This window comes from Myxococcus sp. AB056 (genome assembly GCF_006547365.1).
GTDB classification, from domain to species: Bacteria; Myxococcota; Myxococcia; order Myxococcales; family Myxococcaceae; genus Myxococcus; species Myxococcus virescens.
The window spans coordinates 1-57671 of sequence record NZ_VHLB01000038.1; the positions used below are offsets into that span (position 1 = coordinate 1).

A 57671-nucleotide genomic window follows, 5' to 3' on the forward strand; every position below is an offset into this window, starting at 1 on the left:
AGTTCCAGAAGCAGATGGCCCAGCCCAGCAGGCACATGGCCAGCCGCCCCGCCCCCTTCAGCCGACCTGCCGCAGCTCGCGGTTCATGCGTTGTGGTGGGGGTGGTTCCCAGCCTTCATCTGGAGCTGGGACGCGCTTCCCTGGGCGGGGCGGCTGGCCATGTGCCTGCTGGGCTGGGCCATCTGCTTCTGGAACTACGCCGTCCTGCACAACCACATGCACGTGTCCATCGCCCGGCCTCCGCTGGCGCACTGGGTGGTGTCCCGTGCGCTGGGCATGGCGTGTGGGTTCCCCTACCGGGGCTACTTCATCCATCACTTCAACCACCACCGGTACGATGACGGCCCGGGCGACTGGGGCCGCCGCCGTCCCGGAGAGCGCGTCTTCCGCTACTGCCTGCGCTCGGCGCTGACGCCGTGGCTGTGGCCCTACGAGACGCTGGGCAAGGTCTGGCAGTCGGCGAAGAAGAAGAACCAGCGGCTGGAGCTGGCGGTGGATTTCCTGGTGGTGGACGGCGCGCTGCTGGCGCTCATCGTGTGGAAGCCCGCGCTGGGCCTGGCCTGGTGGGGGGTGCTGCTGGTGACGCAGTTCTGCATCCACTGGCTCAACCTGGCGGCCCACTTCGAAACGGACTCCGAGCAGAAGGACGCCCTGGGGACCACGTCCTATTCCGCCTTCTACAACCGGTGGTTCTTCAACGCGGGCTACCACCAGGCCCATCACCTGAAGCCGCAGGTGCCCTGGTACGAGCTTCCAGCCCTCACCGAGGAGCTCGCTCGGACGTCCAGGCTCCGTCCAGAGCTGACGACCGGGCTTTCCCCCATCAATCCGTTGTGGGTGGCACGGGTGGTGAAGCGCTATTCTGCCAAGCCGTGCGATCGGCAGACGGACTCGAAGATTACCTCCGGGACCCCCACGGCCGTTACCTAGTCGGGGAGGGCTTCCTCCACTGGTACGCCTCGGTGGACCTGTGCGGCTTCATCCTCTGGGGACGCCCCGGAGAGGCCGAGGTGCGCCGGCTCGTCCAGGTGCTGGACGTGGAGTTGTCCCCCGCCAAGCCGCATGCCTCGCTGGTGGACGCGCGCCGGCTGGAGGCCGCGGACCCCATGGCCTTTGCCGCCCTGGTCAAATACATGCAGCCCCGCGAGAAGGACTTCAGCACCTCCGTGCTGAAGCAGGCGCTGGTGCGGCCTGAAGGCGTGGTGGGCGCGGTGGTGGGCGGCTTCTACACGCTGCTGTCCGGGGCCTATCCCAGCCGGGCCTTCACCGCTCCCGACACCGCCCTTCAGTGGTTGGGGCAGCCGGAGGCCGAGGCCGCGGCGCTGCTGGCGGAGCTCAACGGACTGGTCGCGGAGGCCACCGGCCAGTCTCCCCTGCTGCGCGAGCTGCACCAGGTGATGCGGGGCCGGCTGCCGGAGGTGAATCTGTCGGACGTGGCCCGGGAGATGGGCATGTCCGAACGGACGCTGCAACGCCGGCTGAAGGAGGCCAGCACGTCCTTCCAGGCGGAGCTCAACGCGGTGCAGGTGCGCATGGCGCAGTCGCTGCTGCGCGAGTCGAACATGAAGCTCACCGCGGTGGCGGTGGAGGTGGGCTGCGCCTCGCTCCAGCACTTCAGCAGCCTCTTCCGCAAGTTGGTGGGCGAGTCCCCCAGCGCGTGGCGGGACCGGCAGAAGCAGCCGCAGGGCGACGGCACGCCACCACCCGCCGAGGCCCTGATGGAGGAAGCGCCCGGCAAGGGCCCCATCGCGGGCACGTCCGAAGTCCCGGAGTAGTCACGCCCTGGAGCCGGGAAGCCGCTGGCTCCCAGCAATCCCTGCCAGTCACCACAGGCGCTCAACATTCCCAAACGTTGTCAGGCAGGGCTGCGCGATTCAGCGGGTGACGCGCAAGTCATTGACACCTCGTGGGTGCGGTACCTGGCACGCGGGACTCCGGGAGTTCCGACTCTCAGCGGACTTTCAGACTGATTCCCGCACTTCATGGCGATTTGACAATATTTATCCACAAACACTACAAAAACATAGAACGCGACGCCCACCCTGCCGGCGCTTCCACCGCTGGCCTCGGAGCTGCCTCCCTTGACGCCCGGTCAATTACAGACAGCACTGACGGACGCGATTCACCTGGCGCGGCAGGTGGACCTGCGCCGGTGCGAGCAGGAGGAGGCCCCGCGCCTCTTGCAGGAGTCCGTGCCGGCGCTGCGGAACGCCGTCCTCGCGGGGGCCCAGGCGATGGGCTCCGTTCGCGCCCATTACGAAGAGGATGAGGACCTGCCGGGCTTCGTGGCCGACACCCGGCGGCAGCGCATCGCGGACCTGGCCTTCATGGCGCGCCTGGACCTGGGCGAACGGCCGGAGCGGCTGGGGGCGATGACGGCCTCCGAGGCGCCCTGGAACATCATCGCCATGTGCAGCAGCGCCCGGCGCCGCCTCTTCAAGTGCGCCGCCGCGGTGGAGCGCGCGTTGTGCGCGCATGAGGGGCTGACGCCCCGGCTGGAAGGACTCCTCACCCAGGAGTTGGAGCGGTCGCTGAAGGTGCGTCAGGCCTACGTGCTGTTCCGCCGGGGGCTGCTCACGCGCGCGGAGCCCACGGCGCCGTGGCTGGCGCCCGTGCTGCGCCGGGCCGCGGTGTGCTTCTCCGAGCTGACGGGCCGGGAAATCTACGAGGACCTGCGCATCGAGGACCGCACCGAGCTGCGGCGGCTCCAGGCGGCGGTGCTGGACTGGCTGCGCGGGCAGGATGGCCATGACGCCGTGTCCGGCCGGAGGCTGTGGCAGGACATCGCGGTGTTCGCAGAGCTGCTCACACAAGTGAACCTCCGCCCCGAGCTGCGCGAGCACGACCAGGCGCTGCTGGGCTCACTCCTGCTCAGCCTGGAGCTGGACCCTTCGCTGAGCGCCGAGCGGCTGGCGGAGCTCGCCCATCCCCTGTTGGGCGTGGACGACGTGCTGGACGACTGCATCGAGAATCCCACCGCCGTGGAGCGCGCGGAGTGGCGGGAGACACTGGAGCGGCTCGCCACGAACCTCCTGGGCGAACACGGCGCGATGCCTCCTCCCGAACAGGAGGCCCTGGCCGCCCCCCGCTGAAAGCCGTCCCCCTCGGCATTGAGAAAGGAGCGCAGCGCCGTGATTCAAGCCAGGGACCTGGGCGCCGGCTATGGCCCTCGCGCGGTGCTGGCGAAGCTCTCTTTCGATTTGCCCTGGCGGCGCGCCAGCGTGGTGCTGGGCCCGGGTGGCAGTGGCAAGAGCACCCTGCTGCGGGCCCTGGTCAACGACCGGCTCGGAGACGGCGCTGACTTCTGGGTGCGGGGCCAGCTCCGCCTTCCCGTATCGGCGCAGGCGGTGGTGCCCCAAGGCCGGCCCGCGGAGTCCCGCACACTGGGCGAGCTGCTCGGCCCCGATGCGCGCCAGACACTGGAGTCCGTGTGGGCCTGCGCGCCAGCGGCGGCGGTGCGGCTGGACCGTCTGCGCGAGCGGCCGGTGGCGCTGCTGCCCGAAGGGCTGTGGCGGCTGGCCCTGCTCACCGTCGCCATCGCAAACAAGGCGCCCCTGGTCCTCCTGGACGAGCCCGAAGTGGGACTGTCGGGAGACGGCATCCGCTGGTTGGCGCGGCGACTGCTGATGCTGCGGGCCGAGCGCACCGTGGTGCTCGTCACGCAGCACCTCCCGCTGGCGCGCATGGTCGCCGACCACGTGCTGCTCCTCGATGAGGGGATGCTCGTGGACCAGGCCTCGCCCCGGGACTTCTTCGATGAGCCCGGGCTCCGTCGCCACACCTGCTGACGGTTCAGCGCGACACGCCACACCGTTCCGCGGCGCCGCGGCTCGAGCTGCGACTCCAACGCGGGAGGTGAAGTGGCGGAGAGGGTGGCCGGGCGCATCTTCCGCGCTGTGTGGCCAACCTAGCGCTTGGCGGCCTTCGCACCCCGCTGGAGACGGCGCGCCTTGCCCAGACGAGGGGCATCCGCGCGAGGACGGCGCGGCGTGGGCGCTCGCTTGCCTGCGGGCAGAATGGGGTCGGGACACACCGCGCGGAGCTTGCACGCCTTGCACTCGGCGCCGCTCCACACCGCTTCGTAGAGCGCCGTCACCCGGTCGATGACGTCGAAGTCCTCGGTGACGAAGCCCAGCTCGAAGTTGCGCGCGGAGTCGCCCTTGGCGCCCAGCCCCGCGCCGGTGAGGTTGGCGCTGCCCAGGTATGCCCAGGCGCCATCCACCACCACCGCCTTGAAGTGCACGCGCGGACAGACCTTGAGCGACAAGCCACCCGCCACCAGCCGCGCCTGCCGGTCGAAGGCGGCGCGAAAGGGCCGGCTCGGCAGCTCTGCGTGCAACAGCCGCAGCGCCACTCCACGCGCGGCGAGCGTGTCCAGCACGTCCACCAGCGGGACGAAACGGCCGCCGTGCTCCACGAACATCGCCTTCACGTTGGCCGTGGCCATCCACACCGACTCCCGGGCGTGGAGCAGCTTCTCCAACACCACCTCCCGGTACAGCGCGCTGCCCGACAGGAGCTCCGCCTCGATGGGACGCATGGAGCACACTCCAGCACACACGCCCTCACCCCGCCACCTGGCGGACAAATGACCTTCAGTCACTTGACGGGTGACCGTGGGTCACTCATCCATGAGCCATGGCCAGCACCTCAGCGGCGAAGGCGAATCGGGCCCTGCCCCAGCGAGCTCGGAAGGACGAAGACAAGGAAGCGCGGCGGCAGCTCATCCTGGATGAGGCCCTGGCCCTGTATCAGGCGACGTCCTATGCCGAGGTGAAGATGGCGGACGTGGCCGGCCGGGCGATGCTGGCCAAGGGCACGGTGTTCCTCTACTTCCCCACCAAGGAGGCGCTGTTCCTGGCGCTGCTGGAGGACCTGCTCTTCGCGTGGTTCGCCCGGCTGGACGGGCTGCTCGTGGAGGACTCGTCGGCCTGGACGGGGCCCCGGCTGGCGCGCACGGTGGCCGAGTCGCTGGAGGGCGAGGTGGCCCTGACGCGGCTGCTCGCGCTGCTGCAGACGGTGCTGGAGCAGAACGTGACGGCCGAGCAGCTCCGCCCGTTCAAGGAGCGGCTGCTGGCGGCGCTGCTCCGCGCGGGCACGCTGGTGGAGCAGCGGCTGCCCTTCCTCCATGCCGGAGAAGGCCCGCGCTTCTTCATCCACCTGCACGCGCTGGTGACGGGCCTGCGGCAGATGGCGGACGTGGCCCCGGTGGCGCGCGAGGTGCTGGAGGCACTGCCCCACCTGGCGCCGCTGCGCGTCGACTTCACCGCCGAGCTGACGACGGCCCTCACCACCCTTCTTCGCGGGCTGGAGTCCCGCTGAGCCTCCTTTCCCATCCTCTGGAGAACCCCATGCTCGAAGCAACGTCTCAAGCCCACACGCAGCCCACCGCGGACACCGAGCGCATCCGCGCGGTGTTCGAAGCCCAGCGCGCGCACCGCTGGACGATGTCCCGCACCACGGCCGCTGAACGCATCGCCCGGCTGAAGCGGCTGCGTGAAGCCATCATCGCCCGCCGCGCGGAGCTGGCGGACGCCATCCACGCGGACTTCCGCAAGCCCGCGGTGGAGGTGGAGCTGACGGAGCTGCACCCCACGCTGGAGGAGCTGAACCACACGGTGCGGCACCTCAAGTCGTGGATGAAGCCCATGCGGGTGGGCACGCCGATGCTGCTGGCGGGCTCGTCCAGCCACGTGCGCTACGAGGCGCGCGGCACGGTGCTGCTGCTGTCGCCGTGGAACTACCCCTTCAACCTGCTGGTGTCGCCGCTGGTGGCCGCCATCGCCGCGGGCAACACCGTCATCTGCAAGCCCAGCGAGAAGACGCCGCACACCTCGCGCTTCCTGGCGCAGTTGGTGACGGACGTGTTTCCCGAGAACGAGGTGGCGCTGTTCGAAGGCGGCGCGGAGACGGCGGAGGCGCTGCTGGAGCTGCCCTTCGACCACATCTTCTTCACCGGCAACACGCGCATCGGCCGCAAGGTGATGGAGGCCGCGGCGAAGCACCTGGCCAGCGTGACGCTGGAGCTGGGTGGCAAGTCGCCCGTCATCGTCGATGAGACGGCGGACGTCGGCGCCGCGGCGGAGCGCCTGTGCTGGGGCAAGTTCGTCAACGGCGGCCAGACGTGCGTGGCGCCGGACTACGTGTTCGTGCACGCGTCGAAGGAGCGGGCGTTCCTGGACGCGCTCAAGGCGTCCATCACGCGCTTCTACGGCGGCACCGAGCAGGAGCGGCAGGCGAGCCCTGACCTGACGCGGCTGGTGGACCCGGTGGCGTGGCGGCGGGTGAAGGACCTGCTCGAGCGCTCGGTGGCCGCGGGAGCGAAGGTGGAGGTGGGCGGGGAGACGGACGAGCCCTCGCGCTACATCGCGCCCACCGTGCTGTCCGGCGTGACGGCGGAGAACCCGGTGATGGAGGGCGAGATTTTCGGGCCGGTGCTGCCGGTGCTCACCTTCCAGTCCCGTGAAGAGGTCTACGCGCACATCCGCGCGGGCGGGAAGCCTTTGGCCCTCTACGTGTTCAGCCAGGACAAGCGGGCGGTGGAAGACATCTTCCAGAACACCACGTCGGGTGGCGCGGTGGTGAACAACGTGCTCGTCCACCTCGCGAACCCCAACCTCCCGTTCGGAGGGGTTGGTACCAGTGGCCTGGGGAACTACCACGGCCATTTCGGCTTCAAGACGTTCAGCCATGAGCGGGCAGTGATGGTTCAGTGGATGAAGTCGCTGGCTTCGGTGTTCTTCCCGCCGTATCGCGGGAAGGCGCAGGAATTGGCCTCCCGCGCGACCCGGCTGATGGAGTAGGCAACCCAGGCCGGGGCACCTCCGGAAGGAGCCGGGCGATGCGCGTGGTGAAGCTGGAAGAAGCACGGATGCCGGACGGTGTGCAGGAGGCGTTCGACCGCCTTCATGCGCATCGCTGGGAGGTGGCGCGCCGCGGCATGAAGGAACGGCTGGCCCGGCTGGAGCAGCTCAAGACGCTGCTCGTCGCCCGGCGCGAGGCCCTGGCCGAGGCGCTCCACGCCGACTTCCGCAAGCCGCGCGCGGAGGTGGAGGCCACCGAGGTCCTCCCCGTCCTGATGGAGTTGGCCTCCATCCAGAAGCACCTCAAGACGTGGATGAAGCCCCGGAAGGTCTCCACACCCCTGCTGCTCACCGGCACGTCCAGCCTGGTGCAGTACGAGCCCCGGGGCGTGGTGCTGGTGATGGCCCCGTGGAACTACCCCTTCCACCTGCTGGTGTCACCGCTGGTCGCCGCGGTGGCCGCGGGCAACGCCGTCCTGTGCAAGCCCAGTGAGAAGACGCCCAACACGGCGCGCTTCATCGCGGAGCTGGTGAAGGATGTCTTTCCCCCAGAAGAGGTCGCGGTGGTGGAGGGCGGCCCGGAGGTGGGCGAGGCGCTGCTGCGGCTGCCCTTCGACCACTTCTTCTTCACCGGCGGGGCCCGCGTGGGCCGGCGGGTGATGGAGGCCGCGGCGAAGCACCTGGCCAGCGTGACGTTGGAGCTGGGTGGCAAGTCGCCCGTCATTGTCGATGAGACGGCGGATGTCGCCGCCGCGGCCGAGCGCGTGGTGTGGGGCAAGTTCCTCAACGGCGGACAGACGTGCATCGCCCCCGACCACGTCTGGGTCCACGCCTCGAAGGAAGAGGCGCTGCTGGAGGCGATGAAGGAGGCCCTGGAGCGCTTCTACGGCCGCACCGAGGAGGCGCGCCGCGCGAGCCTGGACCTGTGCCGCATGGTGGATGACAGCGCCTTCACGCGGGTGCGCCATTTGATGGACCGCACCGTGGAGGCCGGCGCGCGCGTGGTGGTGGGCGGCGGCGTGGGCGCGGAGTCGCGTTACATCGCGCCCACGGTGCTCGCGGACGTGACGCCGGACGCGCCCATCATGGCCGAGGAGATTTTCGGACCGGTGCTGCCGGTGCTTCGCTTCGAGTCCCTGGACGAAGTGGTGTCGCACGTGCGCGAGGACGGCAAGCCCCTGGCGCTCTACGTGTTCAGCAACGACGAGGCCACGGTGGAGCGGCTGCTGCGGGAGACTCGCGCGGGCGGCACGTGCATCAACACGGTGGTGCTGCACAATGTGAATCCGAACCTGCCCTTCGGCGGCGTGGGCGCCAGCGGCGTGGGCGCGTATCACGGAGAGACGGGCTTCCGGACCTTCAGCCACGAGCGCGCGGTGCTGCGCCAGGGGCGCACGTCCCTGGTCCACCTGTTCTTCCCGCCCTTCACGGGCAAGGCGCAGAAGCTGGCGCGGCTGGCGGGGCGATTGTTCGAATAGGCGTGAAATGAGAGATGCTCCGGGCCGTAATGCCCGAGACCTCTCTCGCGAAAGACGCCTGCTGGTGAGCCGCACATGACAGACCCGGGGTCGCCCTCCCCTCTGACGGTGGTCCCCGGTGGTGACGGGGCCTTCCTGTCGCGCCTGCCCACGGTGCTGCAACCGCACCGCAGCCTGCTCACCTACTACCTCGTCAGCGCGCTGCTGGCCGGGCCCGGCTTTCCCATCCTCGGGCTCATCCGCTACTTCAAGTACCAGACGCTGCGCTACACGCTGGACGACGAGGGCATCACCGTCCGCTGGGGCATCCTCTTCCGGCGGGAGGTGTCCCTCACCTACGCGCGCATCCAGGACATCCACCTGTCCAGCAACCTGGTGGAGCGCTGGCTGGGGCTGGCGCGCATCCAAATCCAGACGGCGAGCGGCAACTCGCAGGCGGAAATCACCATCGAGGGCGTGCCCGACTTCGGAGCCATGCGGGACTTCCTCTATTCGAAGATGCGGGGAAGCCGGGAGCGCGCAGTGCCCACGCAGGAGAGCGCACGCGCCATGCCCGCCGGTGACCATGACGCGCTGGCGGCCACGCTCCGCGAGATTGCCGAGGAGGTGCGCGCCCTACGGCTCAGCCTGAACAGCGGCGCCACGCGGGAGAAGCAGGATGTCTGACGCCGCGCCTGCCTGGCTCCTGCGCCTGCTGAAGGTGCCCCCCGCGCCGCACATCCCCGGAGGGGCGGCGGTTCGCGTGTTCCGCGCCGCCCCGACCCATCGCCAGCTCCAGTTGCTCCGTTGGGGCCTGCGGCAGGCCGGCGTCGTGGTGGGCCTGATTTTCACCTGGGTGGCGGTGAAGAACCGGTTCGTCCCGCACCTGCCCTACGCGCATGCGGACACGGTCTTCTTCGTCTTCGAAATGTTCGCCTGGCTCGCGTTCGCCGCGCAGGCCCCCATCACCTTCCTGGTGGCGTGGCTCGACTACGAGTACCGCTGGTACATCCTCTCCGACCGCAGCCTGCGCATCCGGGAAGGGCTCGTCTCCATCCAGGAGAAGACGATGACCTTCGCCAACATCCAGCAGGTCTCCATCCGGCAGAACCCGCTCCAGCGGCTGTTCGGCATCGCCGACGTGAAGGTGGAGACGGCGGGCGGAGGCAGCAAGCGCGGCGCGCAGGACGCGGACGCCTCGCACACCGAAGGACTGCACGAGGCCCACTTCCGGGGCGTGGACAATCCGGAGGAGATTCGCGACGTCATCATGGCGCGGGTGCGCATGCACCGGGACGCCGGGCTGGGAGAGCCGCAGCATCCCGAGCCGGCCCTGCCCGCGCCAGTGGCCCCTTCAGCCGCGACGCTCGGCGCGGCGAAGGAGCTGCTGGGTGAGATGCGGGCGCTGCGAAGCGCCCTGACGGCCCAGGGCCGCGTGGAGCCCTGAGCCGCCGTGAAGCGCGATGTGCCCGGCGGACGCCGAGCCCCTCGCGGTGCTTCAGCTCCGCAGACCGGGCGCTTCCTGGCCGGTGCGCGCGACGTACTCCGTGTAGCCGCCGCCGTACTGGTGGATGCCCTCGGGCGTCAGCTCCAGCACGCGGTTGGACAGCGCGGCCAGGAAGTGACGGTCGTGGGAGACGAACAGCATCGTCCCCTCGTAGCGGGAGAGCGCCGTAATCAGCATCTCCTTCGTGGCCATGTCCAGGTGGTTGGTGGGCTCGTCCAGCACCAGGAAGTTCGGCGGGTCGAAGAGCATCTTCGCCATGACGAGCCGGGCCTTCTCACCACCAGACAGCACGCGGCACTTCTTCTCCACCTCATCGCCGGAGAAGCCGAAGCAGCCGGCCAGCGCCCGCAGCGAGCCCTGACCCGCGCGGGGGAAGGCGTCCTCCAGCGACTGGAACACCGTCCGCTCGCCATCCAGCAGGTCCATGGCGTGCTGCGCGAAGTAACCCATCTTCACGCTGCCACCCAGCGCCACGTTGCCCGTGTCCGGCTGCGTGGAGCCCGTCACCAGCTTCAGCAGCGTGGACTTGCCCGCGCCGTTGACGCCCATGACGGCCCAGCGCTCCGTGCGGCGCACGAGGAAGTCCAGCCCCTCGTAGATGATGCGGCTGCCGTAGGCCTTGTGAACGCCCTTCAGGCTCACCACGTCGTCGCCCGAGCGCGGCGCCGGCTGGAACTCGAAGAGCACCGTCTGGCGCCGCTTGGGCGGCTCCACGCGCTCAATCTTCTCCAGTTTCTTCACCCGGCTCTGCACCTGCGCGGCGTGCGAGGCGCGCGCCTTGAAGCGCTCGATGAACTTCAGCTCCTTGGCGAGCATGGCCTGCTGGCGCTCGAACTGCGCCTGCTGCTGCTTCTCGTTCATCGCCCGCTGCTGCTCATAGAACTCGTAGTTGCCGGTGTACGTCGACAGCGAGCCGCCGTCGATCTCCACCACCTTGTTCACGATGCGGTTCATGAACTCGCGGTCGTGCGACGTCATCAGCAGCGCGCCGTCGTAGTTCTTGAGGAACTCCTCCAGCCAGATGAGGCTCTCGATGTCGAGATGGTTGCTCGGCTCGTCGAGCAGCATCGCGTCCGGACGCATCAGGAGGATGCGGGCCAGCGCCACGCGCATCTTCCAACCGCCCGACAGCGCGCCCACGTCGCCGTCCATCATCTCCTGGGTGAAGCCCAGGCCCGCGAGAATCTCCCGCGCGCGGCCTTCCAGCGCGTAGCCGCCCAGCTCCTCGAAGCGCCCCTGGACCAGGCCGTAGCGCTCCACGAGCTTGTCCATGTTGTCCGCCTGGTCCGGGTCGGCCATGGCGGCCTCCAGCTCCTTCAGCTCGGCGGCCACCGTGCTCACCGGGCCCGCGCCGTCCATCACCTCGGCGGCGGCGCTGCGGCCCTCCATCTCACCCACGTCCTGGCTGAAGTAGCCAATGGTGACGCCCCGGTCGACCGCGACCTGGCCCTCGTCGGGGTGCTCCTGGCTGGTAATCATCCGGAACAGCGTCGTCTTGCCGGCCCCGTTGGGTCCGACGAGGCCCACCTTCTCCCCCTTGTGGAGCGCCGCGGAGGCCTCGATGAAGAGAATCTGCTGGCCGTTCTGCTTGCTGATGTTGTCGAGACGAATCATGTGCGTGCGGGGGGCCCGGAAGCGGGTGCGGCGCCCTTATGCCACGTAGCCCGCCCCGGAAAGAATGTTCCGAACCCCTGGAAAGCGACTTCTCTTGCATGAGAGCCGACAGGCGGGGGAGCCCCCGGTCCCAGGCTGGAAGTGGGACCTGCCCCCACTCGGGCCGTGACATAGACTGCCGCGCCGTGCTGACCGTCGACGCCCACCCCTCCCTGAGCACCCTGGCCTTCACCACCACCTTCCCCAGCCCCCTGGGCGAGCTGCCCTCCCCGGAGTGGCTGGTGGCCCTGCTGAAGCCCGGCGCCACCGCCCCCCTGTCCAGCGACGACACCGTGCGCGGCGCCATCCGCGACATGCTCCGCCACGGCGGCTACAAGCCCACCGGGCGCGGCAAGCCCGCGTCGGAGTACCTGGTGCGTGCCTCGGGTGACGGCTCGCTGGGCGCCATCAACCTGGCCGTGGATGCCTGCAACGCGGTGTCCCTGCACAGCGGCCTGCCCATCAGCGTGGTGGACCTGGACCGGGCCACCGCCCCCTTCCGCGTGGGCGTGGCCCCGGAGGGCGCGCAGTACGTCTTCAACGCATCCGGGCAGAGCATCGACCTGGCGGGCCTGCTGTGCCTCTTCGACGCGGAAGGCCCGTGCGCCAACGCCGTCAAGGACGCGCAGCGCACCAAGACGAACGCGGACACCCGCCGCACCCTCACCGTGCTCTGGGGCGCCAAGGCCCTGGGCGAGCGGACCGCGCGCGCCTTCGACTGGTATCGAGAGCTGCTGGAGCGCGCGGGGGCCACGGTGGAGCGCCTGCCCTGAGCTGCACGGGAGCCCTTGAAACATGCCGGCCGACGGGGCAGACCCGGGCCATGGCGGGACGGAAATCCAGCAGGTGGGTGCTGCTGCTCGTGTGGCTTCATGCGGCGAGCGCGGCGGCGCAAATCGTCAACGTCCAGGCGCTGTTCGACGAGAACACGGGCCCGGGGCGTTCGGCGGCCGTGGACCTGGGCGCGGACTGGCGCACGGGCAGCACCGACCTCTTCAGCGTGCGCGGCGCCCTGCTGGGCCAGTGGCGCAGCGAGACGCACACCTGGCTGGCCGTCATCCGAGGGGAGTACGCCTTCGCCGCCGATGAGGTCATCGTCAGCAAGGTGATGGAGCACGTCCGCTACCGCTACGGATTCACGGAGCGGCTCTCCGGCGAGGTGTTCCTCCAACACGAGTTCGACAAGTTCCGCCGCATCCAGTTCCGGGCCCTGCTGGGCGCGGGGCCCCGGGTGAGGGTGCTGACCGACACGAAGGCCACGCTGGTGGTGGGGCTCGCGCTGATGCTGGAGCACGAGCGCATCCGCCGGGATTCCGAACCGGATGCCGGGGAGTTCCGCACCGACCCGCGCCTGTCCAGCTACGTGCTGGGGCGGCTGGAGTTCATGGAGAACGTCTTCCTGGTGCAGACGCTCTACGCCCAGCCCCGCGTGACGAACCCCGCCGACATCCGCCTGCTCAATGACACCATCTTCGAGGTGAAACCCAACCAGCGCCTCTCGGTGGGCATCGGCTTCAACCTCACCTTCGACAACTCTCCGCCCCTGGGCGTCCCCAAGCTCGACACCCAACTGCGGACCTCGGTGGGCATCCGGCTGTAGCCGCCTTCGTCCCACGAAGGGTGTCACCCGGGCGACAGGAGCCAGCCCTCGCCTGCCTCCCCGCCCATGCCGGGCAACGCCCCGGTTGTTGGCAACTGTCTTGCTACGGTGCCTCGCAGGGCAACAACAGGGTGGCGAGGCCGGCGATGACGGAACTGTACGTGGAGCGCGAGGACACGGTGGCGAAGGCAGTGACGCTCTTCCCCAAGGACACGGTGGTGAGGGCACTGTCACTGATGCAGCGGTATGGCCTGAGCCGGATGCCGGTGGTGGACGACGTGCACGGCGAGCTCATCGGCGACGTGACGGCCGACGACCTCACCCGTGTCTGGCAGCACGCGCCGCTGGCCTGTATGTCGGAAATTCTTTCACTGAAATCCCTGCGGGTTGAAGACCTGGAGGACGCCACCCGTTGGGGGCCGCGCCTCACCCTGGTCTCCCCCCTGATGGACGTGTACCAGACCAGCAAACGCTGGGTGCAGTAGGCCGGAAGGTCCGAATCCCGACGGCGCTCAGCCGATGCCTGGTGTGAGCGCCTTCATCCACACCACCACGGCCGCGGCGCCGGCGTCCGACACACCGACGGCGCGCGCCCCCAGGTAGCTGGCGCGTCCCAGGCGCGGCTGCATCCGGGACGTCGCCTCCTCTCCCGCCTCGGCCGCGTGCACCGCCGAGGCCCAGGCCTCGCGAGCCCCCTGCCCGCCGCGCACCCCCTTCGCGAAGGCGTCGGCGGCGGGCCGGAGCGCATCGAGCATGGTGCGGTCCCCAGGCCGCGCGCCGCCCAGCTCCGATACGGCGGTGACGGCGAGGTCGAAGGCCTCGGCCCATGCGGCGGCATCCGCGGGCCCTTCCGCCAGCCTGCGCGCGGCGCGCAGCAGCGCCGTCGCATAGAAGGGCCCCGAGCTGCCGCCAATGCTGCGCCGCAGGGCATTGCCAATGGCCGTCAACGCGCGCGCGGGGCTCGTCCACGCGTCCTCCGGGAGGGCGCGAATCGCCTCGGCGCCACGCACCAGACTGAGGCCCAGGTCACCGTCGCCCGCGGCGCTGTCGAGCGCGGTCAGCCGGGGCTCCGACTGCTCGAACGCGTCCGCTACCCGCAAGGCGGCCTTCCGGAAGCGGTCCATCCCCGGCTGCGGCGCCTCCGCCGGAAGCGATGCCGGAGACGCCGTGGACGAAGGCCGGTACACCCCCGGCTCCTTCGGCAGCCGACCCGCGCCGGGCCACGCGGGCGCATCCGCCGCCGCATCCAGGCGGGCCAGCCGCGCGTCGTCCACCTTCAGCAGCGTCAACGAGCAGCCCGGCATCTCCAGCGCGGAGAGGAACGTCCCGCTCCACGCGCGCTCCACGCGGATGCCGCCCTGACGCAGAGCGGCCAGCGCGCGCCGGGCGACGATGGCCAGCTCCATGGGCGGCGTGCCGCCCAGTCCGTTGACGAGCAGCACCACCCGGTCTCCCGAGTTGATGCGCCGGTCCTCGACGATGGTGGTGAGCAGCGTGTCCACCAGGCTGTCCGCCGCCTGCATCGGCACGCGCCGCACGCCCTGCTCGCCATGGATGCCCAGGCCCAGCTCGATTTCGTCCTCCTCCAGCGTGAAGCCCGGCTTGCCCGCCGCGGGCACGGTGCAGGGCCCCAGGGCCACGCCCATGGTGCCCAGCGCCTCCGCCGCCGCGGTGGCCTCGTGGAGGACGTCCTGGAGCGCCGCGCCCGCCGCGGCCGCCGCGCCCGCGACCTTGTGGACCAGCACCGTGCCAGCGATGCCCCGGCGCCGCGCGGGCTCCACCGTGTCGTGCAGGGACACGTCGTCCGCCACCACCACCGTCTCCACGGGGATGCCCTCGGCGCGCGCCAGCTCGGCGGCGAGCCCGAAGTTGAGCCGGTCCCCGGTGTAGTTCTTCACGACGAGCAGCGCGCCCGCGGGCCCCGCGACGGCGCGGATGGCGGCCAGCACGGCATCGGTGCTGGGCGAGGTGAAGACGTCACCGGCCACCGCCGCGTCCAGCATGCCCGCGCCCACGTAGCCCGCGTGCGCCGGCTCATGGCCGCTGCCGCCACCGGAGATGACAGCCACCTTGCGCGCGCGGACGTCGGAAGGCGTGTCGGCGCGCAGCACCACCGACTCCCCTTCCAGCAGCACCTGCCCCGGGGCGAGCGAGACCAACCCCTCCAGCATCTCCCGCACCACCGCGCGAGGCGCGTTGACCAGCTTCTTCATGAACGTGTCCTCTCTCAGACGCCGTTGAAGAAATCGACCGCGCCCGTCTCCAGCGAGTACTCGGCGCCGACGATGCGCATGCCGTCCTCGCGGCACAGACGCTCCAGCAGGCGGCTGCCATGGCGGAGAGTGTCGCAGGAGTTGCGGATGTTGGCGCGGACGGCCTCCTTCATCAGGAACTCCCAGTCCGCCTTCGGCCCGGCGGCGCTCACCACCGTCGTCACCGGCTCGAGGCAGCGCTCCACGATGTCGCGGATGTTCTCGGACGCCTCGCTCTTGCCCTCACGCACGTAGTCCAGCGTGGCCTGGATGGCGCCGCAGTGCGAATGCCCCATCACCACCGCCAGGCGCGTGCCGAACTTCGCCGCCGCGAACTCCACGCTGCCCACCAGCGACGGCGCGACGACGTTGCCCGCCACGCGGATGACGAACAGGTCCCCCAACCCCTGGTCGAAGATGTACTCCGACGGCGCACGCGAGTCCGAACACGAGAGGATGATGGCGAAGGGACTCTGCCCCGCCACCAGCGCCTGCCGGGCGGAGCGGCCGAGCGGGTTCTCCATGTTGCGCGCGTTCAGGACGAACCGCTGATTGCCCTCCCGAAGGCGCGCAAGGGCATCCTGGGCGGAGATGGGTGGCGTCGAAGCGGTGGGCATTGCGCGGGTCCTCGAGGGTGGGTGAAGCGGAAAGGTGGCAACCCAACAGAGCGCTATACACCAGCCGGGTGACCAAGGAACGGGCTGTCCTCCTGCTTCGGCGCGGGAGTTCAGCCGTCAGACACCCAGCTCATCACGGATGTGCTTCACGATGTCCGCTGGCGGCGGCGTCACGTCCACGCTGAGTGCGCGCGAGGGCAGCTCCATGGCCGCCATCTGACTCTCCAGCAGGGACGCGGGCATGAAGTGGCCCTGGCGCTGCGACATCCGGCGGGCGAGCACCTCATGCGGCGCGTGCAGGAACACCCACTTCACGTGTGCGGGGTCCAGCTCCTCCAGCAGCGTGCGGTAGGCCTGCTTGAGGCCGGAGAACGCCATCACCACGTCCTCGCCCTGCGCCAGCGCCCGGGCCACTTCATCGCGCAGCTTGCGCAGCCAGGGGGCGCGGTCCTCGTCCGTCAGCGGCGCGCCCGCGGCCATCTTCACCACGTTGGAGCGCGGGTGCAGGTCATCCGCGTCGATGAAGCGCCAGCCCAGCTCGGCCGCCAGGGTGCGGCCCACCGTCGTCTTCCCCGCTCCAGATACCCCCATGACGATGACGACCATTGATGCGACTCCTCCTGGTTCCGGGGCCCACTCCCCATCGTGGGGTGCCCAACGGCCTCACGCCACCCCATCCGAGGCGGAATGCCCACCGCATCACGTCCTGAAGCGTCAGCCCTGGGGGGTATGCTTCATCCCATCGCCGCTCCGGATGCGGCACGGAGGGTCGGTCATGGCGGACATCGCGGACGGGGAGCAGGTCTCGGTTCAGGGCTCGGGTTCCAAGCCCTACATCCTCAAGAACACCGGCGGTGTGTATTCGTGTTCATGCCCCGCCTGGCGCAACCAGTCGGTGGCCATCGAGCGGCGCACCTGCAAGCACCTGCGCCGCGTGCGCGGAGACGCCGCGGAGGATGCGCGCATCGGCGGTGACGCATCCGGCGCTCCCGCGGCCCCTGCGCGTCCGACGAGGAGCACGTCGGCCAGCGACGACACCAAGGCCCCGCCCCTGCTGCTGGCCCAGTCGTGGGAGAACGACGTGGACCTCACCGGCTGGTGGATGAGCGAGAAGCTGGACGGCGTGCGCGCGTACTGGGACGGGAAGCAGTTCTGGTCACGGCTGGGCAACGCGTTCCTCGCGCCGGAGTGGTTCACCGCGGGGCTGCCGGACTTCCCGCTCGACGGTGAGCTGTTCGGCGGGCGCAAGCGCTTCCAGCGCACGGTGAGCATCGTCCGCCGGCAGGACCGCAGCGATGATTGGAAGGAGCTGGCCTTCGTCGCCTTCGACGCGCCCGGCGTGGAAGGCACCTTCGAGGTGCGGCTGGAGCGCTGCCGGCAGTGGATGGAGGAGACGAAGCCCGCGTATGCGCAGTGGCACGCCCACGCGCGCTGTGACGGCACGCCGCACCTGCGCGCGGAGCTGGCGCGCGTGGAGGCACTGGGTGGAGAGGGCCTCATGCTGCGCCAGCCCGGGTCGCGCTACGAGGCGGGCCGCTCCCACACGCTGCTCAAGGTGAAGAGCTTCAAGGACGACGAAGCGCGCGTGGTGGGACACGTGGCTGGCGCGGGCCGCCACAAGGGCCGCCTGGGCGCGCTGGAGGTGGAGCTGCGTAACGGCACGCGCTTCAGCGTGGGCACGGGCCTGTCAGACGCGGAGCGCGCATCGCCGCCACCCGTGGGTGCCATCATCACCTTCCGCTACCAGGAGCTGTCCAACGACGGCGTGCCACGCTTCCCGTCGTACGTGGGTGTGCGCGTCGACGCCGCCCCCTTCGCCGCGAGCTGAGGCCAGCCGTCCCACGGCAGGAGTCACCGGTCCGCTGGTCGACGGAGCGGCGCCGCATTGCCACCTGACAGACGGTGCGTGCCCGAGGTGATGCGCGCCCGAGCGCCGCCCTGGTGTCTGCTTCAGGGAACCATGCACTGCGAGCTCTGTCTGACCGAGCATCCCTACGATGTGGCGTGTGGCGGCGAGCCCTGGACGCAGGTGTATCTGTCCACGGGCGACGCGGAAGCCCCTCCCGCGGACCTCACGGGCCAGACGTTGGGGAGTTACCGGTTGGTCCGCCGGCTGGGCGCGGGAGGGATGGGCACCGTCTACCTGGGCGAGCAGACGCGCATTGGCGCACGGGTGGCGGTGAAGGTGCTGCACCCCCACCTAGGCCGGGACGAAAGCCTCCGCGCGCGTTTCTACGCGGAGGCGCGGACGGTCAACGTGGTGGGCCATCCGAACATCGTCCACATCTTCGACATCAACGAGGCGCCCGGCGGCATCCACTACTTCGTCATGGAGTACCTGGAAGGCGTGCCCATGTCGCACCTGCCCCGGCCCATGGTGCCCGCGACGTTGGTGTCGCTGCTGGCGCAGGCGTGTGACGCGCTGGACGCGGCGCACCGGTGCGGCGTGGTGCACCGGGACTTGAAGCCGGACAACCTCTTCGTGGTGCGGCACGCGGGCGAGCCGCCGTCGCTGCGCGTGCTGGACTTCGGCGTGGCCAAGGCGCGTCGTCCCCACCCGGGTGAGGATGAAACGGCGGCGGGCATCGTCCTGGGCACGCCGGCGTACATGGCGCCCGAGCAGTCCGCGGGGCAGCCGGTGGACGGACGCGCGGACATCTACGCGCTGGCGGTGACGGCCTACTACCTGTCCACGGGGCAGCTTCCCTTCGAGCGGGGACAGATGGTGGAGCTGGCGCTGGGCACGGGCCCGGTGGGCGCGCCGCCGCCGCACCTGCTGGTGCCCGGGGTTCCGCCCGCATTGTCGGAGGTGCTGCTGCGCGCGCTGTCGCGCCGCTGCGAGGACCGCTACGCCACCGCGCTGGAGTTCAAGGAGGCCCTGCTGCTGGCCGCCGCCCAGCCGCTGGCGGACGCCCTGTCACCCCAGACGCCGCCGCCACGCAGCCACACGCCGGTGCCGTCCCTGGCGTGGCTGGACACAGAGGGCCCGGCGACGGAGCCCAACGCGCTCACCCCGCCCCTGACGTGGGTGGCGCGGGTGCGGCGCCGCTCCGGCGCGGGCGACGTGGAGGTGCTGTGCACGGAGCTGAGCCGGGGCGGGCTCTTCATGTGCTGCGCGGACCCCTTCCCGCGCCTGTTCAACCGGCTGGAGTTCACCCTGCTGCTGGCCGGCGAGCTGGTGGAGTGCGCGGGCGAGGTGGTGCGCCACGTGGACGCCGCCCAGGCGCAGACGTGGGGCATGTTGTCCACGGGCGTGGGCGTGCAGTTCATCAACCCATCCGCCCGGCTGTGCGAGCTCATCCGCCGCGTGCAGCCCCACCGGCTGACCACGCCCGCGTCCACGTTGATGCGCGCGGAGGTGGTGCTGTGACGCGGGCCGCGCGTCACTTCACCGTGAAGGTCCGTGAGGCACCGGAGTAGGGCCGCACGTTGCCGTCCCAGCCCGACTTCCAGTTGCCTTCGTGGACGAGCCGGTACGTGCCCGTCACCGTGTCGTCGGGGATGTCCCACGTCACGGTGACGTGGGAGCACGCCAACGTGGGCACGCAGTTCTCGCGCCGCCACTGGTAGCGCGTGGCCGGGTCCGCGTCGGTGGCCACGTCCGTCCAGGTGCCGTCCGGCTCGCGCCGCTGCACGCGCAGGAAGGTGCCCTCCAGGCGCAAGTCATTCTTGGGATGCCCGCCCCAGAAGGTGGCGCTCGCCGTGTCGCCGCGCGAGTACGTGGGCCGCGCGTCGGTGACGACCTCGCCGAAGTCCACCCACAAGAGCTTGTCGTCGAACACCACGCCGGGTTGCAGGCTGAGCTGCTCCTTGCGCAAATCCCTGGGCGTGGGCCCGGGAGGCACACCGGCGCCGTCTCGCAACGACGTGGCCAGCAGATGGAAGTTCTGCTGGAGGGCCGCGAGCGTCCACGGGCCGAAGTGCGTGGAAGCACCTTCGTAGTCCTGGCGCGCGTACTCCTCGCGGGTGGTCACGTAGCCTGAATAGGCATTGGACAGGCCGGCGATGACGACGTCCGTCACGCCCGCGGGCGCCAGCGCCGTCTCCACGGTGTCGCGCAGGCGGCGTCCGGCCATGGTCGTCAGCTCGAAGGGCACCGCCACCAGCGCCAGGTTGCCGATGGTGACCAGTTGCAGGGGCAGCACCTCCGGCGTCCACGGAAAGGGCCGCATGCTGCCCATCTCCAGGACGATGGGCTTCTCCGCCTGACACGGCGTGGTGGTGAGCGAGCAACTGAACTGCCCCCAGGCATTCTGGCCGGCGGCGCAGGTGACGCCCTCCACGCCGACGCCCGGCCCGTCCTCCGCCCCCGCCAGCATGGACACGCCGATGGCGGCCGGACAGGTGGCTCGCGGCGCGCCGTCCGCGAAGGCTGGCGCTACGTCCACCGCGTCCATCTTCACGTAGACGTGCCGGTAGTCCACGCCGCCCGTGAGCGGCGTCTTCGCCTCCGCCCACAGCTTCGCGGCGAAGTCGTACTGCTTGCGGCCGGAGAGGTCCGTGTCCTCGAAGTCATTGGCCCCGCCGCCGTGGGTGCCTCCCAGGATGTTGGGCGTCACGTCGCCCTCGTTCGCGTTGGCGAAGGCCGCTACGAACGTGTCCCCGGCCCCCTGCGCCTGCTCGGCGAGGTACGAGGCCAGGCCCTTGTTGTCGCCGCTGATGAGCGTGTTGCCGTTGCCCATGGACGTGGCGTGCACCGCGAACCAGTTGATGAGCCCCACGTCGGCGCCATCCGCGCGGGTGAGGCGCAGCAGCGTCATCCGCGTGTCCACGTCGTGCGCGTAGCGGGCGCGCTCGTCGGCCGGGTTGAGCAGGTAGGCCTTGGGGGAGCGGTTGCGGCTGGCGCCGAACAACTCCCCCGACGACAGGCGCAGCGTGCCCTCGGCGAGCCGCTCATGCGCCCGGACGATGGAGGCGACGATGCCGGAGACGATGGCCTCGAAGTTCTGCGGCGAGAAGCCCAGCGTGGTGAGGTTGTAGAGGGTGTAGTGCGAATAGCCCCCGGGCCCGGAGTGGGTGTGGGTGGCGCTCAGCAGCACGTTGTCGTCGGTGTACAGGTCGCCATAACGCGCGCGCAGCCGCTCCACGACCTGCTGCTTCACCGCCTGGAACACCATGCCCAGGTCCGCGCTGACGAAGGCCACCCGCTTGCCGTTGCAGGGCGAGGCGATGACGAACGCCCGCGAGCGCAGCCGCTGGTGGATGCCGGTGGTCTGCTGCTCCAGCATGCCGTAGCCCATCATCCCCACCTCGGCGGCGGGGCCGGTGATGTCAGCGCTGCCCGCGCCCAGCAGGAAGTCCCGCGCGTCCTCGCACGCGCCCGTCAGGCCAGACGCGGAGGACTCCGGATGCGGGGAGGTCCGCCAAGGCTGGCTGGCCGCCTGGGCGCCCGTCGCGAGCACGAGCGAGAGCACCAGCAGATGCCGGACGAAGTGGGTGCGCATGGCCTGCCTCCAAGGCGCCAGGGGACATCCCCCGGGGTGGAAGTGGATAACGCTTCAGGGCGGGCGTGCAGTACCGGAAGAACGAGCCGTCGAGGGGGCTACAGTCCGCGCGAGGGCCGGAGGTGACACCGGCCGTCTCAGCGCTCACGCGCCCGGCCGGTTCGCCGGGGCCTTGGGCGGCGCGGCGCTGAGCGCCACGCGGAAGGTGGTGCCGGCGCCCACCGACGACTCCACGGAGATGTGGCCGCCCAGCGCCGTCACAATCGTGTCACAGATGGACAGCCCCAGGCCGGTGCCCAGGCCGGAGGACTTGGTGGTGAAGAAGGGGTCGAAGATGCGGCGCAGGTGCTCCGGGGGGATGCCCTGGCCCGTGTCGCTCACCACCACCATCACCCGGCCGCCCACCTCCGTGCGGGTGGTGAGGCGGATTTCGTTCGCCTCCGAATCGCCCTCGTCGATGGCGTGCGCGGCGTTGATGAGGAGGTTGAGGAACACCTGGAACAGCTTGCCCTCGTTGCCACGGACGAGCGGCACCTCTCCGTAGTCCTTCACCAGCCGGGCGCGGGCGCGCACCACGCTGGCGGCCATCTGCGTCACGGATTCGAGCACCGCGTGGACGTCCACCGACTCTTCCTTGCCGTCCTCGACGCGGGAGAAGACGCGCAGCTGGCGGACAATCTGGCGCATGCGCTCGGCGCCCTCGCGGGCGTCGTCGAGCACCTGCCGCAGCTCCACCATGTCCTCCGGGGAGAGCATCCGTGGACGCACGCCGCCCACGGCGCTGTGGAGGAAGTCCAGGTTGGACAGCACGTAGGCCAGGGGGTTGTTCAGCTCGTGGGCGATGCCGGCGGCCAGCAGGCCCATGGAGGCCATGCGGTCGGTCAGCATGAGCTGCGCCTGGGTGCGCTTGCGCTCGGTGAAGTCGCGCGCCACGGTGATGCGCGCGGGCGAGCCGTCCAGCACCACGGCCAGCGTCACCAGGTCCGCCACCACCACCTCGCCGTCGCTGCGCACCAGCGGCATCTCCACCACGCGCGCCGCGCTCTTGCCCTCCAGCGCCTGGCTCAGGTGGAGCTGCGCGGCCCCCCGGTCCTCGGGGCGGACCAGGTCCAGCATGTGGCGGCCCACCAGCTCCGAGGCGTCGCGGAAGCCCAGGTACTGCACCAGCGCCGGGTTGACGGAGAGCAGCACGCCGTCGCCCACGTGCACCAGCACCGGGTCCGGGAAGGCCTCGATGAGCAGGTGGACGCCGGCCTCGGTGCGCCGCAGCGTCGTCTCCGTGCGCATGCGCAGCGCGTTGGCCGAGCGCTGCTCCAGCGCCAGGGACAGCGCGCCCGCCGCGCCCGACAGCAGGTTCACCTCGATGGGGCCCCAGGACTCGGGTTCGCGGCAGTTGTCGAAGCCGATGACGCCGAAGAGCTGCCCGTGGACGTGCATGGGCAGCAGCAGCACGGAGCGGACGCCCTGCGCCTCCAGCATGGGCGCCAGCAGCTCCGAGAAGTCGCGCGGCTGGCCCTGCACCGGCTCGCCGCGCTGCAGCTTTTCGGACTGGTGGGGACGCAGGGCCGCGTCGAAGGGCAGGCCGTGCATGTTGGGGTCCTCCAGGTTGGGAGGAATCCCCGGCGCGCACCACTCAGCGCGCTGCGACGCCAGCAGCGTGCCGTCGTCGGCGAAGTGCATCTCGAAGACGTAGACGCGGCTGGCGGCGGACACGTGGCCCAGCGGCTCGACGACGGCGCCGTACAGGTCGTCCGGCAAGTCGTGCCCCATCATCCGCCGCTGCACCTGCACCATGGCGTCCAGGTAGCGCTCGCGGGTGGTGACGGCCTCCTCCGCGGTGCGCCGCGACGTCACGTCCAGGAGCGTCCCCAGCACCTCGCCCGGCACGGTGGCCAGGGCCCGGGCGGACAGCTCCACCCAGCGGACGCCATGGCCGCCGCCCGTGTCCACGCGCACTTCCTGGCGCGAAACGGGGGTGCCGGGCGTGTACGCCAATAACGCCTGGGCGCGCTCGCGGTCCTCCGGGTGGATGGCCTCCAGAAGCGCGCGGCCCCGCCACGCGGACACGGGCGTCCCGGTGAGCCGCTCCCAGGCACCGCCCAGCACCGTGAGCCGCCCCTGCGCGTCGAGCTGGAACACCACCTCGTGCAGCAGCTCGGACAGGTGCCGGAAGCGCTCGGACTCCACGTGGCTCCCGGCGTGTGATGCCTGCGACTTCATGGGAGGGAGCAGGTCACACGCCATGTCGGCGGGAGCCGTCCCTGAAGCCTTCCCGGGAGCGTCCATGACCGCCGCGTCCCGTTGCTCGTCTGCCACGTGCTGGCCTCCCTAGCGCCTCATCGGGGAGGGGCTGGAGCCCAGACAGCACCTACGGCTGCCGGGAACGATTCCAGACCCTGCGGTTCCCCTCCCGTGGCGACGTCGACCCGAAGCATATTGGGTCTCAATAACTGGAAGTCAATGAATGCGGGAGAAGTTCACGCTCCGTCTTCGGGCTCCCATCCACCCGGAGCACCTGACCGGGGCCGCTGCCGCCGGTCGCCTACGACGCGGGCCGGCACGCCCGCGACAATGGCCCACGCCGGCACATCCCGGGTGACGACGGCCCCCATGGCCACCACGGCGTGGTCCCCCACGGAGACACCGTCCGTGATGCCGGCGTTGGCCCCCACCCACACGTCCGCGCCGATGACGAGCCCCCGCGACGTGACGGGCTGCTCGCGCACGGGCCGGTCCGGGGCAATGCCGTGGTCGAAGGCGTAGAGGGTCGCCCCGGTGGCGATGCGGGTGCCCTCGCCGATGCGGATGCCTGCGGCGCCGCCGTCCAGGCTCGCCCGGGCGTTGATGCTCACCCGGGGCCCGAGTGTCACGGGGCCGTGGAGGAAGACATCCGCGGCGATGCTGCACCCGGGGCCGATGGAGACGGTGCGGCCGGGCTCGGCGAAGATGCGCGCCTCCGGGGCGATGAAGCACCCCTCCGCGATTTCCACCGTCTCCAGTTCGCGCAGCAGCGACTGCACCTCGCGCTGCCAGGCGTCCGCCCATTCGCGGTGGCGGGGCTTGAGGACAAAGTAGAGCCACGGCATCCAGGAGAGCCGGCGCTTGTGCTGCTCACGGCGAAGCGCGTCCAGGTCCACGCCCCTCCCCTATCATGCTCCGGTGGCCAGCCGGGTGGGTTCCCAGGTGAAGCGGCAGCGCTCGCGCTCCCGGGCAATGGCCTCCACGTCTCCGGCCTCGGGCTCCAGGCGCGACACCATGTCGCTCGCCTCCCATGCGTAGGGCTGACCGTTGAGCAGGACGTGGCCGTCCACCACCGACTGGGAGACCTCCATGAGAGGCAGCCGCTCCAGGTCGCGCAGCAGCGCCTCGAAGCGCCCCTGCCGCGCCGGGTCGAGGAAACGGAAGCGCGAGCGCGCCAGCGCCGCCAGGTGGAACCACATGGGACGGAAGGCCACGCCCGCCAGGGCGAGTCGCCGGGCCATCACGAGCAGCATCTCCGTCGCCTCGCGCGCCAGGCCCAGGCCCGGCACGTCCTGGCCGGGGAGCCGCGAGCGCCCCTCTCTGAAGCGGGCGCGCGGGTGGCGCAGGCTGAGCCAGTTGACGAAGAGGAAGGGCTCCCCCACCAGCACGCGGCGCTCCACGACACAGTCCACCAGTTGGTGCTCCTGGCCCGCGGCGCAGCCGTGCACCTCCATCCGGTCCCCCTCTCCCACGGAGCTCACTTCCACGCGCAGCCGGCTGTAGCCGAGCCGCTCCACGTAGGAGAGGATTCCGTAGCGGAAGAAGGCGTACTCGAGCGCCTGCGCCGTGTAGTAGCCGAGGATGCGCGGCGGGCGCTGGCCGCCGCTCAGGCCGAGGGCGCCCTCCAGGTCCTCCTGGGTGATGGGCTCGTCCAGCGGCGTCGCGCCCTCGCGCGTCAGTGAACGGGCGATGCGCCGATACCGCGCGCTCAGCGGGTCATAGCGCGCCCTGATGCGGCGACGGCCCTGCCCCGCGAGGACGAGCACGGTGCCCGCGAACACCTTCCACGCGTCGCGGTGGTAGCCCCCGCCTGGAAGCCAGACGCTGGGGATGCCACGCAGGGCGCGCGCCAGGGCCCGGTCCCTGCGACGGGCGCCGTCCAGGGACAGGCCCACGCGGCCGAAGCGGTCTCCCGCGAGCACGTCGCTGCCCGCGATGACGAAGGCCACGTCCGGCCGGGGCATGCGCTCCAAGAGTCCGTCGAGCAGGGCCAGGTACGTCCTGTCATCCGTGTCCTCGGGGACGCGCGTCTCATCCACTTCGGGCGACAACGCGCCCCAGTCGCTGCCGGACAGCGAGCCAATCCAGGCCCGCTTCTGTCCCGCCAGACACTCCGCCGTGCCATCCGGCGGGTGGGCATCCAGGTCGAGCACCACGGCCTGTCCGTCGAAGCCATCCGCGTGGAGGGCGGCGAGCGCTATCGCGATGTCATTCACCGCGCAGAAACCGCCGCCGCGCGCCGGACCGGCGTGGTGGAAGCCGCCCGCCATGTTCACCACCGGGCCCTTACGCGCCACCGCGAGCCGCGCCGCGCCCAGCGTGCCGCCGCACACCCGCCGCAGGTTGGACAGCAGCGCGTCCACCGGCACGTCAGCGGGGTCGGTGGCGAAGATGCGCGCCAGCGTCTCCGGCTGGCCGAGCGACTCCAGGTAGGCGGCGTCATGCACGCGCGCCAGTTCGGCGAGGCTCACCGGCTGCGGGTGGTGCACGTCCTGGGTGCGCAGCGAGCGGGCCTCCAGGAGATACCAGGTGGTGAAGTCCACGCCGCGCGGCTCGATGCCCGCGGAGGACTCGATGCCGGTGAGGGGCAGCCGGTAGGACTCGTCGTAGAAGGCGGGCACCGGCGCGCCGCCCCAGCTCCATCGCGACAGCCAGTCCCACAGGCTCATGGGACCATGTCTCTCACGGCGCCCAGTCTGGGACCAGGGTCCAGCAGGACGCCCAGGCACCCCGGCCCCGTGGAGCTTCGCGCAGTGAACGGCGCCATGGGGTGGACGACATGACGCGGCCCGCCGCGCTTCACTCCACCGGGCGCCGGGCCTCCGCGCGCAGCGCAGGGCTCCGCCGGCGGAGCGTCCGCGCACAGACCGCCATGAGCAGCGCCCACGCCAGTCCGGCCACCCAGCCGCCCAACACGTCCGTGGGGTAGTGCACGCCCAGGTAGACGCGCGTCAGCCCCACGAGGAACGACAGCAGCAGCGCCACGGTGAGGACGTAGACCTTGAGTCGCTTGCGCTCGGCGAGCTGAGCCAGCAATGCGCCCAGCGTGAGATACACGGTGGCCGACAGCATGGCGTGCCCGCTGGGGAAGCTCTGGCTGACCACCTCGGTGAGGTGCGGCACCACGGACGGCCGAGGCCGGGCGAAGAACTGCTTCAGCAAGACATTGAGGCCCGTGCCCCCCAGCGTCGCGCCCAGCACGAGCAGCAGCGTCCGGTAGCGCCTCACCAGCAGGAGGAAGCCACACACCGCCAGGGTGGCGAGCGTCAGCACGGGAACGCCCCCCAGCGCCGTCACGTCCTCCGCCGTGCGCCGCAGCCACCAGGGCCCGCGAGGCTGCGCCGGGTCCTCGGGGTTGCGCAGCGCCAACAGCATGCGTTCATCGAGCTGCTGCGTCTCGCCCTCGGCCACCTCGTCCGACAGGGCGATGAAGCCCAGGCAGCAGACCAGCAACAGCAACAACAGCCCCAATGGCCGCGTCACCGTCACGTCCCATCCCGACAGCCACTGCCAGAGCCTCCGCCACATGGCGGTGACTGTATGCACTCCGGCGTCCGGCGGGACGTCTCCCGCGCGGAACGTTGGCTATCCGGGAAGACGGATGCGGTCGCTGCCCGCGCTGCCGAAGGCCGCGCCGAGGACGCAGAAGAAGTGCAGAACGAGGCCCGGGATGAAGAAGAACCAGTAGCCGGCCCCCACCATCAGGAACCACAGGACGGCGCGCAGGAACTGGCCCTTGTAGAGCTGTCCCAGGCCGGGAATGACCAAGGACAGCACCCCGGCGATGAGGAAGTTGAAGCGGCGCTCGCGGATGATGTCGGCCATGGCAGTCTCCAGTCCTGGCCCCCATATAAAGGAGGGGCCGGGGCCGCGAAAGCCCTGGAGTGAACGGCTGGACGCTCGGGCCACGAGCGGCACGGCCTCCCCGCGCCTGGCTGCTATCACAGGGCCCCAAGGAGGCACTTCCATGGCCATTTCCACCATCGACCCGGCGACCGGCAAGACGCTGCGCACCTTCACGCCCCTCTCCGCCGAGGAGCTGGAGGCGAAGCTCCAGACCGCCGCCGACACGTTCCGCGCCTACCGCGAGACGACCTTCGCCGACCGCGTCACCTGGCTGCGGCGCGCGGCCGACCTGCTGGAGGCCGAGGCCGACCGCTACGGCCGCATCATGACGCAGGAGATGGGCAAGCCCTTCGACGCCGCCAGGGCCGAGGCGAAGAAGTGCGCCACGGCCTGCCGCTACTACGTGGACAAGGGCGAGTCCCTCCTGCGCGACAGGCTCGTCGACATGGGCACCGGCCGCGCCTTCGTGCGCTACCAGCCCCTGGGGCCCGTGCTGGCCATCATGCCGTGGAACTTCCCCTTCTGGCAGGTGGTCCGCTTCGCCGCGCCCGCGCTGATGGCGGGGAACGTGGGCCTGCTCAAGCACGCCCACAACGTGCCCCAGTGCGCCCTGGCCCTGGAGGAACTCTTCCTTCAGGCGGGCTTCCCACGCGGCGCCTTCCAGGCGCTGCTCATCGAGACAGCCGACGTCAATCGCGTCATCGAGGACCGCCGCGTGCGCGCGGTGACGCTCACCGGCAGCGAAGGCGCGGGCAGGGCCGTGGGCGCCGCCGCGGGCAAGGCCATCAAGAAGGTGGTGCTGGAGCTGGGCGGCAGTGACCCGTTCATCGTCATGCCCAGCGCGGACATGGAGAAGGCGGTGGAGACGGCGGTGTCCGCGCGCCTCATCAACAACGGCCAGTCCTGCATCGCCGCCAAGCGCTTCATCGTCGCCGACGCCATCTACCCCGAGTTCGAGCGCCGCTTCGTGGAGCGGATGAAGCGCGTCACGGTGGGCGACCCCATGGATGCGAAGACGGACCTGGGTCCCCTGGCGACGCGCGGCATCCTCGACGGGCTCCATGCCCAGGTGGAGGCGAGCGTGAAGGCCGGCGCGAGGCTGCTCCTGGGCGGCAAGCCCCTGGAGGGTCCGGGGAACTTCTACCCGGCCACCGTCCTGGCCGAGCCCCCGCCCCAGGCCCCCGCCTTCCACGACGAGCTCTTCGGCCCCGTGGCCACGCTGCTGCGCGCGCGTGACGTGGACCACGCCTTGGAGCTGGCCAACGCGACGCCGTTCGGCCTGGGCGCCAGCGTGTGGACACAAGACGAAGCCGAGCAGCGGCGCTTCATCGACGGCATCGAAGCGGGCATGGTGTTCGTCAACGCGCTGGTGGCGTCGGACGCCAGGCTTCCGTTTGGCGGCGTGAAGCACTCCGGCCACGGGCGCGAGCTGGCGGACGTGGGCATCCACGAGTTCGTCAACATCAAGTCCGTCCGCATCGCCGCGGCGGAGGATACGAAGCAGCAGCCTCCGCCCCGCGGCGCCATCAGCGAGTAGACGGCCCTTCAGCGAAACGGCCGGGGCGTGGCCTCACCGCGCCCCACTCGCATGAGCTGCCCCTGACGGAAGCGCAGCTCCGCGCAAGCGCGCCGTTTTACATGATATGCAACAGTTGCATGGAGATCTTCCGTCTCGCGGATACGGTTGAGTTGAATAACGCATGGCTTGTCGGCCTGAGCGTGTCCCTGATGTTGCTCGCGCTCTGGGCCCTTCTGGTGGCCTCCAGTGCGCTGCTGTACCAGGGCATCCGGCTGGTGGGCCTGAAGGTGCTGGAGCAGGCGGCAGACGCCCTTCGCAAGCGCGCCCGGCTGAGCGCCGCCCTCCTGTCCTTCGTGGTGGTGGTCGCCGGCATCGCGGTGCTGGGCTTCTCCCTGTGGGCGAAGAAGGACCTGGCCCCCCACTTCAATGCCTTGCTTGGGGGGGTGACAGCGGAAGGGCTGGCGAGCGTGGGGCGCGGAGCGGGGCTGCTGGTGCTGTTGATGGCGGCCTTCCTGGTGCTGGAACGCGCGGCGAGCCAGCTCCTGGTGCGGCTCGAACGCAGGTTGAACGAATGGCAGTTGCCCCCGGAGCAAAGGGCACATGCCCAGAAGGCGATGGAGCAGGGGCCCGGCTTCATCAAGCTGCTGCTGGCCTACTTCGCGGTGGGCCTGGCGCTCGCCTCGCTGCAACTCCCGGCCGTGCTCGACTGGCTCATTGGCACCACCCTCTTCGTGCTGCTGGCCATCAGCGGCGGGCGGCTGGCGGTGTCCCTGCTGCACCTGGCGTCAGAGCGGCTGGTCGGGACCTGGGCGGCGAAGAGCACGGCCGCGAAGTACGAGGAGTACTTCCTGGCCCTCGGCCGGCTGCTCCCGGTGGGGCAGAAGAGCCTGGAGGCCATCGTCTACATCTCGGTGGCGACGCTCGTCATCCGCCGGTTCCAGGGCCTGGAGTTCTTTGCGCCCTACGGGCCGGTGCTCATCCGCGTCATCGCCCTGTTCTTCGCCGCCAGCGTCGTCGTGGAGTTCGTCCGGCTGCTCATCGCGCGGGCATTCAAGGTGGACGGCCCCAACCTGGATGACGCGACCCGGCGGCGCAACACCTTCGTCGCCCTCATCCAGAGCGCCTCCAAATACCTGGTCTACTTCCTGGTGGGGATGATGGCGCTCAGCGACATTGGCGTGGACCCTACCCCCATCCTCGCTGGCGCCGGCATCGTCGGCCTCACCGTGGGCCTGGGCTCGCAGGCCATCGTCACGGACATGGTCAACGGCGTCTTCCTGCTCTTCGAAGACCAGATATTGAACGGCGACTACATCCGCATCAACGATACAGAGGGCGTGGTGGAGGAGATAACGCCTCGCATCACCCGCATTCGTGACCGCTTCGGGCGCCTTCACATCCTCCGCAATGGCGAGGTCAAGAATGTCATCAACTACAGCCGCGGCTGGACGCTGGCCATCGTGGACATGGCCGTGGCCTACGAAAGCGACCTGAAGAAGGTGATGGATGTGATTCGCCAGGTGTGCGAGCAGGTGCCCATGCTGTCGCAGGGGAAGGTGTCCGAAATCCCCAAGCTTCTGGGTATCGAGAGCATGGACGAGAGCTGGATGACCATGCGCATCGAAGCCAAGGTGCAGCCAGGGACACACTTCGACGTGAAGCGGCTTCTCAACCGGCTGCTGATCGAGGCCTTCACCGCCAATGGCCTGGAAATCCCCTACCCCAAGGGGGTGGAATACGAGGGGGGCCCGTTGCTTCCCGCCACCTCCGCGGCACCGCAGGAGGAGCCCCAGGCGCTCGCCGCCTCACACCGGTAACGATAGCGGTGCCTCCCCAGGATTCGAGTTGCTTCGTCTTCAGCCGCAATCCCTCTCACCCCTTGGAGTCCGTCCCATGAAGAAGGCTTTCCTCATCGCCCTGTCCCTGTCCCTGCCCGCGTTCGCCTCGTCCGACTTCGATTCGGAGGACCTGTCGGTGGACGTGGACCCGGAGGAACTCGTGAGCCAGGAGGCCGCCGACGCCAGCCGGCCGCCGCTGCTCCAGTTCTGCTGGAACCTCCACTACACGTCGTGCTCCGGCCCGGGTACGACGCAGCAGTGTACGGATGGCATCTGGTCCGACTACGTCTGCACCTGCCGCACCCTGGGCACGCGCAACGTCTGGGTCTGCCCCGAGGTCCGCTGAGTGCCGGGGGCGAGGACTGGGCCTGATATTCTCGCCCCGCTCGCAGTCCATCTTCACACCTGATTCTCGCATCCGGCACGGGTCCATCCGCGCGGCAATGCGCATGGCCTGCGTCGCCACCGTGGCGCCCCCTGAAGACAAGTCACCGTTCACCGGTTGGTGCCAGATTGAAGGGACTCGCGTGGCGTGCTGGAGTTCCTGACGGACACACTGCGCACGTACCGCCGGGGCCGACCGTCCCCCTCGCCAACCGCGAACCGCGTCCCTCGTGGACGCGCCGGACAGCACCCGGCGTGGCCCACGCCCCAGCGCCAGGCTTCTACCGCGTCCGCGTCCGGCCACCACCGCCGGGCGCGGCGTGGACCTCCTCCAGCGCCTGCGTCACCGCTTCCACTTCCGCACCGAGCTGCTCCACGCTCTGTCGCAGCCCCAGCCCGGCGATGTCCTCCCCCACAGTGTCCGCCGAGCGCACCCGCAGCACCTGCGCGTAGAGGCTCTCCAGGGTGTAGTAGAGGCGCATGTGCTCCGCCTCGAGCCGCGCCGCCGCGGTGGCCAGCTCCGCGCGCTGACGCCGCTGCGACTCCAGCGCGGCCAGCGCTCCGGCCAGCCGCTCCCGCACCACCGCGTCCTCTTCCGAAGCCACCCGCGCGGCCAGCGCGTCCCTTTCGGCGTCCAGTCGCTGCGCCTCATCCGGTGGCGCCAGCGCTCGCAGCTCCCGCTCACGGCGCACCAGCGCATGACACCCCTGCCGCAGTGCCTCCACCGTGCGCTCCGGCGCATGGACCAGCTCGCGCAGCACCGCGGGCCCCTCGCGCAGGGCCTCCATCAACCGGGCGCAGAGAGCGTCCACCTTCGCCACCCGGGCGTCCGCCTCCACCTCCGAGGCCCCCACGGGCGTTGGCGTTCGCACGTCGCGCGCGCGGCCCTCGTCACGCCGGGGACGCTCCAGGTGCTTCAACGAAGCCAGGAAGAAGCCCAGGGCCACGAAGACCAGCCACCACAGCCGGCGGGGCTGCGCCAGGGCCATCAACACGCACGTTATCGACGCGGCGACGTAGGCGGCGCCCCGCGCGGGGTTGCGAGAGCGGTTGGACAGCACCTCCCGTTCGGCGCGGCGGGCGGCGCGCTTCGCCTCCCGCCGCCACTGCTTCTCCCACTTCCTGCGAATCTTCCGGGGCGGCATCTGCCCGGTGCGGCGCACCCAGGCCTCCACCGCCGCGTCCTCACGCGCACGGCCCTCCGAAAGCGCGTCTTCCAACCTGAGCAGGCGTTCATGTTGGAGACGGGAAGGTGGGGAAACCGGAGGTTGAGGACGTCCGCGAGGCACGGGGTGACGATAACGACGACACGTCCCCGCTGGGAGGGAATGCGCGCCATTCGTCGCCTGCTGCATATGCACGGTGCAACAAACGGAAATGCTCAACCGTTTGCATTCGCCCTGGGAAACTCCGTAGAGAATGTGCGCTGGCCGGGGGCGAAAAAGGGGGCAGGTGCCGTGGAGTTACCGGAGGCGAAGGGGGAGAGCGCCGGGTGGGAACCCGAGACCATCCGCGCCCTGCGAGGTGAGCAGAGCCGCGCGGCGTTTGCCCGCCTGCTGGGCGTCACCCCTCTCACCGTCTACCGCTGGGAGCTGCCGAGCGAAGCCCCCCAGGCCCGCCGTCCGCGTGGCCGCGTGGCCTTGGCGCTCCGCCAGCTCGCCGCGCGAGGCGAGGCCCCCACGCCCGTCGTCTCCGCGTCCCGGCGGCAGGAGCTGCATCCCGAGGAGCTGGCGCGCATCCTCCCCAGCGTCACCCACCTGACGCGGGCCGAGTGGCGAGCCGCCGAAGAGGAGCTGCTGTCACTGCTGGCCTCGGGCCTGCTGCGCACCCCGGGCGCGCGGGCCATGGCCGCGGTGGGACTGGCGTATCTCCAGCGCTGGGGCCGCGAGGACAGCCGGGGCGCCTTCACCACGCTGCTGCCCCACCTGGCGTTCGCGGACGCCGGCATCTTTCCCGAAGAGGTGGAGCTGCGCGTGCTCGCCATGGCGGCCAACCTCTACGCGTCACCGGACGGGAAGCTGTTCGACGCGAACAAGTCCGCCGCGTACGTGGCGCGCGCGGAGGCGCTGCTGGCCAACCACGACGACCCGGAGGTGCGCTGCCAGCTCCGCATGGCCGAGGTCGCCTGCGGCTTCTACCTGGGCGAGGCGGAGCGCATCACCCACGGGTCCGGACGGCTGGAGGATGCGCTCGAGCGGGTGAAGGACCCGGCCCTGCGACTGCTCGCCGAGGACGCCTGCGCCCACGAGGCGGCCCTGCGCGGCGAGGCCACCCTGGCCACGCGCCGCTTCCGCGAGGTTGCGCAGGGCGCGGCGCGGATGGGCTACGCCTTCCTGGAGGCGCGCAACCTGGCCTTCCTGGCCCAGCGCCGGCTGGACGAGGCCTGCGAGCCATCCGAGGCGCTCCAGCTGGTGCGCCGCGCGCGGGAGGCCGCGTATGGCGGGCGCATGGTCCGCGGCTTCTCCTTCATCTTCGCCGCGCGCGCGGAGGCCGAGGCCCTGCTGCGGCTGGCACGCTTCGCGGAAGCCGAGGCCGTGCTGGATGAAGCGGACGCGGTGGTGGAGGAGCTACGCTGGACGCCGCTGTACCTGACGGTGACGCGCGCGCGGCTGTACCTGCTCAGTGGCCGGTCCACGGACCTGCGCAAGCTGGCGCGGCACCTGGCGGCCTACGACGGCACCATCCAGCGGGCCCTCACCGGGGCCTATGCCCAGTTCGCGGAGTCGCTGGGCGACCTCGCCGAGGGCAACGCGCATCGCGCGGCGGAGGGCTTCGCCGCGGCCGGACAGCGCACCATGGAGCTGGGCGGCTGGCCCTACCTGCGCCGCGAATGCCTGCTGTACGAGACGTATGCGCGCGTCTACGCATGCCAGCGAGACGAGGGCCTGGTGCTGCTGCGGCGGGCGCGCGCCTTCCTGGAGCGCATGCCGTCCGCGTGGCACTCCGCCCTGCTCCACCGCTTCGAGGCCTTGCTGCACGTCCTGGACGGGCGCACCGCCGAGGCCCGGTCGCTGCTGGAGGCCGCGCTGGGCACCTTCAGCCTCACCGGCGACCTGTGCATGTCCGTCTACACGCGCCACCTGCTGGCGCTGCTGGCGCGGATGGAGGGCGACCCCGCCGCCGGCGAGCTGCTGGCCGCCAGCGAGGCGGAGCTGCGCCGCGTGGGCATGGTGGTGCACCAGCAGCACTTCGTGCACCACGTCGCCCGCGAGCCCCACGCCACCGCCCGCGAAGCCGAGGGCGCTCCCCGCCTGGGCGCGGAGGCCCTGGTGGTGCCCTTCGAGCGGCTGTCGGTGCGCGGCATGGGCGCGCCCCTCATCCAGCGCGAGCTGCTGGCCGTGGTGGAGGGGCTCTTCCCCCACGGCGCGCCCCGGCTGGAGGAGCTGGACTCGCAGGGCCGGGCCACGCCGCTGGGCGGCGACACCTCCGTGCCCGCCACCGAGGCCGTGGAGTTCGGGGACGGCTGTGGCCGGCGGCTCCGCCTGGGCGTCGCGGGTCACCTGCCCCCGGACGGCCGCGCGCTGCTGACGGCGCTGTCCCGGCTGGGCGGCTTCGCGCTGGAGGTCGCCACCCTGCGCGGCTTCGCCCAGGTGGACGTGCCCGCGCTCGTCAGTGAGGACACGGACGTGCGGGACGCGGACGTGCCGGGCTTCATCGCCGCCTCGTCCGCCATGCGGCGGCTGCGCTCGGAGCTGGCGAGCCTGTCCTCCAGCCGCGCCACCGTCATCGTCACCGGCGAGTCCGGCTCCGGCAAGGAGGTGGTGGCGCGGGCGCTGCACGCCTTGTCCACGCGCTCGCAGCGGCCCTACGTGGCCTTCAACTGCGCCGCGGTGCCCCGGGACCTCTTTGAAGGGCAGCTCTTCGGCTACCGGCGCGGCGCGTACACCGGCGCGGCCACGGACCACCCCGGCGTCATCCGCGCCGCGCACGGCGGCACCCTCTTCCTGGACGAGATTGGCGAGCTCCCCCTGGAGGTGCAGCCCAAGCTGCTGCGCTTCCTGGAGAACGGCGAAGTCTTCCCGCTGGGAGAGATGCGGCCGGTGGAGGTGGACGTCCGGGTGGTGGCGGCCACGCACCGGGATTTGGGCCAGCTGGTGCGGGAGGGCCGCTTCCGCGAGGACCTCTACTACCGCCTCCAGGTGGTGCCGGTGCGCGTGCCCCCGCTGCGCGAGCGGCGCGAAGACGTGGTGGCGCTGGCCCGGCACTTCGTCCGGCAGCTCACGCCCGAGGGCATGGAGCCGCCGCAGCTGGGGCCGGATGCCATCGCCGCGCTGATGTCACACCCGTGGCCCGGCAACGTGCGCGAGCTGCGCAACGTGATTGAGCGGTCCATGGCCTACGGGCCGTTCCCCGCGGTGCTGGGCGCGGAGCAGATGCGCATCGCGGGCTGAAGCCAGAGGAGTGGCCTCAGCCCGCGATGCGCTCCACCCTGTTTCCCCACACCCCTGTGGGAAGCGGCTCCAGAGGTGCGTGCGTCCACGCCTCTGGAAGAACACACCCACGGGTCGAAGAGGGGGGAAACTCCAACCCGGGGTGCCGAGGCCACCGAAGCGGCCTCATGCGAAAGATGTGTGTCTCCAGCGCCCACCGCGGCACCGGATGCACTGTGGGGGTGTTAAGCACCCGGCGTGCCAGTGCCCGGGAGGCGGATTGACTCAAATGGAAATCATCCGCGCGCCCGGACAGGGGGCGGGCATATCCAATGGATGCAGGACAGCATCCATCTGAATCATTCCGGATACACTGGATGTCCAGCCGGCCCGACAGCCGAGCAGCCGCGCTGATGGCCGGGGTGAGCCCCCAAGGGCCGTGTGGGACAGCGGCGAGGGGTGGAAGTGGGTTAAGGGGAGCGTGATGACCCACGCTGCCTCGTCCCGCCGGTTCCAGGCCTTCAGCCTGGGGGTGCTTGCCTTCACGCTGGTCGTGATTCTGTGGGGTGCCTTCGTGCGCGCCACGGGCTCGGGTGCCGGCTGCGGAGACCACTGGCCGGTGTGCAACGGCGAGGTCATCCCCCGGGCCCCCAGCGTCCAGACGCTCATCGAATACACGCACCGGCTGACGAGCGGCCTGGCGATGATTCTGGCGGTGGCGCTCTACGTCTGGGCCCGGAAGGGGCACGCCAAGGGCCACCCGGTGCGGAGCGCGGCGGCCTGGGCCCTGTTCTTCATGATGACGGAGGCGCTCGTCGGCGCGGGCATCGTGCTGCTGAAGTACGTGGCGGACAACGCCTCCGTGGGCCGGGCCCTGTGGATGGGCGTGCACCTGGTGAACACCTTCCTGCTGGTGGGCGCGCAGACGCTGGTCATCTGGTTCTCCCGGGGACGCGCCCCCTTGAGCCTGCGGGGACAGGGGCTGCCGGGCGCGCTGATGGGCCTGAGCATCCTGGGGCTGCTGGTGCTGGGCGTGAGTGGCGCCATCGCGGCGCTGGGGGACACCCTGTTCCCGTCCACCACGCTGGCGGAGGGCTTCCGCCAGGATATTTCGGAGACGGCGCACATCCTCATCAAGCTGCGGGTGCTGCACCCGCTGCTGGCGGTGAGCGTGGGCGCGTTCCTGGTGCTGGCGTCGCGGTGGGTGGCGCGGGTGCGGCCGTCGGAGGACGTGCGACGCGCGGCGTCCGCCATCACCGTGCTCTACGCGGTGCAACTGGGCGCGGGCGTCACCAACCTGCTGCTGCTGGCGCCGGTGTGGATGCAGCTGGTGCACCTGCTGCTGGCGGACTTCGTGTGGATGGCGGCGGTGGTGCTGTGCGCGGCGGGCCTGGCGGCGGATGCGCCCCGTGTGGTGGCTGAAGCCTCGCCTGCGTCGAGCGCCGAGCCGGTCTGACGGCGTTCGTCGTTATCGGACGCACGGGCGTGAGCGCCCCGCCCCGAAGTACTCATCCAGGGTGATACGCGCAGGGTGACGAGCCCGATACATGTGGCAGTCATGTCCAATCGGAACACCCGTCTTTCCCTTGCGTACGCGCTCGCGGCACTTGCACTGGGATGCTCCAGCAGCGCCACTGGCATTTCCAGCCGTCGCGACATGGCCCCTCAAGACGCGTACGCTCAAGCCGCCTGTCTGGACAGCGCGACATGTTGCATTCAGCGATTCGGCCCGGATGCGTGTGGCCTCTCCGCCACCGAGGCCGCTGTGCTCATGGCGGGCTCCCAGGTCGCGGCGGAGGCCGACGCGCCGGACGTCGATGACGCCCACAACACCAACCTGCCCGAGCGGAAGCGCCGCTGCATCGCGACCTACGCCGAGTGCAAGGACGACGACTGGCAGTGCTCCTGCTACGCCTGCTTCCGCTACTGCGAGGGCCAGCAGGAATGGCCCATCAACAAGTGCCGCCCCCGCCGGGGCAAGAGGTAACAGGGCATGGCGGATGAACTCGAGTGGGAGCCAGTACGAGCCCTCGCGCGGCGCGTGCGGGACGGTGAACGCCTGACGCTCACGGCGGAGGTGAGGGAAATGCTGGAACGCACCGCGCCGGAGGTAGGTATCGGCAAAGCCGACGCGGCAGCAGCCCTTGCCACGGCCGAAAAGGCCGAGGCCCTTCTGCTGGAATGCGCGCGCCGCATCAAGGAAGGCTCTGACCGCATTGTCGACGCGCTTTACCGTGCCAAGCGCCACCGAAAGGCCGGGGACTTCGACAGCGCCCGCCAGGAAATGCGGGAAGTGCTCGCCATCGAAGTGGTGCCACTCTATCGCGAGATCGCAGAGGGTCAGCTCGAAGACATGACAGAGGAGCCATGACGACGACAGGAGCACGACGGCTGCCGTGCGGCAGCTCTCGTTACGGTTCGTCGTGAGCATCCAGAGTGCGGCCTTCGACGCGCGGATGGGCTGGCGTCTGGACGATGACCTTCGCGCCTTCTCCCTTTCAGCGACTGTCTCGAGCGTGCCCTCGCGAGCGGCAACCGATTCTTCTGGCTCGACGAGCAGGACTAACGCGTCGAACGCACCGCAGTGCCCAGCCGCAGCCCCCGGGGCACCACCACACGCTCCACGGCGTCGAACAGGCCACTGGCTAGCAGTGCCAGCGCGGCTGCGGGGACCGCACCCTCCAAGATGAGCCGCACGTCATCCAACCGGATGCCCGTGAGAATCGGCTGGCCGTAGCCCCCTGCCCCCACCAGCGCACCCAGCGTGGCGGTGCCCACGTTGATGACCGCGGCCGTCTGGATGCCCGCGAGGATGGACGGCGCCGCCATGGGCAATTCGATGCGCCACAGCCGCGCCAGCGCGGGCAGGCCCAGCGCCTCCGCGGACTCGCGAACCTCGGGTGGGATTCCGGCCAACCCCGCCGCTGTGTTCCGGACAATGGGCAACAGGCTGTAGAGGAACAACGCGGCAATCGCCGGACGTGAGCCGATTCCCAGCAGCGGAATCATCACCACCAGCAGCGCCAGCGACGGCACCGTCTGGATGACACCCGTCAGCCCCAGCACCCCGCGCCCCAGCCGAGGCCGCCGCGCGGCCAGCACGCCCAAGGGCACCGCGAGCGCCATCGCCGCCAGCAGCGACACCCCCACCAGGAACAGGTGCTCACGCGTCCGCTGCCACACGCGAGAAGCCAGCCCGTCCCCACGCACCTCCGAAGTGACTCCCAGCGCCGTGGCGAGGAAACCCGACGCCACGCGGCCCTCCGACACGCGCTCCAGCCGGGCCCGCGCGTTGAGCTTCACCATGTCCTCCTCGGACACGCGGCCTTCCAGACGCAGCATCGCGGCCAGGGCCTCGGGCGCCCGCGCCTCCAGGTCGTCGCGATACAGCAGCACCGCGTCATACGCGGGGAAGTGGCGCAGGTCGTCCTCCAGCACACGCAACCCATAGGCCTCAATCTCCGCATCAGTGGAGTACAAGTCCGTGAGCTGGAGCGACCCGCTCTCCATGCCTCGGTACGCCAAATCATGGTCCAGCCCGCGCACGTCCCGCTGCGGCAGCCGGTAGCTGTCTCGCAATGCGGGCCAGCCATCCGCGCGGTCCATGAACTCGTTGCTGAAACCGAAGCGCAGCGAAGGATGGGCACGCAAATCAGAGATGCGGCGGATGCCCAGTCGCTCGGCCTCCGCTTCCTTCATGCCCAGCGCATACGTGTTGTTGAAGCCCAGCGGCTCGCTCATCCGAAGCCCAGACTCAGCCAGGGCCGCACGCAGCGCCGCGTCGTCCGGCAGGTCGCGCCCGGACAGCAACTCCTGTCGCAACGTGCCCGTGTACTCGGGGTACACGTCGAGCTCGCCCCGGCGCAACGCCTCCCAGAGCACGGCGGTACCGCCCAGCTCCCGCCGGTGCGTGACCCGCGCACCGGTGCTCCGCGCGAGCTGCGTCACCGCTTCACCCAAGATGACGGACTCGGTGAACTTCTTGGAGCCCACGCGCACCTGGGGCACGCCGTCCCCAGACGAGGACGCCCCGCCACACGCCCCCACGAGCAGCAACACCAGGAGCCACGCCCTCACGCCGCGCCTCCCAGCCCACCGCCAGGCAGAGGCCGCTGCGCCTGGATGAACCGGGTGACGAAGTCATCCGTCGGCCGCGCCTCCAAATCCGCGAGCCGTCCCTGCTGCACCACGCGTCCCTCTCGCATGAGCAGGATGCTGTCCCCCAGGAAGCCCGCCTCCGCCAGGTCATGCGTCACCAGCACCACCGTCTTGCGCAGCCGGGCGAAGATGCCGCGCAGGTCACCTTGCAGCTCGTGACGGACCAGCGGATCCAACGCGCCCAGGGGCTCGTCCAGCAGCAACACGTCCGGGTCCAACATCAACGCGCGCATGAGCGCCACCCGCTGACGCTGACCACCGGAGAGCTGCGAGGGATAGCGCGCCAGCGCGTCCGTGGGAAAGCGCGTCAACTCCACCAAAACATCCAGACGCTCGCGCGTCTTCGCCGCGGGCCAGCGCAGGTGCCTCGCCATGAGGGTGACGTTCTCCTCGCCCGTGAGATGCGGAAAGAGGCCGCCCCCCTGGAGCGCGTACCCCACGCGATGGCGCACCGCGAGCAGCGCATCCCCTCCCGTGGGCAGCGGCTTGCCATCGAAGAGGACGCGCCCGGTGTCACACGGCAGCAACCCGTTGAGCAGGCGCAGCAGCGTGGACTTGCCACAGCCGCTCGGTCCCAGCAGCACCGTGGTGCGTCCTGTCGGCAGGCTCAAGCTGAGCGGATGCAAGGCCTGCGTGGCCCCGTAGCACTTGGAGACGTCCTGGAGCTCGTACACGAGATGTCGTCCTTCGCTGCATCAAGGCAGGGTGAACGCGCCGTTGCAGACGGCGGGATACGGCGACTCAGAGGCCCGGTGACTGCACGCGGCGAAGAGCGCCCGGTCCTCCCACGTCACGGCCGCGGCCCACACGAGCAGCGGCCCCTCGGAAGAAGGCACCGTGAAGCGCGCGCATCGCGTGTCCAGGTTCTCCAGTCGGCAGGGAATCTCCTCGACGGGCCCCGCTCCCGGCAGCGCGTCCACCAACTCCGCCACGCTCTGCGAGCGCCAGCGCTCCGTCACCTGGGATTGGGCCGGTTCATAGAGGCTCCACAACAGCGATGCCCCCTCGCAGCGAATGCGTCCCGCGCGCGCCGTGGACGCGGCGAGCTGACATCCATCCGGCACGGCCAGGGCCCGCCATGGCAGGCGCGGCGGAACGAGCAGCGCCTCGCGTCCCAGCGTCTCGCCCTCGGGGCTGCCATTCGAGGCGAGGGACTCGAGCAACTCCAGGCAGCGCGCCAGCAAGGGCCGCACGGGCGCCTGGACCACGCACCCGAGCTGCCGCACCCGCCCCAGTGTCCCGGTGACAGCAGATGCATACCCGGCGGCGCGACAGTCCTCCGCCTCACACGCTTCGACACGGACCGAGGGCCACGGACTTCCCGCCAGCGGCAGCGCTTCCTCCACCACCGTGGCACCGGGCCCCAACCGTTCGGTGATTCGAGCCTGGGCCTCGGCCAGGGCCAGCTCGGGCGTCAGGTCCTCCCGCTCGGTCAGCCACACCGTCACGCCGTCGCAGCGGTACAGCCGCGAGTCGGCCCGGTCCGGCACCGGCGTGCACCCCTCGAACAAGGCGCGGGCTTCGGGGAGGAAGGGGCCCACGGGCGTCGCGCCCTCGGGGGCCACGGGTGACACACGAGGCGCGGGCGCGGCGCACGAGCACAGGGCCCCGGCCAGGTACACCCACAGCAGCCTCGCGGTGGTCCTCATGCCGCCGGAGTTAGGCGCCCCCTCTGCGTCACGTCAACCCGGCAGGCCGGGCGAATGAATGGCGCGTTCACTCGAATGACTCTTTCAGCCCTTGAGCCCGCTGCAAATGACGGTCCGCGAGGTTGCCCGTCCTGTCGAGCATGAGGGTGAACGCCCCATCGTTCTTGTACGTCGTCTGCGCCTGCTTCACGAGCCGCAGGCCTTCCTCCTGGTCCTCGATGACGCGCTTCAGGAAGGCCTCGTCGAAGTCCTGGCCCTGCGCCTTGCGGAGCACGTCCAGGTGCTGCTGGGCATACGCCACGGCCTGCTCCAGGCGGGCGTCCGCGCGCTGCATGGGCAGACTCGGCCCCGGGATGAGGCCCCCGTCCTTGCTCCCCGAGCCGCCAATCCCCGGGGTGGTCCGGGGCTGCGTGAGGTCCGCCACCACCATGTCCATGGACGGCGAGCTTCCCCACGCCTTCAAGTCCTGCAGGTGCCGGCGGTGGTCCTCCACCAGCCGCAACGCGAACTGCCGCACCTGCGGGTTGGCCGACTTCTCCAACGCCAGGTTGCCCGCCGCGATGGTCTTCGCGTCGAAGAGGGCGAGCTGTGCCAGGAGCAGGTCCCGCGCGGACAAGACGTTTCGCGTCTGCCCCGCCTGGGGCGCCTCCGCCCGGGCGGTGAGCCCCAGCAGGGGGCCGGTGCCCCACAGGGCCGCAAGGACCGCCACGCCGCCTGCTCTGCCAAGCCTTCCAGTCATGTCCACCTCCCGACGAAGCGATGTCCGAAGGTGGGTGCCGCGTGGCGCCCACGGCAAACACGGCCTGCCCGGCGGGGCCTCCCCATGGGGCCCCGTGAACACGAGACTCAGTCCTGGCGCTTGGCCGCTACCACGACGTTGGCGCCAGCGGCCCCGGACAGCGGCACCACGCCGAGCGTGACGGCGGCGCCATCCTGGATGTTCGCGTGGGTCGCCTCGGCGCGCAGCATCGGCAGGCCATGCGGCTGCTTCTGGAGGAACGCGATGAGCTTCTCACGAACCATGCAGCGCAAGTCCCACGCCTTGCCCGAATCCGGCGCGCTCACCAGCGCGCGCAGCTTGATGGTGCGCTCGGTGCACTCCGTCACCTGAAGGCCTGCCACCTTGCCGTCCCACAGGCCCACGCCGTCCGTCTCGCAGATGCGCCGCAGCTCGGCGCGAACCGCTGGCACGTCCGTGCGGAAGTCCACGAACACCTCCGCGGTGCCCATGATGTCCGGCGACACCTTGCTCCAGTTCTGGAAGGGCTTGTCGAGGAAGTGGCTCATCGGCACCACCAGCCGGCGCAAATCCCACACCTTCACGACGATGTACGTGAGGGTGATTTCCTCCACCCAGCCCCACTCGCCCTCCACGATGACGGTGTCGCCAATGCGCACCGGCTGGGTGATGGAGAGCTGGATGCCCGCCAGAAGGGTGGAGATGGACTTCTGCGCGGCGAGGCCCAGCACCAGGCCGGCGATGCCCGCGGAGGCCAGCAGCGACACCCCCACGTTGCGCACCGCCTCGAACTGGAGCAGCAGCAGCGAGCCCGCCACCAGCACCACGGTGCACTCGATGACCCGGCGCATGACGGCCAACTGCGTGCGCAGCCCGCGCACGCGCGCCACGTCCTGGCTCTCCGTCCCCACGCGGTGCTCCAGGAAGCCCGCCGCCAGCTTCACGAAGCGCATGAGGAACCACGCCAGCGACGCGATGACGAGCGAGCGCGCCACCAGGTCCACCAGGTGCTGCGCGGGCGGAGGCAACAGCAGCATCCGCGTGCCGGAAGCCACCACCAGCGCCGCCACCGGGTGCCGCAAGGGCCCCTTCCCCGCCGACACCAACTGGTCGTCCCACCCCGACTGCGTGATGCCCGTCGCCCGCGAGCCCACCCGCAGCGCCACCGCCTCCACCAGCCGGCCCGCCAGCCACGCCGCCACCAGCAGCACACCCAGGCCCAGCCACTGCCACAGCTCCAGCACCCACACCGGCCGCACGAAGAGCAGCGGCGGCAGCTTCTCCAGCACGGGCGAGCCGTACACGGCGAAGAGCGTGTCGATGGCGCGCACCGTGTCCTCGCTGAAGACCCAGACGGCCCCCTCCGGGCGCTCCATGCGCTGAAGGCGGATGTCCACCGCGCCGCGCGGCAGCGGAATCTGTCCCAGCGAGTCGTAGACGGGGTCGGCCGGGTCACCTTCCGGTTTCTGGCTGATGTTCGAGTAGTCCAGCCACAGCATCCGGTCCATCACGAACACCAGCCGCCGCGCCAGCCGCAGCCCCTCTTCCGCCTGCTGCTCCGGAGGCAGGTGGGACAGAGACAGATAGTGGGGCGCGCGCGCCGCGTCCCGCGCATGGGCCGCGTCCAGGAAGCCCGCCGTTGTCGCCATGGGCGTGCGGCGATCCACATCCACTGGGGGCTCGCCCAGCCCTCCATTCAGCGCGAACCCCGGCAGGGGCAGCAGCAACATCAGGAGCAGGGCGAAGCCACGGCGCATGTCGTTTCCTTCGAAATCTGGAGGGAGATGATTTGAACACCAACAATCATGAACGACACGGGCTGTCCAGGCCCCACGTCACGGCGCGTCACGGCGGACTGCCCGTCGGGCGGGCGGGCGGACCCGCGCTGCTACGCTGGGCGTCATGGCGAGGATTCTCATGGCGGCCCACCCCACGGCGGGTCACACCAACGCACTGCGCGCCATTGGTGGGCGCTTGCGTGAGCTCGGCCACGACCTGGCCATCGCAACGGTCGTGGCGCCGGCGCGCTTTCCCGGCCTGATGCCAGAGCCGCTGCGCTTCGCCGCCCAGCTTCCGGAAGCCCTGCGCCAGGACGGACTCAGGCTGGTGCCACTGCGCCCTTCTCCGGCCGCGCTCTGGTACGGCGCGCGCATCACCCGGGCCCAGGGGCTCGACGAGCTGGGGTGGGCGCTCCGGCTGTTCACCACCGGCATGGAGGGGCATGCACGGCGCATCGCCGAGGAAATCGAAGCCTCTGGGACTGACGTCGTGCTGGCGGACTACCTCATGCCCGCGGCCCTGCTCGCGGCCCGGAAGACGCGGCGCCCCTATGTGGCGCTGTATCATTCCGCCCTTCCCTTCCCCGTGGAGGGCGCGGCGCCTTTTGGGAGTGGGCTCGAGGACGACACCCCCCGCGATGCCGCATGGACCCAGGCCGAGCAACGGGGGCTCGCGCTGCTGCGCTGGTTCGATGCGCGTGTCGCCCGTGCCGCGAAGAGGCTGCGCGTCCCCTTGAAGACGAACGGCCTGCTCGCGGCGCCCATCTCCGACGACCTCAACCTGATGGCGACGACCCCGGCGCTGGAGCCCGGCCTCGATCCGCTGCCCGGCCCGGTGGAGATGACCGGCCCGTGCCTGCCCCGGCCCGCGCCCGCGAACCTGGATGACCCCGCGCTCACCGACATCCGGCCCGGCCGCACGCACGTCTACGTGTCACTGGGCACGGTGTTCAATGACCAGCCGCACGTCTTCCACGCCATCCTGGACGGGCTGGCGCGGCATGACGTGGACGTGGTGGTCAGCGCGGGCGCCAGCTTCGAACGGCTCCAGGCTCGCGCGGGCCCGCGCACGCAGGTGTTCCGCCGCGTTCCCCAGGTGCCCCTGCTTCAGAAGGTGGACCTGGTGGTGACGCACGGTGGGAACAACACCGTGCAGGAATCGCTCGCGGCCGGGCGGCCCATGGTCGTCGTGCCCTTCGGCGGCGACCAGCTCGCGAACGCGCGGCGCGTGGAGCGGCTGGGCGTGGGCCGCGCCGTGCTGCCATCCGCGCTGAGCGCCGGCGCCATCGCCCACGCGCTCACCCAGGTGTCCCAGCCAGAAGTGGCCACCAAGGCCCGCGCCCTGGCCGCGACGCTGGAGGGTGTGGACGGCACCGAACGCGCGGCCCAGGCCGTGCTGCGGCTCCTCACGACATGACACGGGGCGGAGCGTCCCCCTCCGCGCGCTCCGCCCCGCATCCGTCCCCGCTCGCCTCAGGGCGTGCAGGCGCCGTGCGTCACGCTGGTGCACGGGTCGCTGGCGCCACACCGCGTCCAGCGCGCGCAGCGAAGCGCGTTGTAGTCCTCGAACGCCTGCACGCTCGTGGTGCGCCGGCCCTGGCTCTGCGACTCCAGGCACAGCTCGTAGTCGGTGATGGGCGTGTTGGGGATTTCATAGACAGTCTCATCCGCCGCCAGCATCCCGCTGGCGCTGGCACACTGCAGCGCGTTCGCGGGCGAGCTCGCGCGGACCTCCACCACGCGCCGGGCGCACAGGTTCGTGTCCTGGATGCCCACCGTGTACACCGTGCCATTCGGGTCGCAGGTGTGCGCCGCCACGGACTGGCAGCTCCCGCTGACACACACGGCGTTCGCGCGGCAGAACTGGCTGTTCCCCGACGAGACGCAGCACGCCTCGCCCACTTCGCCGCAGTTGCGGCAGCGCTCGCCCGCGGCCTCCATGACACACGTCAACGTGCCACTGCAGGACGTGGTGCCCGCGTTGACGCAGCAAGCGCCGCCTTCGTTGCCACACGGCTCACACGTGCCGCTGCGGCAGACCAGCCCGGCGTTGCAGCTGGCGGAGTCCGTCCTGCAGGCACAGCCGTTGGTTCCATACTGGCTGGGGGAACACGACGATGAGCTGCTCTGGCAACCGCCGCAGCCCGCCAGGAGCGCCATGAACACCATCATCAGCCCCCGAAGAAGGGGAAGGTTCGATTTCACGAGGAAGGTCCTTGTTTGTGGAAGTGTGGAAGTCGTGCTGGCCGGAATGCGGCTCACGGGCTCAGCACCAGGTGGACGCGCTGCCCCTGTCCATCCAGGGCCTGCACCAGCACGCTGAAGTCGTCGGCGAGCGCGAGCGCCCTCAGGACGCGGTAGCCGGCCTTCTTCAACTCCTCCGGCAGCACCTCATCCAACCGCGTGGCCGTCTTCCCATCGGGTGAGGCGAGGAAGGGCACCTGCGTCTTGCCGTCCTCGGCGGTGGCGGTCCCCAGCACCCAGCCTCCGTCGTTGATGGCCACGGCCTTCGCGGACACGGCGCCCTTGGGCATCGGCAGCCACCGGGCCTCCTCCTGCCGCGACCAGACGAAAGGACGAGGGCGCTTGTCCGAATCGAGCGCGGTGCCCACGAACACCCCCACGTCGTTCAGCGCGGTGACCTCGGACTCGTTGTCCAGCAGCACCTGCACCTCCTTGCCGTAGACGCGCGCGGCGCGGAGCCCCTTCTCCGTCTCCAGCGTCACCGCCACCTCCCCCAGCGCGTTGAAGAGGACGCGGCTCGGGAGCAGCTCGGACAGGCCGGGGTGCCGCGCGGGCCCCACCTCGTCCACGCGGTAGATGCTCTTGCCATCGTTCGGGTCACGCACCAGCAGCGTGCCGTGTGCGTTGGCCGTCACGGCCTCCCAGCCTTCCAGCCACTGCTCCGCGCCCGCCTTCACGTCCTCCGAACGGAGCAGGAACGCGTTGGGGCCCTTGGAGGTGTATGCCGTGCCGAAGATGTCCCCCGTCGAGTTGACGCCCGCCACGCGCACCTGCTCCGCGCCGAGCACCTCGTTCAGCCAGTACGCCTCGCCCTTGCCCGTCAGCAGGACGTCCGACTCCGCCTCCTTGTACCGGGCAATCACCGCCCCACCGTTGAGCAGGTGCACGGGGGCGTAGAGCGAATCGATGAGGTACCAGCGCACGAAGGGGAAGACATGTACGAGGCACGGGCGCACGCCCACCTTCACGCTCTTCCGGACGCCGCCCGACGCGCCGTAGACGACGGTGGGCCCCGTCCAGTAGGGCGGCAGGCGCAGCGTGAAGCGCGCGGAGCGCTGGCCCTCGGGGACGCGCACGGGCAGCACGCCCACGCTCGCGTCCACGCTCATCAGGTCCACCAGGATGCCGCCGGTGGGCGCGGGGCTGCTGAGCACCACGTCGCCGGACAGCTCGCTGGGCCCCGAGGACGGGCAACGGCTGCTGGGGGTGACGACCGCCATCGACGACAGCCGGGGGCGCGGGACGCCGCCATACGCGACGAACTGCTTCACCTGGACGTCCTCCGTGAAGTCGATGTCGAAGATGAAGGTCTTGTAGCCGCTCACCTTCGCGCTGGAGCCAGGCGCAAGGGTCAGCTCCACGTTGTGGGGGCAGGCGGCGCTGTCACAGAAGGGGTCATCCGAGCCACGCACCTGCCGGGCGTAGGCCTTGAGCGTCCCACGCACCCGCGTCACGTAGGTGGAGTCCCCCAGGTTGTAGCGGCTGGGCAAGGTGTCATCGAAGGTCCAGGTGATGACGTTCCCGGAGCGCGAGCCATACATGTGCAGCACCAGGTCCGAGTTGAGACCGAACTGCCGCGCCGGCACGTTGAGGTTCAGCGTGTTCGCCGCCTTCGGCAGCAGCCAGTAGCCGGTGGCGTAGTCATTGCCTTTCACGCGGATGCGCGCGGCGTTGAGCCGGATGTTCGTGCCGCGCCACACGTCGTCCACGACGTCCGCGTGGGCGGCCTGCGCCAGGAAGAAGCCAAGCAGGGCCAGGGGCAACAGCCCGTTGAGACTGCGTTTCATGAGGACCTCGACTGCGGTGGGTGGGTTGAAGCGAAGGGGCTCAGCCGCCGCGGCTGGCCGAGGCCTGGGCCATCAGCGCCATGACGCGGGCCCGGGTGGCGGGCTGCTGGCCGGGACGGACCGAGAGGGCCTGGAGCATCCGGAGGACGGCGGTGCTGTCGTCCATGCGGGGGGTGAGGACGTTGAGCAGCGCGGCCTCGGCTCCCGGCGCCAACTGCCCCGCCACGACCCAGCCGCTCAGGCGCTCCAACTCGGGTGCGCCCAGGGTGCGCGCATTCAGCGCGTCCAGCAGCGCGCCTTGCACAGCACGCGCTGGCTCGGACATCAGCGCGTCCAGCAACATGTGCGTGGCGGCCTCCTGGGGCGCGGTGCGCAGGGCCCCCGCGGCGGCGGAGCGCACCTCGGGCGCCTCGTCACGCAAGTGGGGCGACGCCAGGTCCATGACGCGCTCCGTGCCGCTGTTGCCCAGCGCGCGCAGGGAGTGCTCCAGCGACTCGGCGTTGTCCGCGCGTGCCAGGGCGTCCTCCAGCGGGCGCAGGAACTCGGCCACCTCGGGGCTGCCCGCGGGCAGGCGGGAGACGACGGCGCCCAGGGCGTAGGCGGACGCGCGCTCGGCGCCGACGTCACCGGCGGTCCGGGCCTCCGTGTTCATCCGCGCCAGCAGCCGGCCCGTCTCGGGCTCCGGCTCGCGGAGGAGGCCCGCGCGCTGCACCATCAGCCCATGCGCGCCGGCATGCTCGCGGGCCTCCGTGGAGACAATCAGCTCGCGCAGCGTGGCCTGGGCCTCTGCGTGCCCCGCGCCGGCCAGAAGGTCCAGCATCAGCTCGCGCATCGCGGGAGACCTGCCCTTCTGGAGGAACAGTTGCCCCAGCTCACCGGCCCGGTGGGGCTCCAGCTCGAGCGCGGCGATGGCCCGCCGCGCGAAGGTGCCCAGCTCGGGGATGGCGCCGGGGTCGGTGGCGGACGCCAACACCTGGAGCGCCGCGTCCACCGTCATGCCGTCGGCCTGGCTGGTCGTCAGCGCCAGTTCCTCATCGCCCTCGAAAGCCACCTGCGACGGCGCGCGGACAATGGGCTTGTCCTCCGTGGCCGGCGGCAGGGGCTTCTGCTGACGCGTGGAGAACGCGAGGCGCAGGCGGACGCGCCGCGACATCAGCGAGCGGCCATCGGTGTGCGTGGCATCCAGGATTTCGTCGTGGGACACCCCGGCCAGGAAGCCCTCCGGGTCCCGGTCGAACTGTGTGAGGGAGCTCAGCGTCTGCCGGAAGGCTGGCGCCGTGGCGGCGGCCCGCAGGGACTGGTAGCGCGCGCGGCGGCGCGTCAGGCGCGCGTCCTCGCCGTCGAACTGGAAGCGCGCCTCCACCTCGCCCGTCTGCGTGGACTCGATGACGCTCCACTCGGCGGCGTCGCGCAGCTCCGTGGGGAACAACTCCGCCGCCAGCGTCTGCGCGACCTGGCGGAACAGGGGCGGCTCCGCGTCGGAGAACCGGACGGCCACGAGCGCGCCCCGGGCGTCCAGCTCCAGCCACGCTGAAGCCGTCTGAGGCAGGTGCGCCTGCACGGCCGCGGCATCGGGGAAGAGCGCCTGTCCGGAGAGCGTCGCGTCGTGCCGGTCCAGCCGCTTCACCGCCAGTCGCACGCGCGCGCCCTTCGCGCGAACCTCCAGGGCCTGGAGCGTCAGCTCACCCTCCAGGCTCAGTGTGCCGTCCATCGTCTGGGGCGCCTCCCCCTGCTGCGGAACGGGGAGCGCCACGCGCTGCAAGTCGTTCCAGACGAAGTGGTACGTGCGCTCCTCCCCCACGGTCCACCGATAGAGCGGCAGCCGGGAGGCGCTCACGGGCGCGGCGGCCACCACGGCTTCCGGCGCGGCGTGATGGAAGTAGGACCAGACGGGCACCGCGCCCACGAACAGCAGGGTGGTGGTCAGCGCGGCCGTGCGGACGGCGAGCCTCGAGCGACGCATGAAGGACTCCAGACAATGAGGGAGAAGCGCCGCCGCGGTGGCGGATGGGCACACCGCGGCGGCGAGGGGCCCCCGGCTCGCGACAGGCACGAGCCAGGGGGGGGCGACGGACTAGTAGACGCGGACCAGCGGCAGCGACTTGGACTCGTTGTAGATGTTCCAGGTGTTGCCGAAGCCGCTCCAGCTCACGATGGTCGTCTCGCCCTTCAGGAAGAGCAGCTCACCGAAGAGCTTGATGCTGCCGTCCAGGAAGCGCAGCTCGATGTCGAGCTTCGACGACGCCCGCAGGAACAGCGTGTTCGGATTCGTCGGGTGCGAGGGCGAACTCAGGTAGAGGCCGATATCGCCGTAGAGCGGCACGTTGACGCGGGCGATGACCAGCTCGCCCCTCACGCCCACTTGGAGGCCCGGAACCCCGATGCCCACGGACGCGAAGCCCTTGACCGAGGCGAACGGGGTGATGGTCCCGTACAGGTCCACGCCCAGCAGGTCTTCGGAGCAGTTGCGCGTGACGGCGCCGCCAATGTTCATCTTCACGCCCGTCTCCGCGGACAGGCCGCCCTGCACGGTGACGGGGACGAACACGACGACGAAGGTCGTGGAGGCCTTCGCGGCGTCACTGTCGAAAACAGGCTTGCCCTCATAGAAGGTGAAGCGCAGCGGGTAGTGCTTGTCGTGGCTGTAGAGGGAGGTGCCCAGCACGCGCGCATCCAGCTTGAGGCGGATGCCATTGCCTTCCGTGCCCGCCTCGCCGCTCACGTGCACCATCTCGTGCCGGGTGGGGCCGAACACGTTCGCATAGGCGTTGAACTCGCCGTAGAGCCGCACGTCGCTGTCACACCAGGCGCCCAGGGACTTGTTGCGCAGGCCCGAGCCCGGCTGGACGTACTCCCAGCCGGCCACGTAGTCGTAGCCACCACCGAAGGTGTCGCCGCCCGCGTAGCCGCTGTCGCTGGCCTCTCCCCCGTGCCGCACCGCGCCCGTGGACGGGTTCGTCGGCACGTTCAGCCCGTGGATGTGGGCGCCGTAGATGGCGATGTACTGCGCCAGCAACGACGAGGAGAGCGTGTAGTCCTTCCGGTCCAGGCCCTTCACCTCGAGCTTGTCCGCGTTGCGCACGAAGCTCTCCGGACCGAAGTCGTTGCCGGTCAGGAAGAGGCACGCCTGCAGGTCGGCCTCGCGGCGCGGGGCCATGGCGGCCTCCAGCATCGTCTTGTAGCGGCGGGGGCTCCAGTCACACACCGTGGGGCCCTGGGTGTCGAGGCAGCCGTCCTTCTGCGCCTTGACCAGCGACTCCTCGATGGCCTGGTCCAACCCGTACAGCCGCTCCGCGGTCAGCTTGTCCAGCTCCGCCGTCTGGTGGTCGCGCGAGCGGAGGACCTTCGAGGCCTGCGCCCACTCCGCGTAGACGGCGTCGCGCTGACGCAGCAGCGCGGTGAACGACTCCTGCTCCACCTGATAGTGGTTGAGCACGTCATCCGCGATGTGGCTGAACTGCTCGGCCTGCTTCTGGTGCCAATCGTCCGACGGAGCGACCCAGCTGCGCGCCTCCAGGTTGTTGGCCAGCTTCGCCGCCTCGGACTTGAAGACGTAGCCGTCGGTGCCCTTCGGATAGCGGCCGGGCGTGAAGTGGAAGTACGCGTTCTTCGCCGCGCGCTGCCCGTCCCAGATGGGCGCCAGCTTCTCCTGGTCCCGGCTGTAGAGCACGCGATGCGCGATGCCTTCCTTGCCGAAGGCACCGTTGAAGAAGGCGCGGTAGTCATCGCCGTACCGGCCCGCCTGCCGCTCGAAGCGGCTGAAGTCGAGGTACTTCTCGTCAACGAACTCCTGGCAGGACGTCACCTGGGTGCCGTCCTTCTCCCAGCCCTGAATCCGAGACAGGTAGGCCTGCTCCTCCTTCGTCAGGTTCTCCAGGCCCTTGCGGTAGAGAATCTGCCCCTTGAGCACCTGCCCCATGATGCTCTGGTCCATGCCCTGGAAGCGCGTGTACTTCGGGACGTGGGGCGCGTAGGCCACCGTGTCCACCCCGCCCCCCAGCTCCTCGGGCAGCAACGCCACGCGCTTGGGAGCAGCCTCCCAACCGGCCTTCCACTCCGACTCCACGACGCCCTGGCAGTACGCGTCGTGGACGCTGCCGCAGCTGCTGGCGCGGTAGTCGGCGTCCACGCACTGCTGCAACGTGGGCTTGGGACAGTCCTGCGCGAAGCTCGCGGGCGCGGCCAGCACCGTCGCGGACAAGCCCGCCCAACGCAACTGGCGGCGTAGCTGTTTCGTGTGTTTCCGCTGATTCATGTAACGCGTCGTCCTTGTTGAGGGACCGGCTCCGGGCTCGGCCCGGCGGAGGCCCAGAGCACGGCGCGTGCCGGAGGCGCTCCACCCGCGCTCCAGAGGGAGGCCACGGGGAACGCGAGGACACGCGAGCAACAAGGGGAGGCGAGGTGTTGTCTGCGAAGCTACGGGCGCGGGTGGCGGCAGGGCCACCCGCGCCCTCACGTCAAAGCGGTGCTACTGGATGGAGTAGGCCACCGTGCCGCTGCAGCTCCCGCTGGAGTAGCAGCCAACGCGCATCTGGTACGTGCCCGCCGCGGGCGCGGTGAAGGACACGTAGGACAGCAGGCTGCAGGAGTCGTCGTTGGCCGCCACCTGGGTGTTCGTCGCCGTGTTGTACAGGCGCAGGTAGGTGTCGCCCGTGCCCGTGGCCTGCGGCAGCGTGCAGGTGCCGAAGGACAGCGTCTGGCCAGCCGCCAGCGTCACGCTGACGTTGGTGGTGTTCTGCTGCGCGCTGTTGGTGTTGGTCGCGGAGAAGGTGAAGGTCTGAACCGGCGGGGGCGGGGGCGGCTCGGTGGTGCCGCACAGACGCATGCTGCCCGCGACGGCGCAGTACGCGTCGATGGCGGGACGCACGTAGGTGATGGACTCGCCACCGCAGCCCGTGTCGGTGCACTGATTCACGACGTTGCAGCCGCCCTGGCTGACGTAGTCCGTCACGCCCCGGACCAGGATGCCGGCCACGGTGACGTTGTTGTTCTCGTACACGCCCGAGCCCGAGTTGCCACCGAAGGTGTCGGTGTTGGCGACGAAGTAGTCCAGCGTGCCGGCGCGGGCGTCTCGCACCCAGCCGCCGTCGTCAATCTTGAACGGGATGCCGCTGCCGGAACCAATCACGGACACGCCCGTGTTCAGCGGCAGGGCGGTGTTGCCCGGACGGATGGGCGCCGGCTCGAAGCGCGGCGTGGCGGGACGGTCCAGCCGGACGACGGCGAAGTCCAGGTTGCGGCCGCCCACCGTGCCCTGCTGCCGCGCGACGATGGACTGGCAGGAGAAGATGTCGGCCGTGGTCACCGTCTGCAGTGTCGTCGCCGACGTGCGATAGAAGTTGAAGACGAAGCGCGTGTTGGCGCAGGCGGACGCGCTGGTGATGCAGTGCCCCGCGGTGAGCACCAGGTCATCATCGATGAGCGTCCCCGAGCAGAAGGCTGACGTCGGGTCATTCAGGAAGCGCTGCGTGGAGCAGAGGTTGTAGGCGCTCTGCAGCGTGCTGCCATTGAAGGTGACGTTGTTGGGATTGGAGGCGTTGAAGTCCGACGGATTCATCAGCGCCACGGTGGACTTCTCGGCCCGGGTCCGCAGCACGGACGCCGGATAGGCATAGACGTCCGTGCGGTTGTCGGGGCCATAGACGACGGGATGCTCCTGCGAACCCGTCTCGGGGGACTTCTCACCGGAGGGCTCTCCTTCGGGCGCCGGGCCGCAGGCCGCGACAGAGAGGGTACACAGCAGCGCGCCGAACAGCTTTCTGCGAGAGGCGGTACGGGTGATGCGCATGGGCGACCACTCCTAACGATGAGGGCCCGCCGGGAAGGACGGGCAACGCCACTCTACGCCCGGCCCTGACACAATTTCATGCAATTCAGTTTTAAACTGTTTAACCAGATAGACGCATCAAAATTTTCCTGTCTATCTTCACTGTCCGTATGCGTCATCGAGTATCACATCGCTGGCCGAACCCGCCGCCTTGGCGGCTTCGACATCCAAGCCCTCGCCATGGCCACGGCCACGGCCCTCGAACATCAGTGATTCGCCATTGAATGACGCGGTGCGAGGGCACGACGGCAGCTTCAAACCGGAGCGCAGCAAGTCACACGGCACCGAGCGCGCGGTGTCGAACGTCGCGTCGCCATCCGTCTCCGCGCGCAGGTAGTGCACCCGCCCCGCCTTGAAGTGCAGCGACACCAGCCCGCGCCCCAACAGGCGCTCCACCTCCGCGCGGGGCCGCGCCTGCCGCCAGGGCTCCTCCCCGCCCTGGGAGAAGGTCAGCCACTTGCGCCACTTCAGCGGCGCCAGTCCCAGGGCCTTCGCGTCCTCGGACCGCACGCGCACGGTGCCGCGGAAGGCCTGACAGTGCGTGGTGTCACAGACGGGGCGCCCCGGGTGACGGCTGTGACCATGTTGCTCGTTGTGGGCCACCACCCGCGCCAGCGCCACGCGAGCCTCGCCCGTCAGCGTCACGTCCTCGGCGGACACCACGCCCGCCGCGTATTGCAGGCGCGTGGTGCGGAAGACGAAGTCGGAGCCGCGCCGCGCCTTCATGGCGCTGGGGGTGGTGGGAACGCCCGGCGGCGGCCGGTACGGCGGCGGCTCGGAGGTGATGAAGACGCCCGCGTAGTCACGGCCCTCGCCGGGGCCACCGGGAAAGCGCACGCGCCAGGGCGCGCCCAGACACACGGCCGCGCCCCGCTGGGTGAGGGATGCCAGGGGTGCCCAGGTCTCCGCGCCCGCGCGCGGCACACCCTCCACCAGCGCGAAACCCGCGCCGGAGCACCGCGCCTCGACGTCCCCCGGTGGAAGCAGCCCCAGCACCTGCACGCGCGCGGCCTCCAGGCCCGCCTGCTTGCGCGCGCGCGCCAGCGCCTTGGGCACTTCGTCCGCGAACTGGCGGGGCATGGCGCCGGGCCGCACCACCACCGCCACCAGGTCCGGGTCCACGGCGGCAATCCAACCGAACTGGGGCCGGCTCGCCGCGTCGCGCACGGTGCCCGTCTTGGTCGCCACGCCCACCAGTGACTTCGACGCGGGCAACTCCGCCAGCGTGCCGCGCGCGGCATTGTCCGCCAACAGCGCCACCACATCCGGCCGAGCCTCCGCCAGCAGCCGGTACGCCTGCGCCACGCCCCAGGGCGACACGGCCAGCGTGGAGCGAAGCCCCGTCGCCTCCGCCATGTCCTCCGGCAGGCCCGTCAGTCCCACCGATGCCAGCACCGGCCCCCACGCGCCGAAGGCCCGGGGCGCAGAACCCCGCGCCTCCCAGTCCAGGTAGTAGCCGTTGCACGAGCGCAGCAGCGCGGTGCGCGCGTCCACCTTCGCCGGCAACCCCGCGCCGCAGACCCACTCCGGTACGCCCGGGCGCGGTGGCAGCGTCGGGTGCTCCGCGCCCGCCGCGTACAGGAAGGGCTTGAGCACCGAGCCGTACGGCAGCGCGCGCCGCACGTCGCCCTCCGACAGCAACACCTCTCCCGAATGGCGGCTCACCACCACCATCGCGGGCCGGGCCTCGCGCACGCCCACGCCCGCCAGCTCGTCGATGGACAGCGGCGACGCCCACCGCGCGCCGTCCTGGCACTTCCGAAGCCTTCGCGACAGCGCCGGCGGAAAGCCCGGGGACTCGTTCAGCAGCCGCGCCAGCGCGCGGCGGGCCCTGGGCGTGTCCACCTCCGGCGCCCCGGCCAGCACCGACGCCGCGCGGGACAACGACAGATAGGGCCCCTCCTTCCACGAGGGCAGCTCGCCACTCACCGCCACGGAGAAGGCTTCGTGGAAGAGGCGGTCCTCGCTGGACTGGGGACACGCCCACCACAGGAACTGGTGTGCAAGCTCGTGCCGAAGCGCCAGCCGCAGCCGCTCATCCAGCACACCCGGCGTGTTCTGCCGAAGCTCCACCAGCCCCGGGCGCCCCTGGCCATTGCGCTGGGGCGTCAGCGCCGCGCCCTTCTGGAGGACGATGGAGGCCGGGGGCTTCGCCGGCGCGCCTCCGGCCTCCTGGAGGTAACGCGCCTCCAGCGCCGTCCAGGCGGCCTCGGCCTCGCGGCGCAGCCCGGCCTCGGGGGTCACGTCGCCGCGAGTGACGAAGGTGGGGGTGGCCGCCAGCAGCACGGCCACCGTGACGGCCAACCCCATGGACTACAGGTCGCCCAGGTGCTTCTTGGAGGGCACCACCTTCAGCGAGTCCGCGGCCGTCCGCCCGTGGATGCTGGCGGCGTACATGTCCTCGATGTGCGCGGGCGGCGCGGAGAAGGTGCCGGCGAACTGCGCACGCAGCACGTAGCCCACGGTGCGCGGGCTGTCGCTCCACCACGCCGGCTCCTCGAAGAAGAACGTCGCCCGCTCCGGGTTGAGCACGCGGCGCTTGAGCGCCTCGGGCACCAGCGGCAGCGAGTGCGGCGGCCCACGGAAGGCCTTGTCCTCCTGGAGCGGCACGAAGCCCGCGGGCACCGCGTCCTCCACCACGTAGTACGCCGAGCGCACGCGGTTGTCGCCGCGCGCGTCCATCGTCAGCTCCACGTAGACCTCCTCGCCCTGGGACACGGTGTCGCCCGCGCCCAGCCGCACCTTCCCGCCCTCGCGCAGCACGTAGTAGGCGCGCTGGATGGACATGCCCTCCGCCTTCGGCTGCACGGCGGACAGCGGCGTGCGCGTGGTGGCGCGCAGCGTGGCCACGCCGTCGAAGCCGCCCACGTCCACGGTGCGCGTGCCCGGCGCCAGCACCGCCACCAGGCCCAGGCCGCGCGGGGCGAACTTCACCGGCGTCTTCACGCCCTTCACCTCCGGCGCCTTCATGCCCTGCATCGCCTTCGCGTCGCGCTCCAGCAGCCACAGCGAGTGCAGCAGCGTGGTGCTCCGGTCGAAGGTGGACAGGTCAGGCTCGGACAGCAGTTCCAGGATGCGGCGGCGCGCGCGGGTGATGTCCAACGTGCCGAACGAGGCCGCATGCGCGGCGATGGCCGTCATGCCCACGCGCCGCAGCGGGAAGCGGAAGAAGGCCTCCGACTGCTCCAGCGACTGGCCCGGCGTGAGGGCGGCCAGCTTGGCGTAGCCCTGCGCGCTGCGCGCGACCAGCGCGTTGATTTGAGTCTGGAGCGCGGGCTCCTTGATGACGCCGGCCTTCTCCGCGGCCAGCACCGCCAGGGCCAGCGGGTACAGGTCCCCGCCCTCCGCGCCCTGCACCAGCGCCCGCACGCGCGCGGCCTGCTTGGAGCCCTCCAGCCGCGCCAGCACGTAGGCGCGCGTGGCGTCGTACTCGGGCGGCAGGCCCTCCTGCGCCTCCAGCCAGCGGGCGCTCTCCACCAGGCGCGGGTCGGCGCGGTCCACCAGCCCCGCCTCGGCCGCGTAGGCCAGGCCATCCAGCGCGATGAGCGTCTGCGGCAGGCTCGGCGTCTCATAGCCACCGAACCAGGTGAAGCCGCCACCCTTCACCGACATGTCGAGGATGCGCGCGGTGCCCTGCACGGAGCGGCTGCGCGCCTCCGCCAGCAGCGCCTGCGTGTCCGTGTCCAGCTTCGCCAGCGCGCCCGCCTTCTGCAGCACCTGGTACACCGCCACGTTGGGCACGGTGGTGGACACCAGCTGCTCCAGGCAGCCGTAGGGGTACGTGAGCAGCTCGCGCACGTTGGACAGCGCCGCGTCCACGATGGACGGCTGGAGCACCAGCTCCACGCGCGTCAGCGTCGCTTCCTGAGGCGCGGGCACCTCCAGCGCGCCGCCGCCCCAGGCGCTCACCTTCACCACGTCCTCCACCGCCGCCGGGCCCACGTCGAAGCGCTTGAGG

Annotated in this window: 46 protein-coding genes (1 of these 46 running past the window's edge); 22 read left to right on the forward strand and 24 right to left on the reverse strand. The window is 70.6% G+C overall.

Features of this window, described 5'->3' with window-relative positions; genetic code table 11:
- The first annotated feature begins 90 nt into the window (after positions 1 to 90).
- The 4 genes from FMP39_RS18065 (at position 91) to FMP39_RS18080 (ending at position 3788) form a co-directional block, all read left to right on the forward strand.
- A complete protein-coding gene (locus FMP39_RS18065; protein WP_228558083.1) occupies positions 91 to 930 on the forward strand; it encodes a fatty acid desaturase in 840 nt (279 codons plus the stop codon).
- Positions 931 to 1010: 80 nt separating this feature from the next.
- Positions 1011 to 1775 carry a helix-turn-helix transcriptional regulator gene (locus FMP39_RS18070; RefSeq protein ID WP_194858450.1) on the forward strand — a complete coding sequence of 255 codons (765 nt, stop codon included), beginning with the start codon at positions 1011 to 1013 and terminating at the stop codon, positions 1773 to 1775.
- Positions 1776 to 2081: 306 nt separating this feature from the next.
- Positions 2082 to 3092: a hypothetical protein gene (locus FMP39_RS18075; RefSeq protein WP_141591600.1), complete on the forward strand. Its 1011-nt coding sequence runs from the start codon at positions 2082 to 2084 to the stop codon at positions 3090 to 3092.
- A 39-nt stretch (positions 3093 to 3131) separates the two neighbouring features.
- A complete protein-coding gene (locus FMP39_RS18080; protein WP_194858446.1) occupies positions 3132 to 3788 on the forward strand; it encodes an ABC transporter ATP-binding protein in 657 nt (218 codons plus the stop codon).
- 119 nt (positions 3789 to 3907) lie between these two features.
- Here the strand turns inward: FMP39_RS18080 and FMP39_RS18085 are convergent, their stop codons facing one another.
- A complete protein-coding gene (locus tag FMP39_RS18085; protein ID WP_090486147.1) occupies positions 3908 to 4540 on the reverse strand; it encodes a phospholipase D-like domain-containing protein in 633 nt (210 codons plus the stop codon).
- 98 nt (positions 4541 to 4638) lie between these two features.
- On the opposite strand from FMP39_RS18085, the gene FMP39_RS18090 reads away from it, so the two are divergent.
- The 5 genes from FMP39_RS18090 (at position 4639) to FMP39_RS18110 (ending at position 9707) form a co-directional block, all read left to right on the forward strand.
- The gene (locus FMP39_RS18090) at positions 4639 to 5322 is read left to right on the forward strand and encodes a TetR/AcrR family transcriptional regulator (protein ID WP_141591602.1); all 684 of its coding nucleotides are present in this window, start codon (positions 4639 to 4641) and stop codon (positions 5320 to 5322) included.
- Positions 5323 to 5351: 29 nt separating this feature from the next.
- Complete coding sequence (locus tag FMP39_RS18095; protein WP_141591603.1) at positions 5352 to 6803, forward strand: aldehyde dehydrogenase family protein; 1452 nt, start codon at positions 5352 to 5354, stop codon at positions 6801 to 6803.
- Positions 6804 to 6841: 38 nt separating this feature from the next.
- A complete protein-coding gene (locus FMP39_RS18100; protein WP_141591604.1) occupies positions 6842 to 8281 on the forward strand; it encodes an aldehyde dehydrogenase family protein in 1440 nt (479 codons plus the stop codon).
- A 75-nt stretch (positions 8282 to 8356) separates the two neighbouring features.
- Entirely contained in the window at positions 8357 to 8947 is a 591-nt protein-coding gene (locus FMP39_RS18105; RefSeq protein ID WP_141591605.1) for a PH domain-containing protein, read from the forward strand.
- Positions 8940 to 9707 carry a PH domain-containing protein gene (locus FMP39_RS18110; RefSeq protein WP_141591606.1) on the forward strand — a complete coding sequence of 256 codons (768 nt, stop codon included), beginning with the start codon at positions 8940 to 8942 and terminating at the stop codon, positions 9705 to 9707. Before FMP39_RS18105 ends, FMP39_RS18110 begins: the two co-directional genes overlap by 8 nt.
- Before the next feature lie 51 nt (positions 9708 to 9758).
- Here the strand turns inward: FMP39_RS18110 and FMP39_RS18115 are convergent, their stop codons facing one another.
- Positions 9759 to 11381, reverse strand: a complete 1623-nt coding sequence (locus FMP39_RS18115) for an ABC-F family ATP-binding cassette domain-containing protein (RefSeq protein WP_090486165.1) — start codon at positions 11379 to 11381, stop codon at positions 9759 to 9761.
- Between the two features lie 185 nt (positions 11382 to 11566).
- Here FMP39_RS18115 and FMP39_RS18120 point away from each other — a divergent pair, with 185 nt between their 5' ends.
- From FMP39_RS18120 to FMP39_RS18130, 3 genes are all read left to right on the forward strand, one after another.
- Positions 11567 to 12193, forward strand: a complete 627-nt coding sequence (locus FMP39_RS18120) for a phenylalanine--tRNA ligase beta subunit-related protein (RefSeq protein WP_141591607.1) — start codon at positions 11567 to 11569, stop codon at positions 12191 to 12193.
- Between the two features lie 50 nt (positions 12194 to 12243).
- Positions 12244 to 13020, forward strand: coding sequence for a YdiY family protein (locus FMP39_RS18125; RefSeq protein WP_141591608.1), 777 nt, complete (start codon positions 12244 to 12246; stop codon positions 13018 to 13020).
- A 146-nt stretch (positions 13021 to 13166) separates the two neighbouring features.
- Complete coding sequence (locus tag FMP39_RS18130; RefSeq protein ID WP_228558084.1) at positions 13167 to 13505, forward strand: CBS domain-containing protein; 339 nt, start codon at positions 13167 to 13169, stop codon at positions 13503 to 13505.
- 27 nt (positions 13506 to 13532) lie between these two features.
- Here FMP39_RS18130 and FMP39_RS18135 read toward each other — a convergent pair whose 3' ends face one another.
- The 3 genes from FMP39_RS18135 to FMP39_RS18145 form a co-directional block, all read right to left on the reverse strand.
- The gene (locus FMP39_RS18135; protein WP_141591610.1) at positions 13533 to 15233 is read right to left on the reverse strand and encodes a dihydroxyacetone kinase family protein; all 1701 of its coding nucleotides are present in this window, start codon (positions 15231 to 15233) and stop codon (positions 13533 to 13535) included.
- A 14-nt stretch (positions 15234 to 15247) separates the two neighbouring features.
- Positions 15248 to 15889 carry a carbonic anhydrase gene (locus FMP39_RS18140; RefSeq protein ID WP_141591611.1) on the reverse strand — a complete coding sequence of 214 codons (642 nt, stop codon included), beginning with the start codon at positions 15887 to 15889 and terminating at the stop codon, positions 15248 to 15250.
- 117 nt (positions 15890 to 16006) lie between these two features.
- Positions 16007 to 16495 (reverse strand): gluconokinase, encoded by a 489-nt coding sequence (locus tag FMP39_RS18145; RefSeq protein WP_141591612.1) that lies wholly within the window; start codon positions 16493 to 16495, stop codon positions 16007 to 16009.
- 169 nt (positions 16496 to 16664) lie between these two features.
- Here FMP39_RS18145 and FMP39_RS18150 point away from each other — a divergent pair, with 169 nt between their 5' ends.
- Both FMP39_RS18150 and FMP39_RS18155 read left to right on the forward strand, forming a co-directional pair.
- Complete coding sequence (locus FMP39_RS18150; RefSeq protein WP_194858447.1) at positions 16665 to 17717, forward strand: DNA ligase; 1053 nt, start codon at positions 16665 to 16667, stop codon at positions 17715 to 17717.
- 132 nt (positions 17718 to 17849) lie between these two features.
- The gene (locus tag FMP39_RS18155) at positions 17850 to 19259 is read left to right on the forward strand and encodes a serine/threonine-protein kinase (RefSeq protein WP_141591614.1); all 1410 of its coding nucleotides are present in this window, start codon (positions 17850 to 17852) and stop codon (positions 19257 to 19259) included.
- A gap of 13 nt (positions 19260 to 19272) precedes the next feature.
- Here FMP39_RS18155 and FMP39_RS18160 read toward each other — a convergent pair whose 3' ends face one another.
- The 6 genes from FMP39_RS18160 to FMP39_RS18185 form a co-directional block, all read right to left on the reverse strand.
- A complete protein-coding gene (locus tag FMP39_RS18160) occupies positions 19273 to 21333 on the reverse strand; it encodes a neutral/alkaline ceramidase (protein WP_141591615.1) in 2061 nt (686 codons plus the stop codon).
- Between the two features lie 144 nt (positions 21334 to 21477).
- Positions 21478 to 23649 carry an ATP-binding protein gene (locus FMP39_RS18165; protein ID WP_141591616.1) on the reverse strand — a complete coding sequence of 724 codons (2172 nt, stop codon included), beginning with the start codon at positions 23647 to 23649 and terminating at the stop codon, positions 21478 to 21480.
- Between the two features lie 161 nt (positions 23650 to 23810).
- The gene (locus FMP39_RS18170; protein WP_141591617.1) at positions 23811 to 24470 is read right to left on the reverse strand and encodes an acyltransferase; all 660 of its coding nucleotides are present in this window, start codon (positions 24468 to 24470) and stop codon (positions 23811 to 23813) included.
- Between the two features lie 12 nt (positions 24471 to 24482).
- Positions 24483 to 26243 carry a histone deacetylase gene (locus tag FMP39_RS18175; protein WP_141591618.1) on the reverse strand — a complete coding sequence of 587 codons (1761 nt, stop codon included), beginning with the start codon at positions 26241 to 26243 and terminating at the stop codon, positions 24483 to 24485.
- 130 nt (positions 26244 to 26373) lie between these two features.
- Positions 26374 to 27102, reverse strand: coding sequence for a phosphatase PAP2 family protein (locus FMP39_RS18180; protein ID WP_141591619.1), 729 nt, complete (start codon positions 27100 to 27102; stop codon positions 26374 to 26376).
- 57 nt (positions 27103 to 27159) lie between these two features.
- Positions 27160 to 27399, reverse strand: coding sequence for a hypothetical protein (locus FMP39_RS18185; protein WP_141591620.1), 240 nt, complete (start codon positions 27397 to 27399; stop codon positions 27160 to 27162).
- Positions 27400 to 27541: 142 nt separating this feature from the next.
- On the opposite strand from FMP39_RS18185, the gene FMP39_RS18190 reads away from it, so the two are divergent.
- From FMP39_RS18190 to FMP39_RS18200, 3 genes are all read left to right on the forward strand, one after another.
- The gene (locus FMP39_RS18190; protein ID WP_141591621.1) at positions 27542 to 28957 is read left to right on the forward strand and encodes an NAD-dependent succinate-semialdehyde dehydrogenase; all 1416 of its coding nucleotides are present in this window, start codon (positions 27542 to 27544) and stop codon (positions 28955 to 28957) included.
- A 119-nt stretch (positions 28958 to 29076) separates the two neighbouring features.
- Entirely contained in the window at positions 29077 to 30756 is a 1680-nt protein-coding gene (locus tag FMP39_RS18195; RefSeq protein WP_228558085.1) for a mechanosensitive ion channel family protein, read from the forward strand.
- Positions 30757 to 30832: 76 nt separating this feature from the next.
- The gene (locus FMP39_RS18200; RefSeq protein WP_225909723.1) at positions 30833 to 31123 is read left to right on the forward strand and encodes a hypothetical protein; all 291 of its coding nucleotides are present in this window, start codon (positions 30833 to 30835) and stop codon (positions 31121 to 31123) included.
- A 319-nt stretch (positions 31124 to 31442) separates the two neighbouring features.
- Here FMP39_RS18200 and FMP39_RS18205 read toward each other — a convergent pair whose 3' ends face one another.
- Positions 31443 to 32522, reverse strand: a complete 1080-nt coding sequence (locus FMP39_RS18205; protein WP_141591623.1) for a hypothetical protein — start codon at positions 32520 to 32522, stop codon at positions 31443 to 31445.
- 96 nt (positions 32523 to 32618) lie between these two features.
- On the opposite strand from FMP39_RS18205, the gene FMP39_RS18210 reads away from it, so the two are divergent.
- The 4 genes from FMP39_RS18210 to FMP39_RS18225 all read left to right on the forward strand — a co-directional run bounded on the left by FMP39_RS18210 (position 32619) and on the right by FMP39_RS18225 (position 37902).
- Positions 32619 to 35552: a sigma-54 dependent transcriptional regulator gene (locus FMP39_RS18210; protein WP_141591624.1), complete on the forward strand. Its 2934-nt coding sequence runs from the start codon at positions 32619 to 32621 to the stop codon at positions 35550 to 35552.
- A gap of 463 nt (positions 35553 to 36015) precedes the next feature.
- Entirely contained in the window at positions 36016 to 36987 is a 972-nt protein-coding gene (locus FMP39_RS18215; RefSeq protein ID WP_141591625.1) for a COX15/CtaA family protein, read from the forward strand.
- A gap of 201 nt (positions 36988 to 37188) precedes the next feature.
- The gene (locus FMP39_RS18220; protein WP_228558087.1) at positions 37189 to 37518 is read left to right on the forward strand and encodes a hypothetical protein; all 330 of its coding nucleotides are present in this window, start codon (positions 37189 to 37191) and stop codon (positions 37516 to 37518) included.
- Between the two features lie 6 nt (positions 37519 to 37524).
- A complete protein-coding gene (locus tag FMP39_RS18225; protein WP_090486224.1) occupies positions 37525 to 37902 on the forward strand; it encodes a DUSAM domain-containing protein in 378 nt (125 codons plus the stop codon).
- A 191-nt stretch (positions 37903 to 38093) separates the two neighbouring features.
- Here FMP39_RS18225 and FMP39_RS18230 read toward each other — a convergent pair whose 3' ends face one another.
- The 5 genes from FMP39_RS18230 to FMP39_RS18250 form a co-directional block, all read right to left on the reverse strand.
- Entirely contained in the window at positions 38094 to 39608 is a 1515-nt protein-coding gene (locus tag FMP39_RS18230) for a glycine betaine ABC transporter substrate-binding protein (RefSeq protein ID WP_141591627.1), read from the reverse strand.
- A complete protein-coding gene (locus tag FMP39_RS18235) occupies positions 39605 to 40363 on the reverse strand; it encodes an ATP-binding cassette domain-containing protein (protein WP_141591628.1) in 759 nt (252 codons plus the stop codon). Before FMP39_RS18235 ends, FMP39_RS18230 begins: the two co-directional genes overlap by 4 nt.
- Positions 40364 to 40384: 21 nt before the next feature.
- A complete protein-coding gene (locus FMP39_RS18240; protein WP_194858448.1) occupies positions 40385 to 41338 on the reverse strand; it encodes a hypothetical protein in 954 nt (317 codons plus the stop codon).
- A gap of 67 nt (positions 41339 to 41405) precedes the next feature.
- On the reverse strand, positions 41406 to 42047 hold the full coding sequence (locus FMP39_RS18245) for a DUF4142 domain-containing protein (RefSeq protein WP_228558088.1): 642 nt from the start codon (positions 42045 to 42047) through the stop codon (positions 41406 to 41408).
- Between the two features lie 137 nt (positions 42048 to 42184).
- A complete protein-coding gene (locus tag FMP39_RS18250) occupies positions 42185 to 43834 on the reverse strand; it encodes a mechanosensitive ion channel family protein (protein WP_141591630.1) in 1650 nt (549 codons plus the stop codon).
- 145 nt (positions 43835 to 43979) lie between these two features.
- On the opposite strand from FMP39_RS18250, the gene FMP39_RS18255 reads away from it, so the two are divergent.
- Complete coding sequence (locus tag FMP39_RS18255) at positions 43980 to 45272, forward strand: glycosyltransferase (protein WP_228558089.1); 1293 nt, start codon at positions 43980 to 43982, stop codon at positions 45270 to 45272.
- 56 nt (positions 45273 to 45328) lie between these two features.
- Here the strand turns inward: FMP39_RS18255 and FMP39_RS18260 are convergent, their stop codons facing one another.
- The 7 genes from FMP39_RS18260 to FMP39_RS18290 all read right to left on the reverse strand — a co-directional run.
- On the reverse strand, positions 45329 to 46060 hold the full coding sequence (locus FMP39_RS18260) for a hypothetical protein (protein ID WP_228558090.1): 732 nt from the start codon (positions 46058 to 46060) through the stop codon (positions 45329 to 45331).
- Positions 46061 to 46113: 53 nt separating this feature from the next.
- On the reverse strand, positions 46114 to 47886 hold the full coding sequence (locus tag FMP39_RS18265) for a hypothetical protein (protein ID WP_141591633.1): 1773 nt from the start codon (positions 47884 to 47886) through the stop codon (positions 46114 to 46116).
- Positions 47887 to 47926: 40 nt separating this feature from the next.
- Complete coding sequence (locus tag FMP39_RS18270; protein ID WP_141591634.1) at positions 47927 to 49849, reverse strand: HEAT repeat domain-containing protein; 1923 nt, start codon at positions 49847 to 49849, stop codon at positions 47927 to 47929.
- Between the two features lie 111 nt (positions 49850 to 49960).
- Positions 49961 to 52141 (reverse strand): hypothetical protein, encoded by a 2181-nt coding sequence (locus tag FMP39_RS18275; protein WP_228558091.1) that lies wholly within the window; start codon positions 52139 to 52141, stop codon positions 49961 to 49963.
- Between the two features lie 213 nt (positions 52142 to 52354).
- Positions 52355 to 53674: a trypsin-like serine protease gene (locus tag FMP39_RS18280; RefSeq protein ID WP_141591636.1), complete on the reverse strand. Its 1320-nt coding sequence runs from the start codon at positions 53672 to 53674 to the stop codon at positions 52355 to 52357.
- Positions 53675 to 53812: 138 nt separating this feature from the next.
- Positions 53813 to 56023: a SpoIID/LytB domain-containing protein gene (locus FMP39_RS18285; RefSeq protein WP_141591637.1), complete on the reverse strand. Its 2211-nt coding sequence runs from the start codon at positions 56021 to 56023 to the stop codon at positions 53813 to 53815.
- A gap of 3 nt (positions 56024 to 56026) precedes the next feature.
- Positions 56027 to 57671 carry the 3' end of an MG2 domain-containing protein gene (locus FMP39_RS18290; protein ID WP_141591638.1) on the reverse strand. 3074 nt of this gene lie beyond the right edge of the window, so only the last 1645 of its 4719 coding nucleotides appear in the window; its start codon lies beyond the right edge, outside the window — the gene reads right to left on this strand; its stop codon occupies positions 56027 to 56029.

What these genes read in the sequence shown, in the direction of transcription:
- FMP39_RS18275 (WP_228558091.1), bottom strand. Translation starts at nt 52,141, where the DNA reads ATGAATCAGCGGAAACACACGAAACAGCTACGCCGCCAGTTGCGTTGG.
- FMP39_RS18125 (WP_141591608.1), top strand. Translation starts at nt 12,244, where the DNA reads ATGGCGGGACGGAAATCCAGCAGGTGGGTGCTGCTGCTCGTGTGGCTT.
- FMP39_RS18175 (WP_141591618.1), bottom strand. Translation starts at nt 26,243, where the DNA reads ATGAGCCTGTGGGACTGGCTGTCGCGATGGAGCTGGGGCGGCGCGCCG.
- FMP39_RS18215 (WP_141591625.1), top strand. Translation starts at nt 36,016, where the DNA reads ATGACCCACGCTGCCTCGTCCCGCCGGTTCCAGGCCTTCAGCCTGGGG.
- FMP39_RS18270 (WP_141591634.1), bottom strand. Translation starts at nt 49,849, where the DNA reads ATGCGTCGCTCGAGGCTCGCCGTCCGCACGGCCGCGCTGACCACCACC.
- FMP39_RS18145 (WP_141591612.1), bottom strand. Translation starts at nt 16,495, where the DNA reads ATGGTCGTCATCGTCATGGGGGTATCTGGAGCGGGGAAGACGACGGTG.
- FMP39_RS18265 (WP_141591633.1), bottom strand. Translation starts at nt 47,886, where the DNA reads ATGAAACGCAGTCTCAACGGGCTGTTGCCCCTGGCCCTGCTTGGCTTC.
- FMP39_RS18160 (WP_141591615.1), bottom strand. Translation starts at nt 21,333, where the DNA reads ATGCGCACCCACTTCGTCCGGCATCTGCTGGTGCTCTCGCTCGTGCTC.
- FMP39_RS18255 (WP_228558089.1), top strand. Translation starts at nt 43,980, where the DNA reads ATGGCGAGGATTCTCATGGCGGCCCACCCCACGGCGGGTCACACCAAC.
- FMP39_RS18115 (WP_090486165.1), bottom strand. Translation starts at nt 11,381, where the DNA reads ATGATTCGTCTCGACAACATCAGCAAGCAGAACGGCCAGCAGATTCTC.
- FMP39_RS18225 (WP_090486224.1), top strand. Translation starts at nt 37,525, where the DNA reads ATGGCGGATGAACTCGAGTGGGAGCCAGTACGAGCCCTCGCGCGGCGC.
- FMP39_RS18085 (WP_090486147.1), bottom strand. Translation starts at nt 4,540, where the DNA reads ATGCGTCCCATCGAGGCGGAGCTCCTGTCGGGCAGCGCGCTGTACCGG.
- FMP39_RS18195 (WP_228558085.1), top strand. Translation starts at nt 29,077, where the DNA reads ATGGAGATCTTCCGTCTCGCGGATACGGTTGAGTTGAATAACGCATGG.
- FMP39_RS18155 (WP_141591614.1), top strand. Translation starts at nt 17,850, where the DNA reads ATGCACTGCGAGCTCTGTCTGACCGAGCATCCCTACGATGTGGCGTGT.
- FMP39_RS18095 (WP_141591603.1), top strand. Translation starts at nt 5,352, where the DNA reads ATGCTCGAAGCAACGTCTCAAGCCCACACGCAGCCCACCGCGGACACC.
- FMP39_RS18200 (WP_225909723.1), top strand. Translation starts at nt 30,833, where the DNA reads ATGAAGAAGGCTTTCCTCATCGCCCTGTCCCTGTCCCTGCCCGCGTTC.
- FMP39_RS18285 (WP_141591637.1), bottom strand. Translation starts at nt 56,023, where the DNA reads ATGGGGTTGGCCGTCACGGTGGCCGTGCTGCTGGCGGCCACCCCCACC.
- FMP39_RS18105 (WP_141591605.1), top strand. Translation starts at nt 8,357, where the DNA reads ATGACAGACCCGGGGTCGCCCTCCCCTCTGACGGTGGTCCCCGGTGGT.
- FMP39_RS18190 (WP_141591621.1), top strand. Translation starts at nt 27,542, where the DNA reads ATGGCCATTTCCACCATCGACCCGGCGACCGGCAAGACGCTGCGCACC.
- FMP39_RS18110 (WP_141591606.1), top strand. Translation starts at nt 8,940, where the DNA reads ATGTCTGACGCCGCGCCTGCCTGGCTCCTGCGCCTGCTGAAGGTGCCC.
- FMP39_RS18090 (WP_141591602.1), top strand. Translation starts at nt 4,639, where the DNA reads ATGGCCAGCACCTCAGCGGCGAAGGCGAATCGGGCCCTGCCCCAGCGA.
- FMP39_RS18100 (WP_141591604.1), top strand. Translation starts at nt 6,842, where the DNA reads ATGCGCGTGGTGAAGCTGGAAGAAGCACGGATGCCGGACGGTGTGCAG.
- FMP39_RS18130 (WP_228558084.1), top strand. Translation starts at nt 13,167, where the DNA reads ATGACGGAACTGTACGTGGAGCGCGAGGACACGGTGGCGAAGGCAGTG.
- FMP39_RS18185 (WP_141591620.1), bottom strand. Translation starts at nt 27,399, where the DNA reads ATGGCCGACATCATCCGCGAGCGCCGCTTCAACTTCCTCATCGCCGGG.
- FMP39_RS18180 (WP_141591619.1), bottom strand. Translation starts at nt 27,102, where the DNA reads ATGTGGCGGAGGCTCTGGCAGTGGCTGTCGGGATGGGACGTGACGGTG.
- FMP39_RS18150 (WP_194858447.1), top strand. Translation starts at nt 16,665, where the DNA reads ATGGCGGACATCGCGGACGGGGAGCAGGTCTCGGTTCAGGGCTCGGGT.
- FMP39_RS18140 (WP_141591611.1), bottom strand. Translation starts at nt 15,889, where the DNA reads ATGCCCACCGCTTCGACGCCACCCATCTCCGCCCAGGATGCCCTTGCG.
- FMP39_RS18240 (WP_194858448.1), bottom strand. Translation starts at nt 41,338, where the DNA reads ATGAGGACCACCGCGAGGCTGCTGTGGGTGTACCTGGCCGGGGCCCTG.
- FMP39_RS18250 (WP_141591630.1), bottom strand. Translation starts at nt 43,834, where the DNA reads ATGCGCCGTGGCTTCGCCCTGCTCCTGATGTTGCTGCTGCCCCTGCCG.
- FMP39_RS18220 (WP_228558087.1), top strand. Translation starts at nt 37,189, where the DNA reads ATGGCCCCTCAAGACGCGTACGCTCAAGCCGCCTGTCTGGACAGCGCG.
- FMP39_RS18280 (WP_141591636.1), bottom strand. Translation starts at nt 53,674, where the DNA reads ATGCGCATCACCCGTACCGCCTCTCGCAGAAAGCTGTTCGGCGCGCTG.
- FMP39_RS18135 (WP_141591610.1), bottom strand. Translation starts at nt 15,233, where the DNA reads ATGAAGAAGCTGGTCAACGCGCCTCGCGCGGTGGTGCGGGAGATGCTG.